This is a genomic window from Agromyces sp. Root81, assembly GCF_001429165.1.
Lineage (GTDB): Bacteria > Actinomycetota > Actinomycetes > Actinomycetales > Microbacteriaceae > Agromyces.
The window spans coordinates 887912-944349 of record NZ_LMIR01000002.1; the positions used below are offsets into that span (position 1 = coordinate 887912).

Consider the following 56438-nt stretch of genomic DNA (forward strand, 5'->3'; position numbering starts at 1 on the left):
CCGAGGTGGCGGATCTCGGCGGAGAGCAGCGCCGACGAGGAATCCGGGCCCGCCTCATCGACGAAGGCGCGGATCGCGGCGGGCGGCAGCTCGGCGAGGAGCATGCCGTCGCCGTACCCCGGGGTCGGCTGCGGTGGGTCCATGTGCAGCTGCAGCAGCTCGTCCGAGTTCTGCGGGTGCACGGTGTCGACCTCCGGCGCCAGGGCGCGGAGCGGCGCGAGCAGCTCGTCGACGCGGGCCGGGTCCTCCTGCATGGCGACCTCGACGACCACGAGCGAGCGCCCGGAGAGGAAGGGCGGCAGTTCGGGCATCGGCGGCAGGCGCAGTGCGCGAACGAGCGAAGTGACGGATGCGGGGAGATCCGCCGTCCATGCCGACCACGCCGCCATCACGTCGGCGGTGCGTTCGATCGACCAGAGCAGCATGCCGGCGCTCAGCGCGGGCACGTCGAAGAGGCGGAACTCGAGGGCCGTGACGACGCCGAAGTCGCCGCCGCCGCCGCGAAGCGCCCAGAACAGCTCGGCGTCGTGCTCGGCGTCGACCCGACGCGCCATGCCGTCGGCGGTGACGACGTCGATCGCGACGACATGGTTGGCGGCGACGCCGTGGGAGCGGGCGAGCCAGCTGATGCCGCCGCCGAGCGTGTACCCGACGACGCCGACGTCATGGGAGGAACCGGCGAGCGCGGTGAGTCCGAGCGGTGCGACGGCGGCGACGACGTCTCCCCACTGGGCGCCCGCCTCCACTCGTGCGATGCGCGACTCGGCGTCGACCTCGACGCCGCGGAGCTCGTGGGTGCGCAGCAGGATCGCGTCGGCGAGACCGTCGCGCGCGGCGAGCGGACCGGCGTTGTGGCCGGTGGCCTGCGGGGCGACGGCGAGGCCGAGCCCCTTCGCGGTGCGCACGGTGCGCGCGACGTCGGCGGCGTCCGCCGCGATGACGACCGCGGCGGGGCGCTGGTCGATGGCGAGGTTCCAGGCGGAGCGGGCCTCGTCCCAGCCCGGGTCGCCGGGGATCAGCACGCGACCGGCGATGCGGTCGTCGAGGAATGCGAGCGCCTCGCGCAGCGAGAGCGTGGTGGGGTCGGTCGCGGTGGCCGACGGCACGGGGGTGTTCACGGATGCTTCCTTTCGGGATCGTCGCGGGCCCATGCGCGCCCCTCGGGGCGGCGCTCCGACGGCCGCACTGGTCTCAGGCGGCGCTCGCAACGAGACCCCATCCAACGACGGGGCGGGCTCCGCCACGTCAGGGGCTCCCCTCCGATCGCCTCAGTGGCAGCCCCACCCCTCCATGGACCCGAGTCGCGTCCGCGGAACGGCTTGCCGACCGCGAGCCGGCAGGCCCGGATCGCACCGCCCGCGACCACGGAATACCCCGCGACGCGCGCCGGTTGCCGTGAGGGATGACTTCTTCACCCCGCCTCTCCGTGCTCGACCTCATCCCGGTGCGCACCGGCCAGACGAGCGCGGGTGCGCTCGCGGCATCCGTTCGCCTGGCCCGGCTCGCCGACCGGCTCGGATTCACCCGCTACTGGTTCGCCGAGCACCACAACATGCCGTCCGTCGCCTCGACGACGCCGCCGGTGCTGATCGCGGCGATCGCGGCGAAGACCGAGCGCATCAGGGTCGGCTCGGGCGGCGTCATGCTGCCGAACCACGCCCCGCTCGTCGTGGCCGAGCAGTTCGCGGCGCTCGAGGCGTTCGCGCCGGGCCGCATCGACCTCGGCATCGGGCGAGCACCTGGCAGCGATCCCGTCATCACCCAGTTGCTGCGCATCTCGGGGCCGACGGCCGACGTCGACCGGTTCCCCGATCACATCGCCGACATCCTGTCGCTCCTCTCCCCCGACGGCGCCTCGCTCCGCCTCACGAGCGGGCGCGAGTACGCGATCACGGCGACGCCGGCAGCGACGGATGTCCCGACGCTCTGGCTCCTCGGATCGAGCGACTACTCGGCCAAGCTCGCCGCATCGCTCGGCCTGCCGTACGTCTTCGCCAACCACTTCTCGGGCGAGGGCCTCGAGCGGGCGCTCGAGCTCTACCGCACCGAGTACCAGCCGAGCGAGGCGCACCCCGTGCCGGAGACCTTCCTCACCGTGAACGCCTCGGTCGCGCCCACGGCCGAGGAGGCGCGCGCCCGTGCGCTGCCGCAGATGCACTCGATGGCGCGCCTGCGCACCAACCGGCCCATGCGGCCGCTCGAGACGGTCGAGGAGGCCCTCGCCGCCCCCACCGACTCGGTCGGCGACGAGCTGATCGCCGCCATGGAGCAGCGCTGGGTCATCGCCGACCCCGCGACCGCCGCGGCCGAGCTGCGCACCCTCGCCGCCCGACACGGCATCGACGAGATCATGCTGGCGCCGATCGGCGGCTCCTACGAGTCCGAGGCGAACGACACGACGCCGGGTCGGGAGCAGACGCTCGAGCTGCTCGCGAACGAGCTGCTCGCCGCCGAGCTGCCCGCGGCCGGCTGACCCGCAGCGAGCGGCAGCGGCGCCTCGGCACCGCTGCCGTTCCCCGGTCGCCCGGTTCCCCTCAGGCGACCATCCCCTGATCTCCGCCGCGGCGCGCGGCCATGCCGCCGCCCCGCGTGATCAGGTAGACGATCGAGCCGACGAACGGCAGGGCGATGAGGAAGACGACCCAGAGCGCCTTCGCCCACCCGGTCAACGTGCCGTCGCGGAAGATGTCGAGGATCAGCACGAAGAAGATGAACAGGCACGTGATTCCGACGTACAACCAGAAGAACCACGTCATGTAGTCCCAGAAGGACATGGCCGCTCCCCTTCCCGAGATCGGCGGCGGAGGTCGCTCGAACGACTCCGTCGCGTCTGCCGTCAGCCTCAGGGTCGTCGAGCTGGGCGACGCTCGCATCACGCGATCTGGATGATTCGGCGCCGCACGGCCTTCGGTACGGTGACCCGGTCGTCACTCTCGCCCGCCCGCGGCCGCGATGTCGATGGAAGCCGTATCCGCACGACATGGGGGAAGTCATGAAGCCAGATCGCCACGCCCGCACGATGCTGCCGATCCCCGATCGGCCGGCGCCCGGGCTCACGACCTACGACGCGAAGGATCCGAACACCGCGTACCCGCCGATCGAACCGCTGATGCCGCCCGACGGCGCACCCAACGTGCTCGTCATCCTCCTCGACGATGTCGGCTTCGGGGCGTCGAGCGCCTTCGGCGGACCGTGCGCGACGCCGAACGCCGAGCGGCTCGCCGCGAGCGGACTGAAGTACAACCGCTTCCACACGACCGCCCTGTGCGCCCCCACCCGGCAGGCGATGCTCACCGGCCGCAACCACCACTCGGTCGGCATGGGCAGCATCACCGAGACCGCCACCTCGGCCCCGGGCAACAGCTCGCTGCGGCCGAACACGAAGGCGCCGCTCGCGATGACGCTGAAGCTCAACGGCTACTCCACCGCGCAGTTCGGCAAGTGCCACGAGGTGCCCGTCTGGCAGTCCTCGCCGATGGGCCCGTTCGACGCATGGCCCTCGGCGGGCGGCGGCTTCGAGACCTTCTACGGCTTCATCGGGGGCGAGAACAACCAGTGGGAGCCGGCGCTCTACGAGGGCACCACCCCGGTCGAGCCGCCGGCGACGGCTGAGGAGGGCTACCACCTCACCGAGGACCTCGCCGATCACGCGGTGAGCTGGATCCGCTCGCAGAAGTCGCTCATGCCCGACAAGCCGTTCTTCGTGTACTTCGCGCCGGGCGCCACGCACGCACCGCATCACGTGCCCAAGGAATGGGCCGACAAGTACGCGGGCCGGTTCGCCGAGGGGTGGGACGTGCAGCGCGAGAAGACGTTCGCGCGCCAGAAGGAGCTCGGTGTGATTCCCGCCGATGCCGAGCTGACGCCGCGGCACGCCGAAATCCCGGCGTGGGACGACATGCCTGAACAGCTGAAGCCCGTGCTCGAACGCGAGATGGAGGTCTACGCGGGGTTCCTCGAGCACACCGATCATCACGTCGGCCGGGTGATCGACGCGATCGACGACCTCGGCGTGCTCGAGAATACGCTGATCTACTACATCATCGGCGACAACGGGGCATCCGCTGAAGGCACCCTCAACGGCGCGTTCAACGAGATGGCGAACTTCAACGGCATGGCCGCCCTCGAGACGCCGGAGTTCATGCGCTCGAAGGTCGACGAGTTCGGCTCGCCGAGCTCGTACAACCACTACGCGGTCGGCTGGGCGTGGTCGATGAACGCCCCGTTCCAGTGGACCAAGCAGGTCGCCTCGCACTGGGGCGGCACCCGCAACGGCACGATCGTGCACTGGCCGAACGGCATCGACGAGCAGGGCGGCCTGCGCAGCCAGTTCACGCACTGCATCGACGTCGCGCCGACCGTGCTCGAGGCCGCCGGCCTGCCGGAGCCGACCATGGTCAACGGCGTGCAGCAGTCGCCGATGGAGGGCACGTCGATGCTCTACAGCTTCCGCGAGCCGGATGCCCCGGAGCGCCACGAGCTGCAGTACTTCGAGATGTTCGGCAACCGCGGCATCTACTTCAAGGGCTGGAGCGCCGTGACGAAGCACCGCACGCCGTGGGAGCTCGTCGGCGGCACCGTGCCGGCGTTCGACGACGACGTCTGGGAGCTCTACGACGGCTCGGTCGACTTCAGTCAGGCCCGCGACCTCTCGGCCGAGCAGCCCGACCGGCTGCACGAGCTGCAGCGCCTCTGGCTGATCGAGGCCGTGAAGTACAACGTGCTGCCGATCGACGACCGCACGGGCGACCGCCTCAACGCCGAGCTCGCGGGCCGGCCGACCCTCGTGCACGGCAACAGCCAGCTGCTCTATCCGGGCATGGGCCGGCTGTCGGAGAACAGCGTGATCAGCATCAAGAACAAGTCGTTCTCGGTGACGGCCGAGGTCGAGGTGCCCGACGGCGGGGCGAACGGCGTGATCATCGCGCAGGGCGGTCGCTTCGGAGGCTGGAGCCTCTACGCATCGGGCGGCGCGGCGAAGTTCGTCTACAACGTGCTCGGCATCCAGGAGTTCGCCACGACCGCCGAGCGGCCGATTCCGTCCGGGAAGCACCAGGTTCGCGTGGAGTTCGCCTACGACGGCGGCGGGCTCGCCAGGGGCGGCGACGTCACGCTCTACTACGACGGCGAGGCCGTGGGCTCGGGCCGGGTCGGTGCGACGCAGCCGATGATCTTCTCGGCCGACGAGACGACGGACGTCGGGTACGAATCGGGCACGGCCGTGAGCCCCGACTACACGCCGCAGTCGAGCCGGTTCACGGGCCGGATCGGCTGGGTGCAGATCGACGCCGGCGTCGACGACCACGACCACTTCATCGATCCCGAGGAGCGGCTGCGGGTCGCGATGGCGCGCCAGTAGGCATACGGACGCCCGGCCGGTGCTGCCGGCCGGGCGTTCGGGCTGCGGCGCTCAGGCCGCAGCGCTCGAACCGCGGCGCTCAGGCCGCAGCGCTCGAACCGCGGCGCTCAGGCCGCGAGGCCCAGCCGGCGCAGGTCGTCGCCCGAGGCGCGGTACTCGTCGCCGTCGGCGATCGTGAGTTCGCGCGGCACGCGAGCGCCGTTCTGCACCTTCGCGTCGCGACCGATGGTCGCGTAGGGGCCGATGACGGCGTTGCGTCCGACGACGGCACGGCGGCCGACGTGCGCGTTGACGCCGACGACGGCGCGCTCAGCGACGATCGCCTCGCCCTCGACCCAGCCGCCCGGGCCGATCTGGGCGCCGCGCTGCACTTCGGCACCCGAGTCGACGTAGGCCGTCGGGTCGACGAACGCGGTCGGGTCGACCTTGGCGGTCGTGGCCACGAGGCCCCGGCCGTTCACGTGCTTGCGGTAGCGACGCAGGATCCCGGCTTCGTCCTCGAACTCGACGTAACTGATGCCCACGTTCTCCTCCTTCCGGTGCGGTGACTTCCACACCCGAACACTGATACAACATCGGAGCTGACCGGGGAATTCCCGCCTGCACGGCATTGCTCCGCCGCGGCAGCGAACCAGGACCGAATGGGAACGTGCAGCATGCTTGGTTAGGCTGTCCTAAGCACTACGGATGCCGCGTCGCGGGCCGTCCGACCACGATCATCCCGGCCAGGCCCAGCCATGCCCTCAGCACCACTCCTCGATCTCGACCGCGTGAGCATCCGCCACGAGGGCGCCGAGCTCGCGACCCCCGTCGACGTGTCGTTCGAGGTCGCCCGCGGCGAGGTCGTGCTGATCCTCGGCCCGAGCGGGTGCGGCAAGTCGACGCTCACGCTCGCGCTCGACGGGCTCGTGCCGCACGCCGTGCCGGCGGCCCTCGAGGGCACGGTGCGCGTGGCCGGACTCGACACGAGCGAGCACCCCGTCGGCGTGCTGAGCGAGCACGTCGCGATGGTCTTCCAGGATCCCGATGCGCAGATCGTCACCGGCACGGTGCTCGACGAGGTGTGCTTCGCACCCGAGAACCAGCTCGTCGAGGCATCCGAGGTGCTCGAACGTGCCGAACGTGCGCTGAAGCTCGTCGGCCTCTGGGACCGCCGTGCGGAGAACCCCGACACGCTCTCGGGCGGGGGGCGCCAGCGCCTCGCCGTCGCGTGCGCGCTCGCGATGGCCGCCCCGGTGCTCGTGCTCGACGAGCCGACGGCGAACCTCGACCCCGCCGGAATCGACGAGGTCTACGCCGTGCTGCGCGAGCTCGCGAGTGAACGCGACCACGCGGTCGTGCTCGTCGAGCACAACCTCGACGCGGCCGTCGACCTCGTCGACCGGGTGATCGTGCTCGACGCCGGCGGGCGCCTCGTGATCGACGGCCCGGCGCGCGAGGTCCTGCGCGAGCGCGCCGACGAGCTCGTCGCCCTCGGGGTCTGGCTGCCCGTCTCGACGCTCGCGGCGATGCGACTGCGCGACGCCGGCGTCGTGCTCGACCCGCTCCCCCTCACCCCGTCGGAGCTCGCCGCGGCCCTCGACGCATTGCCGTCGCTCCCCGCCCCGCTCAGCGATTCGTCGCCCGTGCGCTCGACCGCCCTGTCTCCTCGGCCGACCCTCGCGACCGGCCTCGCGACCGGGGCGACCGGCGCGATCGCCGTCATCGGCGAGACCGCGATCGCGATCAGTCCCGCGACCGGCGCGATCGCCGTCATCGGCGAGACCGCGATCGCGATCAGTCCCGCGACCGGCGCGATCGCCGTCATCGGCGAGACCGCCATCCGGGCCCGCGACCTCTCCGTGCGCCGCGGCGGGCGGCGGGGGCCGATCGTCGTCGAGGGCGTCGACCTCGACGTCACGGCGGGCGACTTCCTCGCGATCGTCGGCACGAATGGCGCAGGCAAGACCTCACTGCTGCAGGCCCTCGCCGGCGTGATCCCCGCGCCCCGCGGCACGGTCGACGTGCTCGGGGTCGACCCGGCGCGCTGCCCCTCCCGCGAGCGCGCCCAGCGCATCGGCTTCGTCTTCCAGAACCCCGAGCACCAGTTCATCGCCCCGACGGTGGCGGAGGAGCTCGCCCAGGGCCTGCGACTGCAGGGCGTCTCGGAGGCCGATGCCGCGCCGCGGGTCGAGGCCATGCTGCACCGCTTCGGCCTCGAGGCGCTGCGCGACCAGCACCCGTTCCTGCTCTCGGGCGGGCAGAAGCGCCGCCTCTCCGTCGGCACCGCGCTCATCGCCGGTGCACCCGTGCTCGCCCTCGACGAGCCGACGTTCGGGCAGGACCGCGCCCGCGCCTCCGAGCTGCTCGACATGCTGCGCGGTCTCAACGACGACGGCACCACCGTGCTCGTCGTCACGCACGACCTGCAGCTCGTCGCCGACTACGCGAGCCACATCGCCGTCATGGACAGCGGGCGGCTCCTCGGCATCGGCCCGACCGCCGAGGTGCTCGCCGGCCCCCTCGTCGAGCAGGCCGGGCTGCGCCATCCGCCGCTCGCCCGCGCGACCCGCGGTCTCGAGCGGCACCCCGCCTGGCATTCGATCACGCGGATGTCGCAGCTGCCCGTCTCCTCGAAGGGCGCATCGTGATCGCGGCAGGCGAGAGCGGCGCGGTCACGCCCGAGCTGCCGGCGACGCCGACCGACGGGGGCGGGCCGCACGCGGCATCCGCCGCCCTCGATCCGTTCGCCGAGCACCGCGCCCGGCGGCCCTCGCGCTTCCTGTACGCGCTGAACCCGCTGGCCAAGCTCGCCGCGCCGCTGCCGGTCATGGTCATCGTCATGTTCAGCCGGGGCATCGCGCTGCCGCTCGCGTTCGTCGTCTTCGCGGCGGCCGTGCTGCTCATCGGCGCGCGGCTGTCGGGGCGCGCCGTCGCCGCACTGCTCATCGGCACGCCGGTCGCCGCGCTCGTGCTCGGCGTCACGTTCGGCGTGTGGATCGACCCGTCGAGCGTGGCCGGCCACCCTGCGGCATCCGTCACGCTCGTCTCGATCGGCGGCTGGGACTTCACGCTCGCCGCCTACCTCGTCGGATTCGCGACCGGCCTCCGCATCCTCGCGATCCTGCTGCTCTCGCTCATCGCGGGCGTCACCTCGACCGGCCCCGAGTTCGTGCGCTCGATGGTGCAGAACCTGCGCGTGCCGTACCGCCTCGGCTACACCGCGCTCGCGGCGCTGCGCTTCGTGCCCCGCTTCGGCCACGAGCTCGAGATCATCAGGGCCGCGCATCGGGTGCGCGGCACGGATATCGGGCGCGGGCCGGTCGCGGCCGTGCAACGTGCGCTCGGCTACATCGTGCCGCTGCTCGCCTCGGCGATCCGGCACGCCGAGCGCGTCGCCCTCGCGATGGACGCCCGCGCCTTCGGCGCGCACCGCACCCGTACCGAGCGGCACTTCTCGCCGTGGCGGCTGCGCGACACGGTGTTCGTGGCGTGCTTCCTCGCGGCGAGCATCGTCATCGCCTGGCTGACCTGGGGCCGCTGAACGACGAAGGGCCGGACGGTCTCCCGTCCGGCCCTTCGTGCTGCGAGGAGACTACTTCGCGGCCTCGGTGCCCTCGATCTCGACGAGGAAGACGAGCGTCTGCCCGCCGAGCTCGTGCGCCGCGGCATCCGTGCCGTAGGCGTACTGCGGCGGGATCGTCACGATGAGCTTGGTTCCGACCTTCTGGCCGACGAGCGCAGCGCCGAAGCCCTGGATGACGCCGTCGGTCGGGAACGTCGACGCGGAGCCGCGGGTGTAGCTCTGATCGAAGATCTCGCCGGTCGTCCAGCTGATGCCCTGGTACTGGACGCTGACGCTGTCACCGGCCTGCACCTCGGCGCCGTCGCCCTCTTCGAGGATCTTCATCTCGAGCTCGGTCGACGGCTCCGTGTCGGGCAGGGTGACCGTGGGCGGCTCGCCCTCGGCGCCGAACTTCACCTCGGGAACGTTCTCGGTCCACTTGGCGGGCTCCAGGGGCTCCTGCACCTCGACGACGTCGATGACGATGACGACCGTCTCGCCGGCGGCGACGCCGATCGTCTCGTTGCCGGTGTCGCCGTAGAGCGTCGACGCGGGGGCGACGGTCACGGTGCGGGAGCCGACGGGCACGCAGTCGATGCCGGCGAGGAACGATTCGAAGACCTGGTCGTCGCCGACCTTGATCGTGGTCGGCTGCGAGAAGAGCGTCTCGCCGCTCGTGCCCGAGAACGCGGTGACGACGACGTTCATCGGGTCGCCGGACTCGGTCTCGTCGCCGTCGCCCTCGATGGCGATGCTGCGCTCGAGTTCATCGGACGCGAGCGGGGTGGTGAACGTGGCGGTCGGCGTTCCTGCGAATTCGCCCTCGACCTTCACGCCGTCGCTGAGCTCGCCGGCCTCGACCTCCATGCATGCCGCGGCTTCGGGCGTCTTCGCCGCCTCGGGCTCTGGGCTGCCGGCGCAACCGGCGAGGAGCAGGGCTGTCGCGGAGGCGAGCGCGATCGGCGCGGCACGGCGCATGGCACGGTTCATGGGAGGACGACTCGATTCGATCGGGGGTGGAATTCATCCAGTCTGCACTGTTCGGCTTTCCATTTCCTGAGTCGTTGGTCACGGAATCCGCACGATCTGCGCGCGGATGCGCCGCGCCGACGCTGCGCCACACCCCGTCTCTCGCGGTACGAATCCGCCCGATTGCGGCGCGACGACGCTGCGCCACACCCCGTCTCTCGCGGTGCGAATCCGCCCGATCGTGGCGCGACGACACTGCGCCACACCCCGTCTCTCGCGGTGCGAATCCGCCCGATCGTGGCCGATCAGGGCCACAATGGGCGAATGGGGGACAAGTTGGGGGAACCTGATCTCGCTGGAGGATTCGCGGCTGCGGCCGCGGCGTCCATCGAGCTCGACGACGTGCTGTGGGATCCGATCTCGACCGCGGCGGTGGCCCGCGCGCACCCGCGGTTCGACGAGACGGTGCTCGACGCCTGCTGCGGCGACGGCGCCTCGGCGTTGCCGACGGCCGAGCTCGTCGGCCCGGGCGGGGTCGTCGACGCGGTCGACTTCGCCGAACCGCTCGTCGATGCGGCGCGCGAGCGAGCGGGCGAGCGGATGCCGCAGCTCCGGTTGCACGTCGCCGACGTCACGAGCTGGGAGCCCACGGACTACGACCTGGTGCAGTGCGTGCTCGGCGTCTTCCACTTCCCCGACGTCGATGCGGGCACGCGTCACCTGATCGAGCGCGCGCGACCCGGCGGCCGGGTCGCCATCACAGTATGGGCGCGGGGCGCGTTCGAGCCGCTGCCCGAGCTGCTCGCCGATGCGCTGCCCGACGGCGGCGCGTCACTCGATGCCGCCGTGCCCCGTGCAGCGGGACTCGAGTCGATCGACACCTCCGGAAGCCTCGCGCAATGGCTCACGGGACTCGGCCTCATCGGTGTGCGCGCGCACGCGGTTCAGCGACATCTCGAGCTGACGCCCGAGCTCTCGTGGGGTCTCGTGGAGGGCACCGCGCTGCGCTTCATGCTCGGCGGTCTCGGCGCGCCCGCGGTCGAGAAGGTGCGGCGGCGCTTCCTGGCGGCGATCGACTCCCGCGGGGTGCCGTCGATCGACGTGACGACGCTCATCGCGATCGGCCGGCGCCCGGAGTAGGACGTGTCGATGACGTGTGTTGACCTTGACCTTGGGTCATGGTGCACGCTGACGACATGAGCACAACGAACTCCATCATCTCGAACGCGAAATGGATCGGAATGGTGCCGGTCGAGGACACCGCGGGCATCCCTCGGATCGGGTCAAACCCTTCGATTCCGAAAAGCCCGTCCGCTCACCGTGATGGACGGGCTTCCCAGTAGTGCATGCCGTCGTCCCCCCACGTTGGCACCATTCGACGTGTTCGCGAGTTGCCCGCGCGCGGTCGAAGTTCAGGTTGCGTTGTAGGAGGCGAGGAGTGATGCCATGTCGATGGGCTCGGTCGATGGGTATTGCTCGATCGAGCTGATGAGCGGTGATGGGTGGCGATCGGTGGATGGTTGCGGCTCAGTCATTGTGCTCCCCCTGTGCTGGCTGTTGTGGCTCGCGACGCCGGTCTGGGTTCCCCGGGGCCTTGAGTGTTTTTAGATCGCGTCGACGCTTGCCAAGTGGTCGGCACGAGCCCGTCCGGGGTGGCTGGTGCCTCATCCATACGCCACACGGATTTGACGATGGCGATGGTGTCCTCGAGCGACACCCCGGCCGCGTCTGCAGCTTCGGCTAGTGAGCGCGCGCGCTCAACGACGAGTTGCGGCGCTCGTGATGCTCCCGGCGCCACTCGGGTTCCAGCCGCGGTCCGGGTCACGACGAGGCCTTCGTGCTCGATCGTTTTGTAGGCTTTCGCGGCTGTGGCCTGGGCCACATTGAAGTCGCGTGCCGTCTGGCGCACGGTAGGCAGCCGTTCTCCGTCGCCGAGCTGTCCGGTTTGGATCGCGCCGCGGAAAAGTTGGGCGATGTCCTCCGCGGTGCGAATCGAAGTATTGGTCAATGGCTCGCTCCCGCCAAGCTCTCGACCCCGTCCGTAGCTCCGCGGGACTGCTGTATGCGGAGCTCGGAGACTGACCGTGCCGTATCTGTGGCGATCCGGAGAAGCAGCGCAGCGCCGATGCCTTGAACTAGGCGCCCGCCGAAGTTCAAGGGAAACGCGATCATGTCGTAGCTGCCACCGAAAGCGACGAGGCGGTCCTTCGAGATGTAATTGTCGTCAATGGCGATCTGCATCTGTCCGATCGAGCCGGCGTGGGTCCAGACGGCACCCAAGGTGATGATCAGGCCGCCGAGTAGGAGCAAGGTGAACAGCCGTGCTGTGCGCTCGCGCTCTGTTCGGACTTGGGCTGTGAAGGGGTAGGTGGCAACGGGTCGATTCGCGTCGGCCCGGAGGGCGGTGACGAACACGGCGATGGCGGCGGCGAGAGCGATAAAGGTCGCGAGGTAGTTGGGCCAGCCGACACCAGCAATGTAGCCGTATCCGCCGTTGAAGATCATGTAGACCGGAAGCTCCGAGTACGCCGGGACGTTTCCCAAGAAACGTCCGTCCTTCGGCGCCGTCGTTGCGATCACCGTCTGCCACAGGGCTGTCAGTGCTAGCAGCGAGGCGATGATTCCGCTTACCCAGAGCAGCGGCTGAATGGTGAAGGTGTACCACGCTCGGCGCGGAGCGATAGCAGCGGAATCCGGTGCCGGCCGCGGCTCGCCGCGGAGAACGATCGCGGCGACGGCCACAACGAGCGTCGCCGCCAGAAGCGGGGCGGAGCGTCGCCACCCACCTTCGACACCGCTGGTGTCCGGTGGTGTGGTCGCGGCCGCAACGCAAGCGACAACGAAGATCAGGAGTGCACCCGCGATGGCGACCCACGCTAGCCGCGGCGCGCGCCAACTCGACCCGGGAAGGGAGACGATCCTACGCGGGTACACCCACGACAACGCGTAGAAGACCAACCCGAATATGACCGGAGCCGCGACCGGAGACAACAGCTGGTAGAAGATGCGGGGAATCAGCAAGAGTTTGGCCTTCCAGACGATGTCGGACACGCCCAACTCGTTGGAGCATGTGCTGCGACCATAGCACAAAGTTGTACTAGGTCGGCAGATCAAGATCTGACGATCCCAGCAGTTGGGAGCTCCGCGCCATCCGATGGTCGTTCATCCATGTCTCGAGGGCTCGTTCACGGATGCGGTTCGGTGCGTCGCCGGTCGGTCTACGCGGCGCAAGTTCCGCAAGCGGATCCGCTACTGGGTTGTTGCGGGCTCGACCAATCGCTCCTAGCCGGGGGACTTCTTCTCCTACTTTGGGAGGATGCCGGGCTAGCCAGTCATGCCGCGCCCGGTGTCTGACGTAGCTTTGCGGGATGCGAACAACGCGTTGGGTACGACCAGTCTTGGAGGCCGCAGCGGCAGGCGCCCTGGTAGCGGGGTGGCTTGCGGTGGAGTGGGATCGCGTCGATTCCGCGGTACCCATGCGCACGGAAACGTTCACTGGGTCGCCGTACACCATCCCCATCGCGTTGGGGTTCGGTCTCGTGGTTGCCACGGCTCGCCGGCGGCCCGAGATCGCGGCTGCATTGGCAGCTGCCAAGGATCAATCCCAACCCTCGGAGGGTTGGTGCCCCGATCTGGCGACCCGCCATTGAGCGCGTCGTCCAGCCAGGAACCTGCACAAGCCGCGTCAGAAACGCCGTCGCGGCCTTCTTCGGGTCGAGCCGGGGATCCCGACATCATGCGCGCCTGGATCGACGCCTCGGCCAAGTACGCGCTGATCAACACCCACGGCGAGGACCAGGCGCCGATCTCGACCCGGTTGACCGCCCTCACCGAGGCCAAGCTCCGTGCGGGGGGAATCCCCGTGCCTCACGCGTGACCCGAGAGCTGGAGCGGGAGCGTGGCCGGGCAGGTCAGCCGGCGTCGGGCCCGACCGCGACCGCGCGGGAGTCGTCGTTCGACCACTGGCTCCACGAACCGGGATAGAGCGCCGCATCGATGCCCGCGATCGCGAGGGCCGCGACCTCGTGCGCCGCCGTGACGCCGGATCCGCAGTACGCGGCGACGGGCGCTCCCCCGGTGACGCCGACGGCGGCGAAGTGCTCGCGCAGCGCTTCGGCCGACTTGAACCGGCCGCCGGCGTCGAGGTTCTCGCTGCTCGGCGCCGAACGTGCACCGGGGATGTGCCCTGCGCGCGGGTCGATGGGCTCGACCTCGCCGCGGTAGCGCGGCGCGCCGCGGGCGTCGAGCAGCACTCCGGCATCGGGGAACGCGGCGGCTTCGTCGATGTCGATCACGGGCATCGAGCCGAAGTGCGCGGCGGCGTCACCGGATTCCCGCACGACGTCGCCGGTCTCGAGCGGATGCCCCGCGCCCCGCCATGCCGTGAGCCCGCCGTCGAGCATCCGCGCGTCGGCGACCCCGGCATGCCGCAGCAGCCACCATGCCCGTGCGGAGGACTGGTTGCCGAGGTCGTCCATCACGACGACGGTGTCACCGTCGCAGACGCCCCACCGCTGCATCGCCCGGGTGAAGGCCGCCTCCGTCGGCAGCGGGTGCCGGCCCTGCCCGGCCACGTCGTGATCGGCGAGCTCGTGGTCGAGGTCGACGTAGACGGCGCCCGGAACGTGCCCGGCGCGATACGCCTCGGTTCCGTCGGGTTCGGCGAGCGACCAGCGCACGTCGAGCACGACGGTGCGCTCTCCCGAGGCGAGGCGTGCGGCGAGGTCGTCGGCGGTGATGAGGATCGGCATGACTCCATCCTGCCCCGCCCCCGAGGGCGAAACGCTCGCTGCGCGCACGGTCGAGGTGGTCGGAGCAGACAATCTGCACGCAACATCCGTGTCTCCGTTGCATCACGACCGCTTGCCAACGCCTCGTCGCGCACCGTATCTTCGAGGGAGTTGAAATAGTGACCGAATGTTCGGTCATGAATCCCCCTACTCAAAGACGAGAACCCGTGAGGGCTCAAAGGAGAGTTCACCCATGCACCGTGCGCAACGCCGTCTGCTCGTTCCCGCCGCGGTCGCGGCATCCATCGCCCTCGCCCTCACCGGGTGCGGCGCCTCGAACTTCGGTGGCGACTCCGGCGGTGACGCCGCCGCTGAAGACGGCCCCATCAAGATCGGCGCCGTGCTCGACATCACGGGTGTCGGCGCGAACCTCGGCGTTCCCGAGCAGAACACCCTCAACATGCTCGCCGAGCAGCTGAACGCCGACGGCGGCATCGACGGCCGCGAGGTCGAGCTGATCATCAAGGACAACCAGTCCACCGAAGACGGCGCGGCCAAGGCCACCACCCAGCTCATCGAGAACGACGACGTCGACCTCATCATCGGCTCCTCGCGCACCGGCCCCTCGCTCGCGATGCGCCCCCTCGTCGAGGCCGCGCAGGTGCCGACCATCTCGGTCGCCGCGAACGCCGCGATCGTCGACGGCTCCGAGTGGGTCTTCAAGACCGCGCAGAACGACCTCGTCGTGCTCGAGCGCATCCTCGACGACGCCGAGTCGAAGGGCTACACCAAGATCGCCCTCGTGCGCGACGCCACCGGCTTCGGCGAGGGCATCGCCGACATCATCACCGAGCTCGGTGAAGAGCGCGGCATCACCCTCACCGCGACCGAGTCGTTCGAGCCCAGCGCGACCGACTTCACCGCGCAGATGACGAACATCCGCGCCGCCGACGCCGACGCCGTCATCATCTGGGGCATCACCCCGTCGGCCGGCCTCGCGCAGGCCGCCTACGTGCAGCTCGGCGTGGACAAGCCGATCTACCAGTCGCACGGTGTCGCCAACGACGCGTTCTTCGAGGCCGCCGGCCCCGCAGCCGACGGCGTCATCGCCCCGATGGGCCGCTTGCTCGTCGCCGACGAACTCAGCGACGACGACCCCCAGAAGCCGGTCATCGACGAGTTCATCGCCGACTACACCGAGTCGTTCGGCACCTCCCCCTCGAGCTTCGCGGGGCACGCCTACGACGCGTGGCTCGTCGGCACGAAGGCGCTCGAGGCCGCCGGCACCGAGCCGGAGGCGCTCCGCGACGCGATCGAGTCGACGACCGACCTCGTCGGCATCTCGGGCATCTTCACGATGACCCCCGAGAACCACTCCGGCCTCACCGCGGACGCGCTCATCATGGCGCTCGCCGAGGGCGGCCGCTGGACCCTCTACGAAGAGTAAGCAGCATCCGTTGACCGACTTCCTCCAGCTGACGGTGGCAGGGCTCTCGCAGGGATCTGTGTACGCCCTGCTCGCCGTCGGCCTCATCGCCACCTACACGGTGCGGCACGTCGTGAACATCGCCCAGGGCGACTACGCGACGCTGGCCGGTCTTGGCAGCATCTCGCTCGTCACGGCCGGCCTGCCGCTGCCCGTCGCCATCCTCATCGCGCTCGTCACGGTGACGCTCGCCTCGGTGCTCATCGAGCGGCTCGTCATCTCGCGCGTGAAGAACCTCACGACGCTCGTCTCGATCATCCTGACCCTCGGCGTCTCGACGCTGCTGCAGGCGATCATGCTCCTCATCTGGGGCGCAGAGGCGAAGCGCCTGCCGGCCTTCCCCGGCAGCGACCTCACCCTCGGCGGGGTCAGCATCCGCTCGCAGGAGCTCTGGATGCTGGGCGCCCTCGTCGTCGTCGGCGGCGGCATCCTGCTCTTCTACGAGAAGACCCGCTGGGGCAAGGCGCTGCGGGCCAGCGCCGAGCAGCCGGTCGCCGCGCGCATCGTCGGCATCTCGCCGGCGATCGCCTCGATGCTCGCGTTCGCGATCGCCGGGTTCGCCGGCGCCGCGGCGGGCGTGGTCAGCTCGCCGATCTACCTCTCGATCTGGTCGGGCGGCCTGCTGCTCGGCCTCAAGGGGTTCGTCGCCGCGGTACTGGGCGGGCTCGTCTCGTTCCGTGCGGCGATCGTCGGCGCGCTGCTGCTCGGCATCATCGAGTCGTACGTCGCGGGCTACGTGGCATCGGGCTGGAAGGACGCGGTCGCGTTCTTCATCCTCATCATCGTGCTCATCATCCGCCCGGCTGGCCTCGTGCTGCGCCCGAACGCCGTGAGGGTCTGAGATGTCCTACCTGAACAAGGCCGCCATGCGGTCGAAGACCGGATTCTGGCCGAACAACCGCGGTACGATCCTCGGCATCGCGGCGTTCGCGGTGGTCATCGCGATCGTGCCGTTCACCGCGAGCTCGTCGATGATGAACATCGCCGTCTTCTCGATGATCTTCGCGCTGCCCGCGATCGGACTGTCGCTGCTCATGGGCCTCGCCGGCCAGGTGAGCCTCGGCCAGGCGGCGTTCTTCGCGATCGGCGCGTACACGCATGCGATCCTGCTGCAGAAGTTCGAGATGCCCGGCCCGGTGGCCGCCGTCGGCGGTGTCGTGGCGGCAATGCTCGCCGCGCTCCTCGTGGGTCTGCCGATGCTGCGCCTGCGCGGTCACTACCTCGCACTCGCGACGCTCGGCCTCGGCTTCATCGTCATGATCGCCGTGCGCGAGTGGGAGTTCACGGGCCGCACGACGGGCATCTACGGCTACGGCCGGCCCGAGGTCTTCGGCATCCCGATCGACAACAACGGACTGTTCTTCTGGTTCGTCGCGCCGTTCGTGCTCATCGGCCTCGTGCTCGCGCTGAACCTCACCCGCTCGCGGGCGGGCCGGGCGCTCTCGGCGGTCAACGACTCCGAGCTCGCGGCCGAGTCGCTCGGCGTGAACACCTACGCCCTGCGCGTGAAGGTCTTCACACTCTCGGCGGGCTTCGCGGGCCTCGGCGGCGTCTTCTACGCCTACCAGGTGCAGATCGTCTCGCCGCAGGTCGCCGAGTTCCACGTCTCGGTCGAACTGCTGCTGATGGTCGTCATCGGCGGACTCGGCTCGGTCTGGGGTGCGGTCGCCGGCGCGTTCATCGTCGAGCTCCTCTCCGAGGGGCTGCGCGACCTGATCCCCGCGATCATCCCGGGCGCCACGGGCGAGGTGCAGCTCATCGGCTACGGCCTCGTGCTGATCCTCGTGATCATCCTGCTGCCGGGCGGTCTCTACCAGGTCGTGAAGACGGCGTGGGCGGCGATCACGAGGCGGCGAGCGGATGCCGCGGCCAAGCCCTCCCCCGCCGAAACCGCCGACGGCGGCTCGGGCGACGTGCCCACGCGGGCGTTCGGCGGCCTGCCCGGCGAGCCTCCGGCCGGCGCGAGCCTCGACGAGGCGACGGATGCCGCGGCATCCGCACCTCGCATCCCGACCGTCTCGACGCCGGTCGCGGCCGGCGAACCGATCCTCGTGGTCTCGGGTCTCACGAAGCGCTACGGCGGCGTGGTCGCCGTCGACGGCGTGAACCTCACCGTGCCCGCCGGACAGATCATGGGCCTCATCGGCCCGAACGGCGCGGGCAAGACGACGTGCTTCAACATGATCACGGGCGCGATCGCCCCGACGTCGGGCACGGTGCGATTCCTCGGCGAGGAGATCCAGGGGAGGAAGCCGCACGTCGGCGCGGAGGCCGGGCTCACCCGCACCTTCCAGAACCTGCAGGTGTTCTCGTCGACCGACGTCGTCGGCAACGTCTACATGGGTCGCTACCGCAAGGGCCGGGCCGGCATCCTCCGCGGCATGTTCGGGCTGCAGGGCCGCGAGCAGTACGCCCACGAGGAGATCGCCCGCGACATCCTCGACTCGATGCGCCTCGGCGACGTCGCGGGCCTCGCAGCCGGCGACCTGCCGTTCGGCCGTCAGCGCATGATGGAGGTGTGCCGTGCGCTCGCCGCCGAGCCCGCCCTGCTGCTGCTCGACGAGCCGATGGCGGGCCTCTCGGGCAGCGAGCGGGAGCTGCTCGCCCAGCTGCTGCGGGCGCTGCGCGACGCTGGGCTCACGATCGTGCTCGTCGAGCACGACGTCGCCCAGGTGATGGCGCTCGCCGACTCGGTCGCGGTGCTCGACGACGGTGTGCTCATCGCGCACGGCGATCCCGAGTCGGTGCGCAACGACCCGGCGGTCATCGTCGCCTACCTCGGCACCGATGCCGAAGAGGCCGAGGCCGAGCTGAAGGAACTGGAGGAACACGCATGACCCTCGCAGTCGCAGGCCTCGACGCGGGCTACGGCAAGCTCGCGATCCTGCACGAGGTGAGCCTCTCGGTCGCCCCGGGCGAGATCGTGACCGTCGTCGGCTCGAACGGCGCCGGCAAGACGACCCTGCTGCGGGCCCTCAACGGACTGATCCGTCCGACCGCCGGAACCGTCACGATCGACGGCGTCGACATCACCGGCAAGCCGACGGAGAAGATGGCGGCGCTCGGGCTCACCCACGTGCCCGAGAACCGGCTGTGCTTCCCGACGCTGTCGGTGCGCGACAACCTGACGCTCGGCGCGTGGAGCCGCGGCGGCAAGGGCGATCTGGCCGCCGTGCTCGAGCTCTTCCCGCGGCTGCAGCCGCGACTCGGGCAGGCCGCGGGCACGCTCTCGGGCGGCGAGCAGCAGATGGTCGCGATCGGCCGGGGTCTCATGGCCTCGCCGAAGGCGATCATGCTCGACGAGCCGTCGATCGGGCTCGCGCCGAAGGTCGTCGCCGAGATCATGAAGGTGCTCACCGAGCTGCGCGGGCGCGGCATGGCGGTGCTGCTCGTCGAGCAGAACGTGCGCGCCTCGTTCGGCATCGCCGATCGCGCCGTCGTCATGCAGCGCGGCCGGGTCGTGCTCGAGGGCACGCCGGCCGAGCTCGTCGAACTGCCAGAGGTGCGGGGCGCCTACCTCGGCGGTGCGGCGGCCTAGCGGCTCGCCGAACCGACGCCTCGAAGAACGGCGGATACCTCGCGCGCGCGGGGCATCCGCCGTTCTGCATGTTCAGCCGAGGTGGGTGCATCGCCTGCACCGTGGCAGATCCGCCCTGTTGGTCGTGGCGCATCGGTAGCGACGAACTCGCGGGTCAACTGGACCGTGTACTGCGGCTACGCCGTCGGACTTCCCCGATGCTCCCGATGCGGAGGGGCAGCGCTTCCTGGAAAGGCTCGTGTACCGGCCGTAGGAGAGACTCACCTCGTACCGCTCTGCGTGCCCAGAGGACTCGTTGCTCGATCGATTGGCAGGCGTTCTGGGGCTGATTCAAATGTAACGCTGAGGCGCCGATGAGCGAATACCTCATGTGAGCAACGAACCGAGGTGCGATAGCGAAGTCCAGGTCCCGCCCGACATGGATGTTCGAATGATCGGGCGTGATCGAGCAGTCTTGGAGTGGTTCTACCGTGCTCATCTCGACGCAGTCGAGAATTTCGTGGCACGGCGAGTGCGCGACCCGCACACGGCGGCGGATGTCACCGCCGACGTGTTCCTTGCCGCGATGACCACCGCCTCGCGGTACGACCCAGATCGGGGAAGCGCCAGAGCCTGGCTGTTCGGCATCGCCTACCGGGTCATCGCCGACACCCAGCGTCGGGCCGCCCGCCGCTGGCGAGCCGCCGAACGCGAGACCAATCGACGCACACTGCATGACGACGCGATCACACGCCTGGAAGAGCAGCTCGACGCGGCCTCAGCAGCACGCGAGCTCCGTGATTCGCTGGGTCAGCTCTCACGAACCGATCGTGCGTTGATCGAGCTCACTGCACTCGACGGGCTCAGCATCACCGACGCGGCCTCGGCACTCAACCTCAGCGCCGGAGCGGCCCGCGTGCGCTTGCACCGGGCCAAGCGAAAGCTCCGGCAGACCGTCGAATGCGCGCGCAACACGGTGCCCGCGACGTCTCGCGGAATCTAACGACCCCGAAAGGAACCATGAAATGTCGAAACAACTCGATTCATTCCAGAACGAACTACTCGAAGAGCTGAAGCAGAATGTCGGCCGAGACGCGCAACCACAGACGCGCACTCGCGCGCTGATGGTCGGTGCGGGCGCGTTCGCGGCACTCATCATCGCAGGCGGGGTCATCGCGGCCAACGTGTTCGATCCCGCCCCTGCCTACGCCGTGACACAGGAAGGAAATGGTGACGTGCACATCGTTCTCAACGCGCTCTCCGACTCGGAGGGCCTGAAAGCCGAACTAGCCAAACACGGCATCAGTGCCACCGTGACGTACGACGGCACAGGGGACCCGGCGGCGGTTCCCTCCGAAGGTTTGCTCACTCCGGGCTCAGCGCCGACGTCCGGTGATGCGTCAAGTTCCACTCTGACTGGAAGCGCTGCGATCGGAGGCGAATCAACCGAGGGCTGCAGTGCAGACGCTCTCGAACACCCGCAGGTCACATTCGACAACGGCAGAGTCCTGATCGACATCCCAGCCGCATCGATCCCCGCCGGAGAACAGCTGTCGATCACCACCGCGGGTGGAAGCACCGCCTTCTCGAGCATCACTGCGACCTGGGGCACCGGCCTGTGCGGATTCGGTGCGGCACAGGCCACCACCGTCCCAGCGGGATAGCCAGCATCTCGCGGAGCGACGTGCACCCGATGACGGCCCACCGCCATGGCTGTCATCGGGTCTCGCGCGGCTTGCGCTTCTGCACCTCGGGCACGGTCAGCTCGGGCACCGCCCGCAGCATGAACCGGTCGAAGTCGGGCACGGTGAAGGCGGCGTAGCCGTGCTCGGGCGTGTAGAGCAGGCCCATGTCGATGAGCTCCGCGCGGGTCGGGCCGACCTGGGTCGACTCGCGCCCCATGACCCGCGCGACGTCCGAGGCCTTCTGCGGCGCTGCACCGAGCTCGGCCATCGCGCGCAGATAGGCAGTCTGGAGCGGAGCGGTGCGATCGAGCCGCACCCTGAAGAACGAGCCGTCGAGCTTCGCCTCGTAGGCTTCTCTCGCGATCTCGACGTCGTCGCGGTGCACCCGATCGTCGGACGCGACACCCCACACCTGGTAGCCGAGCTCCTGGATGAAGTAGGGGTAGCCCTGGGTGATCTCGACAGCGAGATCGACGGCGTCCTCGTCGAAGACGACTCCCTCGACGAGCGCGGGCTCGATGAGCGCCTTGCGGGCGTCGTCGCCCGAGAGCGACCCGATTCGCGGAAACTTGAACAGGCGCTCGGCGTACGACTTCGCGTCGCCCGCGAGCTCGGCGATCTGCGGCAGGCCCGCGCCGACGAAGGTGATCGGGAGCTTGCGCTGCACCGTCTTGTGCACGGCCTGGATCAGCGCTTCGAGTTGCGAGCGCCCGAGGAACTGCACCTCGTCGATGAGCAGCGCGACGCCGCGCCCCTGTTCGGCGGCCGCTTCACCGAGTGCGACGAAGACATCGGTCAGGTCCATCGACAGGTCGCCGTGATCACCCAGCCCCTCAGCAGGCGGAACGTCCCAGGACACGCTGAACGTGCCCTGCTGATCGACGGACACCGCGAACGCGCTCAGCACCTCAGCGGCACGCCTGCTCCGCTCGGTCCACCGGGCGCGGGGAGAGAGCCGGAGGAGGGCGGCCTTCAGTTGCGAGAACATCGACTGCCGGAACCGTGCGTCGTCGTGCTTCGCCGCCTCGATCTCGACGACCTCCCACTTCGCCGCGCTCGCGATGTCCATGAACTGGCCGAGCAGCACCGTCTTGCCGACGCCCCGGAGCCCGGTGATGATCATGGACTGTTCGGTTCGCCCACGTTCGAGCCGCCGCAGCAACATCCGGAAGGAATCGAGCTGATCGTCCCTGCCGACGACGATCTCAGGGGCAGCACCGGCATTCGGCGTGTACGGGTTGCTGATGCTGTCCATGCACGAGATCTTATGGCCTTTACCAAGCTTTATCGAGGTTCGATAAAATCAACTAAAGACACTTGACGTACAGATAGACTGGCGGAACGGTGCGAGCGCAAGGAGGGTGAATGATCTTCAGCCTCGCCCTGTTCGGTGCGCTCGCCCTCGTCACGCCGCTCCTCACGAAGTGGCTCGGGCGCCGCGTGTTCGCCGTCATCGCGTTGCTGCCGGCCGCCGTCTTCGTGCTGCTGCTCACCTGGCTCCCGGGTGTGCTCGCCGGCACCCCCGTCGTCGAGATCGTGCCGTGGATCCCGACCCTCGACATCGCGCTGAGCTTCCGGCTCGACGCCCTCGCACTCCTCCTCGCCCTCATCGTCACGGGCGTCGGCGCCCTCGTGCTGCTCTATTGCGTGCACTACTTCGCCGACGACGAGCCCGCGCTCGGCCGGTTCGCCGCACTCCTCCTCGCCTTCGCGGGCGTCATGTTCGGCCTCGTCACGGCCGACGACGTGTTCATCCTGTTCACGTTCTGGGAAGCCACGAGCGTGCTCTCCTACCTCCTGATCGGCCACTACACGGGCCGGAAAGAGAGCCGTGGCGCCGCGCTGCAGGCCCTGACCGTCACGACGTTCGGCGGGCTCGCGATGCTCGTCGGCCTCGTGATCCTCGCGGTCAACGGCGGCACGACCTCGCTCTCCGAGCTCATCGCGAACCCCGTCACCGGTGCGGCGGGCGAGTGGGCGATCGCGCTCGTGCTGCTCGGCGCGATCTCGAAGAGCGCGCTCGTGCCGTTCCACTTCTGGCTTCCGGCCGCGATGGCCGCGCCGACCCCCGTCAGCGCCTACCTGCACGCCGCCGCCATGGTGAAGGCGGGCGTCTACCTGGTCGCCCGCTTGGCCCCCGGCTACGCGGATCTCGAGGTGTGGCATCCGATCGTCATCGGCCTCGGTGCGCTCACGATGCTCGTCGGCGGCTGGCGTGCGCTCCGCCAGTACGACCTCAAGCTACTGCTCGCCTACGGCACCGTGAGCCAACTCGGCTTCCTCGTCATGGTCACGGGCTTCGGCACCCGCGACGCCGCACTCGCGGGCGTCGCACTGCTGCTCGCGCACGCCCTCTTCAAGGCGGCGCTCTTCCTCGTCGTCGGCATCGTCGACCATGCGGCGGGCACCCGCGACTGGCGCAAGCTCTCGGGCGTCGGCCGGCGCATGCCCGTGATCGCGACGATCGGCATCGTCGCGGCCGCTTCGATGGCCGGCGTGCCGCCGCTGCTCGGCTTCGTCGCGAAGGAGGCCGTGTTCACGGCGTTCCTCGACGCGGTCGCCGCAGGCGACGCCTGGGCGTGGGTCGCCCTCACCGCCGCGTTCGCCGGCTCGGTGCTGACGGTCGCCTACTCGGTGCGCTTCGTCTGGGGCGCCTTCTTCTCCAAGCAGGATGTCGCGGACTGCCCGCTGCACGCCCAGAGCCCCGCGATCGCGGTGGCGCCCGGCCTGCTCGCCGCCGGCAGCATCGTCGCGGCGTTCACGATCGCGTTCATCGAGCCGCTGCTCGCGGCGTACGCCGACGAGCTGCCCGGCAGCCAGGCCTACCACCTGGCCCTCTGGCACGGCCTCGTGCCGGCCCTCGCCATCTCGGCGGTCGTGTTCGCCCTCGGTGCGCTGCTCGTCTGGGGCCGCCAGCGGGTCGCCCGACTGCAGGCCGCCGTGGCGCCGGTGCTCGACTCGGCCCGCGGCTACCTCGGCATCGTCTCGGTCGTCGACCGGCTCGCGGCGACGGTCACCACGACGATCCAGTCGCGCGGCCTGCCCGGCTACCTCGCGATCATCGTCGCGGTCTTCATCGGCGGCCTCGGCACGGTGTCGGTCCTGAACACCTCGTGGCCGAGCGACATCCGGCTCTGGGACTATCCTGCCCAGCCGTTCCTCGCGTTCGTCATGGCGGTCGCGGCGATCGCCGCAGCCACGGTGCGCCAGCGCATGACGGCGGTGCTGCTCGTGAGCGTCACCGGCTACGGGCTCGTGCTGCTCTTCGGCATGTCGGGCGCCCCCGACCTCGCCCTCACGCAGGCGCTCGTCGAGACCATCGTGCTCGTCGTCTTCGTGCTCGTGCTGCGTCGCCTGCCGAAGCAGATCGCCCAGCGCAACCCGCCGGTGCACAAGGTCGCGCGTGGCATCATCGGCGCCCTCGCCGGCATCGTCATGGGCGTGCTCGGCCTCGTCGCCCTCGGCGCCCGCATCGAGCCGACCATCGCAGGGGGCCTGCCCGCCTTCGCCATCGAGGCCCACGGCAAGAACATCGTGAACGTCATGCTCGTCGACATCCGCGCGTGGGACACGCTCGGCGAGATATCGGTGCTCGTCGCGGTCGCGACGGGCGTCGCAAGCCTCATCTTCGTCTCGGGCCGCACGGGCGGCGCCCCGCGCCTCGACCACGTCGAAGGGCTCGTGAACCGTCGCGACCGGCTGCGGCCGGTGCCCGAGCCCGCGTGGTCGATCCGCGCGCCCCGCACGAGCCTCGCCGACACCGCCGGCGAGACGGATGCCGCGGGCGAGGCCGCCGAGACCAGGCAGACGTGGCTCCTGGCCGGCCGCACGATCTCGCCGCGCAACCGCTCGATCCTCATCGAGGTGCTCGTGCGGCTGCTGTTTCACCCCGCGATCATCGTGTCGGTGTTCCTCCTCTTCGTCGGGCACAACGCCCCGGGCGGCGGCTTCGCCGGCGGGCTCCTCGCAGGCCTCGCCCTCGTCGCCCGCTACCTCGCCGGCGGCCGGTACGAGCTCGGCGAGGCGGCGCCGGTCGACGCCGGGCGCCTCCTCGGCACGGGCCTGCTGCTCGCCGCCGGCACCGCCGCGGGCTCGCTGCTCTTCGGCGGCCCGGTCTTCGAATCCGCGTGGTTCGAGACCGAGGTTCCGCTGCTCGGCACGATCTCGATCGGCACCTCGACGCTCTTCGACATCGGCGTGTACCTCGTGGTCGTCGGCCTCGTGCTCGACATCCTGCGCTCCCTCGGCGGCGAGGTCGACCGTCAGGAGGAGCGCCAGACGGCCGACGACGGCGACGGCGAATTCACGACCGGTGACGGCGAGGGCTTCGCCGAGCACGACGAGGGCGTCGAGTACGCCGACGGCGCCGAGTACAGCGACGGCGCCCGTCTGCCCAACCCCGAGGAGGCCCGCCGATGACCGCCTCACTGACCCTCGTCGTGCTCATGGCCGTGCTCTTCGGCGCGGGCGTCTCGATCATGCTCGAGCGCAGCCTCACCCGCGTGCTCATCGGCTTCCTACTCGTCGGCAACGCCGTGAACATCCTCATCTACCTCATGAGCGGAGCACCGGGTCTCGCGCCGATCCTCGGCGAGGGCGTCGACCCAGAGGCCATCTCCGACCCGCTCCCCCAGGCCTTCGTGCTCACCGCCATCGTCATCAACCTCGGCATCACGGCGTTCATGCTCGCCCTGATCTACCGGTCCTGGTGGCTCGCGCAGCTCGGTGCGAAGGGCGACCTCGTCGACGACGAGGCGGAGATCGCCGAAGACGCCGAGGAGGCGGCCGACCTCATCCGCAGTTCGGCGGCCGACGACCAGGCCATTCAAGACCTCATCGATGCGAGCGATGAGGAGCCCGACGAAGACCTCGAGCTCGAGGCATCCGCTCGCGACGATCTCGAGACGCGTCCTCCTGCGTCGGGCGCTCCTCGACCAACGGACCCGGGGGCGACGCCGTGACCGCCGTGCTCGTGCCCCTCGTGGTGCTGCTGCCCCTGCTCGGGGCGGCCACCGCGCTGATCCTCGGCCGCCACCGCCGCGCCCAGATGGCGGTGAGCCTCGGCGTGCTCTCCGCGGTGACCGTGATCGCCGCGGTGCTGCTCGTCTCGGTCGATTCGAGCGGCCCGGCCGTCGTCTACATCGGCGGGTGGGATGCCCCGTGGGGCATCACCCTCGTCGTCGACCGGCTGTCGGCGATCATGCTCGTCATCTCGGCGATCATGCTGCTCGTCGTGCTCGTCTACTCCGTCGGGCAGGGTATCGCCGACCAGCATCGCGAGACGCCGGTGTCGATCTTCCACCCGAGCTACCTGATCCTGTCGGCGGGCGTCTTCAACGCGTTCATCGCAGGCGACCTGTTCAACCTCTACGTCGGCTTCGAGATCCTGCTGTCGGCGAGCTTCGTGCTGCTCACCCTCGGCGGCACGGGCGAGCGCATCCGGGCGGGCGTCACGTACATCATCGTGAGCCTCGTCTCCTCGCTGTTCTTCCTGAGCGCGATCGCGCTCATCTACGGGGCGACCGGCACGGTGAACATCGCGCAGCTCTCGGTGCGCCTCGCCGAGCTGCCCGGTGACGTGCAGCTCATGCTGCACCTGCTGCTGCTCATCGCCTTCGGTATCAAGGCGGCCGTCTTCCCGCTCTCGTTCTGGCTGCCCGACTCCTATCCGACGGCGCCCGCGCCGGTCACCGCGGTGTTCGCGGGCTTGCTCACGAAGGTCGGCGTCTACGCGATCATCCGCACCGAGACGGTGATCTTCACCGAGAGTGACGTGACGGTGCTGCTCATGGTGATCGGCGGGCTCACGATGCTCATCGGCATCCTCGGCGCGCTCACCCAGGCCGACATCAAGCGATTGCTCTCGTTCACGCTCGTGAGCCACATCGGCTACATGATCTTCGGCATCGCGCTCAGCTCGCAGCTCGGCTATACGGCGACCATCTACTACGTCGTGCACCACATCACGGTGCAGACGACCCTGTTCCTCACCACCGGTCTCATCGAGCGGTTCGGCGGCGCGACCTCCATCAACCGGCTCGCGGGCCTGCTGAAGGCCTCGCCGCTGCTCGGCGTGCTGTTCTTCATCCCCGCGCTGAACCTCGGCGGCATCCCGCCGTTCTCCGGCTTCCTCGGCAAGACGGGGCTCTTCCTCGCCGGCGGCGAGCAAGCGGCGGCCGACCCGGCCACGGCGTGGCTGACTTGGATCGTGATCGCCGCCGGCGCCATCACCTCGCTCATCACCCTCTACGCGCTCACCCGGTTCTGGAACATGGCGTTCTGGCGCGGCCGACGCGAGCTCGAGGGCTACGAGTCGGTGCTGCTCGGCTCGGTGCTCGAGGCGCCCGAGGGCGCCACGGTCACCGCGACCCGCACCACGCCGGTGCTCATGGTCGTCGCGACGAGTGCACTCGTCATGGTCACGATCTGCCTCACCGTGTTCGCCGGCCCGCTCTTCGAGCTGACCGGGCGGGCCGCCGCCGATCTGCTCGACGCCGGCAACTACGTGTCCGTCGTCTTCCCGGGAGGCATCCGATGACGCATGCTGCAACGGATGTCTCGCGCTGGCGCTCGGTCTGGCGGCAGCTGCCGCTCCTCGTGGCCCTCGTCTTCCTGTGGGTGTTCCTCTGGGATCAGGTCACCGTGCTCACGGTGGTGACCGGCATCCTGCTGGCGATCGGCGTGACCCGGGTGCTCTACCTGCCGCCCGTGCTGCTCAGCGGCCGCTTCAACCCGTGGCGGGGCCTGCTGCTCGGCCTGCGCATGATGTTCGACGTCACCGTCGCCTCGCTGCAGGTCGCGGTGCTCGCGATCGACCCGCGGTGGAAGCCGATGAACTCGATCATCGCCGTGCAGCTGCTCACCCGCTCCGACCTCGTCACGACGCTGACCGCCGAGGCGATCTCGGTCGTGCCCGGCACCGTCGTCGTCGACATCGACCGCGAACGGGGCCTGCTCTACCTGCACGCGCTCGGCACCCGCACCCGAGCCGACATCGATCGGGTGCGTCGCGACGTGCTCGGCACCGAGGAGCGCATCGTGCTCGCCATCGGCACCCACGCGCAGGCCGTCTCGGTGCGCGAGGCCCGGCGTGAGCGCCGAGCGCTCCGCTCGCAGACGAAGGGAGCCGGCTCATGACCTTCATCCAGATCGTCAGCCTGCTGGCAGGCATCATGTTCGGCATCGGGGCGCTCGCCGCCGTCTACCGCATCATCCGCGGCCCGTCGATCCTCGACCGGGCCCTCGCGACCGACGTGCTGCTGGCCATCGCGATCTGCGCGCTCGGCGCCGAGATGGCGATCAACAAGCACACCGACACCCTCGTGGTCATGCTCGTGCTCGCGATGTTCGCGGTCGTCGGCTCGATCTCGATCGCGCGGTTCATGGCGAAGCAGGATGCCTCGTGAGCGCCGCCGAGATTCGCTCCGTGTCTCCGACTGCTCCCGTCGGGAGTTCGCGATGAGCGCCGCCGAGATTCGCTCCGTGTCTCCGACTGCTCCCGTCGGGAGTTCGCGATGAGCGCCGCCGAGATCGCCGTCGGACTGCTCATCCTGGTGAGCGCGTTCCTGTCGATGGCCGCGGGCATCGGCATCGTGCGGTTCCCCGACGTGCTGACCCGGCTGCACGCCGCGACGAAGCCCCAGGTGCTGGGCCTTGCGACCGTGCTCGTCGCGATCGTCGTGCAGGTGCCGACGTGGGGCGTGCTCACGACCGTCGTGCTCGTGATGACGTTCCAGCTGCTCACCCAGCCGATGACCGCGCACATGCTCGGCCGCTCCGCCTACCGCAGCGACCACGTGCGCCGCGACCTGCTGATCGAGGACGACCTCGATCGCGACATCACCGAGCACGACCAGACCGGGCGCTGAGCTCCGAAGCTTCCGGCGCTACCCGACCCCGGCGGATGCCAGGCCCTGGCCGATGAGCACCCAGAGCACGATGCCGCCCATGGCGAGCAATGGAATGCCGAACGCGAGCCGCCGTTCACGCAGACGCTTGATCGCGTAGACGAAGCCGAGAACACCGATGGCGATGGCGCCGGCCGTCGAGAGCAGCGCGCCGGCCGCGACCAACCCGGGCGTGCAGGACGAAGCGCATGAACCGGCCATCAGCATGATCGCTCCGAACAGCATGCCCACCAGCGTGGCGAGTCCCAAGGGGATCAGCAGCACGATCGTGGCGATGAGGTCGCCGACGTTCAGGCGCACTCCGACTGGAAGGGTGCGTCGGGTGGTGATCACGACAGAGTAGCGGCCACCCTCGATCGGCTCGCGGGGCGGCGAATCGGCCGTACGCATCTCCGAAGCCTCACTCTGCGACTGGGATGACTCGTCGTCTCGATGACTGTTCGATTGTTCTCCGCTCATTCGATGCCCTCTGGCGCTTGGCTGCAGCGCGCAAACACCATGATCTCGACGTACGGGACGTCGTCCACATCCTCATCGAATGAGACCCCGACGAGCGGGGCCTCTTCGTCGCCACCTCGTCGAGATCCGAATCGGTCATCGCGATTGTCGAGGAGTTCGTCTTCAACGAACCCCGCAGCTGCGGCATCCCGACGCAGGCCTTCGACGGCGGCCTCCGCATCCCCCGGTTCCTTGAGGTAGACCAACCAGCGACCCGTGTACTTCGTGCCACCAGCGCATGAGACGAACCCCGCCGGAATCGGGTCCTCGATGTGATCGACGGCGTCTTCGGGCAAGAGGTCGACGATTTCCTGCATCTCGCCGCGCGCTTCATCCCGTGCGGTATCGAACGGAGGCAGCTGCGCGCATCCAGCGAACACAAGGAGCACGGGCACAACAATGGCGGCCACGGCTGCACGATGACGTCGCATCATTCGACGCCGTTGAGTAGATCGGCCACGCCGTAGAGCACTGGGTCGTTGCCAGTCGACGAGATGATCTGGTTGTGATGCGCGACCGAATCGCTCACCGTCCAAATGGCGCCCACGAGCCCGCCAGTCAGAGTCTTCCAGACTTGGTTCTCGGCGTCGATCCCGCTCTCGCGTACCTCGAGTGCCCCACCGGAACTCGGCGCGGCGCCGTAGCCGAGCCCATCGAGCACCGGAACGGGGATATGGATGTCATAGAAGAGCTTGTTGATGTCGTCCTCGGCCGCGTACACGTAGTACTCCGTTCCGTCGATCGCCTTCCACCCTTCCTTCATCCCGATGGGGGCCAAGAGCACCCGAGTCTCGAACTCGACCTTCCCCTCCGTCTCCGCCTCGCCTGCGGCAGAAGAACCGAAACTGTGCTCGACACTGACGACGGGGAGCGCACCGATGCCCGTCGCATCGAGCCCATGATGGAACGCGGCGTAGTTCGCTCCGATTCGATCGGCAGCGGCGTTGAGCTGGGGGCCGTTCCACGCCAATTCGTCGAGTTGCGGGAACGTGCCGTCTTTGAAGACGAAAGCGAGCACATCGCCGCCGCCGTTCGCCGCCTGCCATGCCGCGAATTCCTGCTGCGAGCCTCTGCGGTACGGATCATTCGGATTCAGCACCCCGTCGTACATCATCTCGAGGCTCGCGTTCGTGCCCGGCATGAACGACATCACGTTCTTCGCCTTCGTCGGGTCGCCGATCATCTCGATGATGCGGTCGTTCTCAGGCTGGTACAGGTAGAGCTGGATGTCGCCGTCAACGACCTGCTCGAGGTACTCGATCTGCTTCTCGAGAAGCGTCCGCTCCTCGCTCCGCCCACCCTCGGGCACTCGTCCTCGCAGCTCCCGACGTTCCTCGATCGCGCCGAGACGGTCCTTCGCCTCGGCGAGGATCACCTCGGCGTTGCGCCGGTTCGCCGCGACCCGAACCAGGATCGGCAGGCCGTTCAACGCGCCGAGCAACGCTGGCGCACCCGCGAAGAGCGCCGTGCGCTGTCCGTCGTCGAGTGAGCCCCACCATTCGGCGACACCCTCGGGGTCGCCGGATTCGGCCAACGTGAGCAAATCGGGATGCGCGTCGAACAGGATCTCGAGCTCGGTCGCCGACAGCGTCGAGAGCCGTTCGAGCAGGCGATCGGCCGAGACGACGTCGCCCGAACCGCGGCCGAACTCCGAGAGCCCGCCGAGCACCTCGGCCGACTGGAGGCCCGCGACCGCACGTGCATCGATGTCTTCGCGGTCTGCCACGAGCCGACTCCAGCTCGCCTCGAGCTCAGTGCGCCGGGACTCGACCTTGTCGATGCGCCCCTCCACGTCGTCACGGTTGCGCTCCCAGCGGGCGTGGAGCTCGGGATCCTTCATCACCAGGGATTCGTTGGCCGACGCCTGCTCGAGGTCGACCATCAGACCTTCGAGGTCTTCCTGCGCGCCTGCAAGGTCGCTCTCAAGCGCCGCCTGTCGGGTGCGCAGCGCTTCGAGATCGTCGGCGTACTGGTCGAGCACGTCCGACTGCTCACGCAGACCCACGGCGAGCAACGTCAACTCTGGGACGATGAGCGCAGCCCGAGCCTGGAACGCCGTCTTCGCGGCGCCGGTCCAGTCATCGTCGGCGACGTCATCGGCCGATCTGACGCTCCTCCGCGATTCGCGCACGTCGGCCGCGGCGTCGGAACGCACACCGGCATCCTCGCGGATGCGTTCCAGCGATCCCGCTCCGGGATCGTCCCACGACCATGCCATCAGACGCCCGCCGCGATCGCCGCGTCGAGATCGCTGAAGTCGTCGAGCGCGGCGGTCGGATGCTTCGCCAGAGCGTCGACCTCACGCTCCACGATCGCCCGCCGCGCCTCGAGCAGGGCGACGGTCTCGACGAGCGCCGCCTCCACGAGGGGCGACCCTAATGCGGTGCCGTCACACTGTGCGACCTCGCGACGGGATTCGAGCAGCCGCGCTGCACTGCGCAGATCAGAGGCAAGCGCCGACAGTGCGGAACGCTCGATGACCAGATCCACGGCAACTCCCCTCAGCGCTGTACAGGTGATCGACAGCATAACCCGCCGCACGAGCCCCGAGATTCGCCCTGTGGACTACCCGACGCCGACGGACGTCAGCCCGTACCCGATGAGCCAGAGGCTCGACAACGCAACCGGCACGGGTCGCCATCCGATGAGTTGCGCATCCTCTTCAGCGCAGTTCGCGTAGGGTATCGTCCATGTGCCGCGCAGCCGTGTTCAACGGAGCCTCGACTCCGGGCAGCTGACGCGCGGGCGCCTGAGAACGAATGGAACGATCACAATGAATTCCGTTTCTCGTGTGTTGGCGGCCACCCTCGTCGCGTCGCTGGCGTTGGTCGCGTCCGGCTGCGCTGCCATCTCTCCCCCGCCGACGATGGCTGACACCCGCACTCGAGCACATGAACTCGTAGACGGGCTCATCGCGCAGATCCCCGAGGATCAGATCCTCAGCGTCACCGTCACCGCCGACCGGCCGTTCCACATGATCGACGGCTTCAACCCTGATGCGACGCCGGAACGAGCTCGTTGGATGTACTACGTCGATGTGGCGCTGCGACAGGACGGCCAGTACGACGACGAACTCACGTTCCGAGAGACGGCGTTCAAGCCGTATGTCGAGGGGCTCATCGGGGCCGGCCAAGGCTGGAAGGCCGAACCCGACAGCGAGTACGTTGCCTCCTACCTTCTGCCCCGGTACGGTCCGGATTGGGTGTTCTCGTCCAGCGGTCTGAGCAGTGGAGAGTATCCGATCGACGGAGAGACCTTCGTGTCCATCCAGGTGTTCGCAGAACCTGCAGTCTGGGACCAGTCGCTGTGGGACGATTCGATCAAGATCTCGCAGACATGGCCCAGCAACGGCATGCCCGAAGGCGCAACTCAGATCGAGAACCCTCACAGCACACCCCAACCGGAGCCCCAGGGCTGAGACGCCGACCGATCCGCCCGCTCAGACCTCAGCCGCGACCGGTGAACTCGGGCTTCCGCTTCTCCTGGAACGCGGCGAAGCCCTCGCGGTAGTCGGCGGTGTCGCAGAGCGCGGCCTGCGCGCGGTTCTCCTCGGCCATGGACGCCCAGAGCCCGAGACGGTCGTCGCGGAGTGCGGCGACGAGGCGCTTCGAGGCGACGAACGCCTGGGTGGCGCCGGATGCCGCGGCGCGGGCCGCAGCGCGGGTGGCATCCGTCACCTCGTCGGCCGAGAAGACCTGCGAGAACAGGCCGGCCGCGACCGCCTCGGCGCCCGACATGAGCCGGCCGGTGACGATGAGGTCCATGGTGCGGTGCGCGCCGAGGCGCTCGACGAAGAGGGCGTGGCCACCCGAGTCGAGTGTCGCCCCGAGGTTCGCGAAGGGCGAGCCGATCTTCGCGGTGTCGGCGACGTAGACGATGTCGGAGGCGATGAGCAGGCCGAGGCCGACGCCGAGGCACGCGCCGTGCGCGACCGCGAACGTCGGCACGGCGATGCCGGCCATGCGCTGCAGCAACGGCTCGACGAGTCCGCCGAGGTAGCCGAGCACGTCGTCCTCGCGCGGGTCGACACCCGAGATGTCGCGCCCCGCGCAGAAGGCGCGGCCCTCGCCGCGCAGCACGAGCGCACGGATGTCGCCGGTCTGCGCCATCCGCTCGGCCTCGATGTAAGCGGCGGCCAGCTCGCCGATCGCCGGTTCGTCGAGGGCGTTGAGCTTCTCGGGTGCGTTCAGCACGACCTCGGCGACGCCGTCGGCCACGTTCAGTTCGATCATGATGATGCTCCGTTCCGCAGGTCGTCGTCGACCCGTTCGCAGGGTATCGGCGTCAGACGTCGTAGTCGACGACGACGCGGTCGGACTTGGGGTGCGACTGGCACGTGAGCACGTAGCCGCGTTCGAGCTCATCGGGTTCGAGGGCGTAGTTCTCGGTCATGGCGACGCTGCCCTCGATGATGCGTGCACGGCAGGTGCCGCACACTCCCCCGGCGCAGGCGAACGGCACGTCGGCCCGCACGCGCAGCGCCGCATTCAGGATCGACTCGTTCGCGCTCACCGGGCTGTCGACGGTCGACGACAGGCCGTCGAGCGTGAACTCGATCGCGACGGTCGGTTCGCCGCGCTCGACCACCACCGGGCGGCCGTGGCGCGGCTCGACCCGGTCGGCATCGGTCGTGAAGAGCTCGTAGCGCACGTGCTTGGTCGGGACGCCGCGCGTCTCGAGGGTGTCGCGAGCGAGCTGCACGAGTTCGAACGGCCCGCAGAGGAACCACTCGTCGACCGTCTCGGGGCGGATCAGCACGTCGAGCATGCGGTCGAGCTTCTCGCCGTCGATACGTCCAGACAGGAGCGGCGCGGTGCGCTGCTCGCGCGAGAGCACGTGGTGCAGGGCGAGGCGCGACGGATAGCGGTCCTTCAGCTCGGCGAGCTCCTCGAGGAACATCACGTCGAGCGTCGAACGGTTCGTGTAGACGAGCTCGAACTCGGATGTCGCGGAGCGAGCCAGCACCGTGTGGGCGAGCGCCATGAGCGGGGTGATGCCCGACCCGGCGGCGATGCCGACGATGTGCTTGCCGTCGAGCTCGTCGAGGCTCGAGGTGAAGGTGCCCTGCGGGCTCATCACGTCGAGGGTGTCGCCCGCGACGAGTTCGGTGTTCGCCCACGTCGAGAAGAGGCCGCCGAGGTCGCGCTTGATGGCGACCGAGACGCTGCCCCGCACGGGCGGCCGGCAGATCGAGTAGCTGCGGCGCAGCTGGTGGCCGTCGAAGTCCTTGCGGAGCGCGACGTACTGGCCGGGCAGGTACGTGTAGTCGTCGGCGAGTGCGTCGGGCACGGCGAAGGTGACCTCGACGGCGTCGGCGGTGAGCGGACGCACCTCGGCGACCTCGAGCGAGTGGAAGCGCGCGCGGTGGCGCTTCGCGACGTGCTCGCCTCCCACGGTGCTCTGCAGGAATGCCGAGGCGACCGCGGCATCGGGCGTCGGGGTCGCCGTCGACCCCAGGTTGCGGGCAGCCATCAGAGCACCTTGAAGTAGTCGAAGGGCTCGAGGCAGTCGCGGCACTCGTAGAGGGCCTTGCACGACGTCGAGCCGAAGCGGGCGAGTTCGCGGGTGTTGAGCGAGTCGCAGCGCGGGCACTTCACGGCGAGCTGCACGCGCACGGGGCCCGAACCCCGGGCTGCGGCGTTGCCGGTCGGCGCCTGGATGCCGTAGGTGCGGAGCTTCTGCTTGCCTGCGTCGCTCATCCAGTCGGTGGTCCACGCGGGGGCGAGCACGAGGTCGACGCGCACCTCGTCGTAGCCGGCGTGCGTGAGCGCGAGCAGCACGTCGTCGCGCATGGCCTCGAGCGCGGGGCATCCGCTGTACGTGGGCGTCAGCTGCACGCGCACGGCGCCGTCGTCGCCGATCTCGACCGAGCGGAGCACGCCGAGGTCCTCGATCGTGAGCACCGGGATCTCGGGGTCGGTCACGGTCGCCGCCACCGCCCAGGCACGCGCGGCCGCGGGGTCGCTCGGCACCGGTCGGGCGACCGATGCCTCGGGTGCCCCGGCGCGCTGCGCCACCGCCGCGGTCACCATGATGCTCCGGGGTGCGCGCGGGCGAGCACCTGCATCTCGGCGAGGAGCGGCCCGAGGTGCTCGGTGTGACGGCCCTCGCGGCCGCCGCCCGAGGCGATGAACGCGGTGCGGCCGGCCGGCCGCTCGAGCACGGCCTCCGCGAACACCTCGTCGATGACGGCGTCGAACGCCGGTCGCAGGCTCGACGGCAGCACCGCGACCCCCGTCGCGGCGAGCCGCTCGACGAGCGCGTCGTCGACGAACAGCTCGTCGACGTAGGGCCAGGTGTCGGCGATCGCGAGGAGCATGCGACGGCGCGACTCCTCGGTGCCGCCCGCGAGCCGCAGCACCCACTGGGTCGCGTGATCGCGGTGGTAGTCGACCTCCTTCACCGACTTCGCGGCGATCGCCGCGAGTGTCGGATCGCTCGAGTCGACGAGCCGCGAGTACAGCTCGAACAGGTACGCGGATGCCGCGAGCTGACGCGCGATCGTGTGGGCGAAGTCGCCGTTCGGCTGCTCGAAGAGCCAGGCGTTGCGGAACTCGGGTTCGCCCCGCCAGTAGGCGAGGTCGTCTTCGCTGCGGCCGCTCGCGGTGCCGGCGTAGTGCAGCAGCGAGCGGGCGTGCCCGATGAGGTCGAGGGCGATGTTGCCGAGCGCCACGTCTTCTTCCAGCTCGGGCGCGCGGGCGATCCACATGCCGAGCTGCTGGGCGAGCACGAGGGCGTCGTCGCCGAGGCGCAGCGCGTAGTCCGCGGCATCCGGTGAGGCGACCGCCGTGGTGCCGTCGGCCGCGGTGCCCGCGAGCTCTTCGGTGAGCGCGAGCCGGTCGACGGAGACGTCGCCGTGGAGGTCGCCGTGCGGGTCGAGGTCGGCGCCGCTCACAGGTGCTTCACCCCTTCGCTCTTGGTGTAGTAGACCGCGTGGCGGTAGTTCTTGCCTGCGGGGCTCTCGAAGAAGGCGCCCTTCGCGTCGGGGTCGCTCGTCGTAACCGCGTCGGCGGGCACGACCCAGATCGAGACGCCCTCGTTGCGACGGGTGTAGAGGTCGCGCGCGTTGCGCACGGCCATGTCGGCGTCGGGCGCGTGCAGCGATCCGACGTGCACGTGCGAGAGGCCGCGGTTGGCGCGCACGAAGACCTCCCAGAGGGGCCAGGCCTCTGTTCCGATCTCACCGGGTGTCGACATCACGCCACCGCCCCTGCTGCGGCGAGCGCGCGCTCTGACTGTTTGCGGGCGTACTCGTGCGCCGCCTCGCGCACCCAGGCGCCGTCTTCGTGGGCCTCGCGGCGACGCCGCAGGCGCTCGGCGTTGGCCGGACCGCGGCCGGCGAGCACCTCGTGGAACTCGGTCCAGTCGATCTCGCTCATGTCGTACTCGCCGGTCTCCTCGTTGAAGCGCAGGTTCGGATCGGGCAGCGTCACGCCCATGACCTCGGCCTGCGGCACGAGCATGCCGACGAAGCGCTGGCGCAGTTCGTCGTTCGAGAATCGCTTGATGTTCCACGCCATCGACTGCGCCGAGTTCGGCGACTCGTCGTCGGGCGGGCCGAACATCATGAGCGAGGGCCAGTACCAGCGGTTCACCGCGTCCTGCGCCATCTCGCGCTGCGCCTCGGTTCCCTGCATGAGTTCGAGCAGGATCTCGAAGCCCTGCCGCTGGTGGAACGACTCCTCCTTGCAGATGCGCACCATCGCCCGGCCGTACGGCCCGTAGGAGGCGCGGCAGAGCGGCACCTGGTTGCAGATCGCCGCGCCGTCGACGAGCCATCCGATCGCGCCCATGTCGGCCCACGTCGGCGTCGTGTAGTTGAAGATCGAGGAGTAGCGGGCCTTGCCGGCGATGAGCTGGTCGGTCATCTCCTCGCGCGTGATGCCGAGGGTCTGCGCGGCGGAGTAGAGGTAGAGCCCGTGACCGGCCTCGTCCTGCACCTTGGCCATGAGGATCGCCTTGCGCTTCAGGCTCGGCGCACGCGTGATCCAGTTCGACTCCGGCTGCATGCCGATGATCTCGGAGTTGGCGTGCTGCGAGATCTGCCGGATGAGCGTCTTGCGGTACGCGTCGGGCATCCAGTCGCGCGGCTCGATGCGGGAGTCGGCGGCGATGAGGTCGTTGAACCTGGCCTCCTCCACGGAGAGCTCCGGATCGACCACGCTGAGGTCTGCTGGAGAGGTCATCGTCGACTCCTGTGTCTCTGGATTCGGCATTACTAACCGATCGTTCAGTTAGTATATGCTCATCCCGAGCGCTGCGGCAACGCTGCGCGAACGGATGAACTCGATGAGGAGCTTCACATGACGGATGCCTCGACCACTTCCACCCGCGCCATGATGCAGCGCGACCAGGCCTCCGCGGCGCTCGGCATGGTCGTCGAACTCGACGAGCCCGGCCACGCCGTCGTCTCGATGCAGGTTCGCGACGACATGACCAACGGCTTCCACATCACGCACGGCGGGTTCGTCTTCACGCTCGCCGACACCGCATTCGCGATCGCCTGCAACGAAGACCACACGATCACCGTCGCCGCAGGAGCCGACATCACCTTCCTGAAGTCCACGGTCGTCGGGCAGACGCTCACCGCCACCGCCCTCCGCCGTGCACGCAGCGGCCGCACCGGCCTCTACGACGTCACGGTCGTCGACGAGCAGGGCGACGCGGTCGCCGAGTTCCGCGGCCGCTCCATCTCCACCAACCGCACCATCTGACCCAGCCTCCAGGAGCCCCAGTGTCGACGACGACCAACTCCCCCTCCATCTCCGGCCTCACCCCGGCGGCACTCGAAGACCTCGACCCCGAAGAGCGGATGACCCGCGCCGAGGTCGAGGTGCTCCAACTCGAGCGCCTCCAGCAGACCGTCCAGCACGCCTACGACAACGTGCCCCTCTATACGAAGAAGTTCGACGAGGCGGGCGTGCACCCCCGCGACATCCGCTCGCTCGCCGACGTCGTGAAGCTCCCCTTCACGACCAAGGAGGACCTGCGCCAGACCTACCCGTTCGGCATGTTCGCTGTGCCCATGGAGCAGGTCGCGCGCATCCACGCCTCGAGCGGCACCACGGGCCGGCCGACCGTCGTGGGCTACACGAAGGGCGACCTCGACAACTGGGCGACGCTCATCGCCCGCTCGCTGCGGGCCAGCGGCATCCGCCCTGGCATGAAGGTGCACAACGCCTACGGCTACGGACTCTTCACCGGCGGCCTCGGCGCGCACGGCGGCATCGAGAAGCTCGGTGCCACCGTCATCCCGATGTCGGGCGGGCAGACCGCGCGGCAGGTGCAGCTCATCATCGACTTCGAGCCCGACGCGATCCTCTGCACGCCGAGCTACCTGCTGACGATCGCCGACTGCATGGTCGAGCAGGGCATCGACCCCCGTTCGACCTCGCTGAAGGTCGCCGTGCTCGGCGCAGAGCCGTGGACGAACGAGATGCGGCACGAGCTCGAGCAGCGCCTCGGCATCGACGCGCTCGACATCTACGGCCTCAGCGAGGTGATGGGCCCGGGCGTCGGCAACGAGTGCCTCGAGACGAAGGACGGGCCGCACATCTGGGAGGACCACTTCCTGCCCGAGATCATCGACGGCGACACGGGCGCGCAGCTCGCCGACGGCGAGATGGGCGAGCTCGTCTTCACCTCGCTGACCAAAGAGGCGTTCCCGGTCATCCGCTACCGCACGCGCGACCTGACGCGACTGCTGCCCGGCACCGCCCGGCCCGGCATGCGCCGCATCGAGAAGATCACCGGCCGCAACGACGACATGATCATCCTGCGCGGCGTGAACCTCTTCCCGACGCAGATCGAGGAGATCGTGCTCGGCATCGAGCAGCTCACCCCGCACTTCATCCTCGAGCTGCGCCGCACGGGCACCATGGACGACATGACCGTGCGCATCGAGCGGCACCCCGACCTCTCGGTCGAGGTCTGCCAGGCCGCCACCGTCGTGCTCGCCAAGCGCATCAAGGAGGGCATCGGATCGACCGTCGCCGTGCAGCTCGAAGAGCCCGGCACGCTCCCCCGCAGCGAGGGCAAGTACAAGCGGGTCTACGACCTCCGCGGCGCGTGAGCGGATGTCGCGTGGCTCCTGCAGCCCGCAGTGAGCACCGGGTGCGATGATGATGGCGATGTCTGAGAACGGTTCACTTCGACGCGGGCGCCCCGGGTACGACCAGCAGGGGATCCTCGAGGTCGCCATCGCCGCGTTCAACCAGTACGGCTACGACGCGACCTCGATGGGCGTGCTCGCCGACCGGCTCGGCCTGTCGAAGTCGGCGATCTACCACCACTTCGCCTCGAAGGACGAGATCCTCGAGCGCGCACTCGACGACGCCCTCAGCGCCCTCGAAGGGGTGCTCGGGGAATCGGGCGCCACGCAGGGCCGCGCCGCCGACCGTCTCGAGGCGGTGCTCGCCGGCGCCGTGCATGTGCTCGTCGAGAAGCTGCCGTCGGTCACGCTCCTGCTCCGCGTTCGGGGCAACACCGAGGTCGAGCGGCGCGCCCTCGCCCGACGCCGCGCGTTCGACCGGGCGGTCACCTCGCTCGTCGAGGAGGCGCAGGCCGAGGGCAGCCTCCGGTCCGACATCGACCCGAGCGTCGTCGCACGCCTCGCCTTCGGCATGATCAACTCGATCGTCGAGTGGTACCGCCCCGGCGGCAAGGAGGACGCGGACCGGCTCGCCGGCGACGTGATCGCCATCGCCCTCGACGGCCTGCGCATGCCCACGTCGAACCGCGTGGACGAACTGCTCGGCTGACGCGGGTCAGTGCACCACTGACTCAGTCGACGACGACTCAGCAGACGCTGATTCAGTCGACGCTGCGCATGCGGTCGCTGCGGGCGAGGAACGTCGCGGCGACGATCGTCACGATGCACAGCACCGCCGGGACGATGGTCTTGCCCACGTCGCCCTGCAGCGCGCCGATGAACGAGTCGACGCCCTGCACGATGGTCATCGCCACCGCGATGATGAGCAGGCCCGCATCGGACCGGAACATCGGCGAGACGAGCGCCATCACGACGAGTGCGACGCTGCGCGAGGTCGCGTACAGCGCGTCGCTCTCGAGTCCGCCGTCGATCACGGCGAGCACCGAGTAGGTGGCGCTCACCCCCGCGCTGATGACCGTGACCGCGTAGCAGATCCAGAAGGCCGCACCACGGGCGGCGGTGCGCGTCGTTTCGCTCATGGGTTCAGGGTGGTGGGCGCGGGAGGCCGCCGTCAAGCGATCAGGCCGCGGGGCGCGGCATCCGGTGCGTCTGGTGGCGGCGGGATGCCGCGTGGCGCGGCGCTCGACCGGCCGTCGCGGCGGGGACAACTGCGGGGGCCGCGCCGAGCGCGGCGGCTTCGGTCGCCGCCGATTCGGCCCGGCGTTCGAGCGCCACCCTGCGGCGCTCGAGCTCGAGGGCGACGCGCTCGTCGTTCGCGGCGACGAGGTGTGGGAAGGCGATTTCCGAGATCAACATGTCTGCTCCTGTGGTGTCTGGTTCGAGACTCCTCGCTAAGGAGGGCCCGAGACATCCGGAGATCGCCCTATTCGTCGGATCAGTCGCCTTATTCCTCGGATGGGTCGCCGTACGCGACCGCGCAGTCGGTTCGCGGCCGCTCGGCCGACGACGCTCAGCGATCGAGCTGCAGGCGCGACCATGCCAGCGCGGTGAACGCCCCGAAGACGGCCGGCACGGTCGGCACGACGGCGAGGCTCCCGATCGGCACGGTTGCGGGATCGATCGCCCAGAGCGCCGGCGCCACGATCGGCACCCAGGCGCCGATGCCGAAGACCGCCATGACCTGGGCCAGCACCAGCAGCACCACGGTGGCCGCGATGCCCGGCAGCAACCCGCGTCCGAGGGTGGCGGCCCAGGCTGCCGGCACGGCGATGAGCGCGGTCAGGATCGCGAGCACGGGAACACGCAGGAGTTCGACGGCGCCGGATGCGTCCGTCGCGCCGTAGCCGAAGGCCAGCCCGAGGATCGCGACGGCTGCGGCGAGCAGCACCGCTGCTCCGATGGCCCACACGAGGTAGACCGCGAGCTTGGCGAGCGCGATGGTCGAGCGGCGCACGGGCAGCGCGAACAGCCCGCCGACCGTGCCGTCGGAGAACTCACGACCGTAGAGCCAACTGAGCGCCACCCCGAACGCGAGCAGGCCGCCTGCCGAGGTGATCTGCGACACGATGCCGACGAGCCCGGCCCAGCCGTCGAGCCGCGCGAGCGGTCCGAGCTTGGCCAGGAGCAGTTCGTCGCTCGAGCCCGCCGCTATCAGCATGCCGAGCGCGAGCACGGCGACGCCGATCACGAGGAGCACCGTGATCGAGGCCATCACGCGCGACGCCGCGGCCTTTCGGGCCTCGACCGCCACGGCCGTGCGGAAACCGGAGTTCATGCGATCTCCTCGCGTTCACTGTCGTCGGCATGCAGCATCGCGAAGAAGGCCCGCTCGAGATCGACGCCCGCGGGGTCGAGCGAGCCGATCGTGCGACCCGCGTTGACGACGGTGATACGGTCGGCGATTCGCGCGACTTCGTCGAGGTGGTGACTCGAGACGAGGATGCCGGCCCCCGCGCCGGCGCGGCGGAGGAGCGCTTCGCGAAGCAGGATCACCCCGGCCGGATCGAGCGCGTTCGTCGGCTCGTCGAGCACGATGAGCGCCGGATCGTGCTGCAGCGCCGCGGCGAGACCGAGCCGCTGGCGATTGCCGAGCGAGAGGCGGCTCGCCCGAACCGTCGAGTAGCGGGCGAGATCGAACTCGGCGATCGCCCGGTCGACGAGTGCGCCGGCGGTGCGGCGTTCGATGCCGTGCAGACGGGCGGCGACGATGAGGTTCGACCTCCCGTCGAGCTCGGAGTAGGCGAGCGGATGCTCCACCAGCTGACCCACTCCCGCCCAGATGGACGACGGACCTTCCCCGATCTCGATGCCGTCGATCCGCGCAGTGCCCGCCTGCGGGCGGAGCATGCCGAGCAGCAGGCGCATCAGGGTCGTCTTGCCCGCGCCGTTGAGCCCGACGATGGCGTGGATCTCGCCGGGCCGGACCAGGAGGTCGATGCCGTGCACGCCGGCACCGCCCGGGAACCGGCGCACGAGACCGAGCGCCTCGAGCCGCGGCAGCTCCGCCTCAGTCATGGCGCACGTCGATCACGTCGAGCGCGTCGTCGATCGCATCGGTCAGCGTGCCGGTGTCACGTTCGGCCCACGAGTACAGTCCGGCCACGAGTGCCGCGAGCACGGATGCCGCGGCGACACGAGCCGCCTCGGGCGCGGCGCCGTCGGCCACCAGCTGCTCGACGATCGACCGCTCGGTCTCGCCGGTCGATCGCCACATCTCACCGCGGAGCGATGGAGTGCGGGCGACGATCCGCACCCGGCGGCGGATGGCCGGCTCCTCGGGTTCGGGCAGCGCCCGCCACGCGGCGCGCACGCCGTTCACGGCACGCAGGAACGGCCGTTCGGCGCGTGGCCGCGCCGCAACGGCGGCGATGAGCACCGGGTCGTACGGATCATCGAGCAGCAGATGAGCCTTCGTCGGGAAATGACGGAAGAAGGTCATCTCGGTGACCCCTGCCGTACGGGCGATCTGGGCGGCAGTGGTCGCTTCGTAGCCCTGCCGTTCGAACAGGTCGAGCCCGGCACCGATGAGCGCCGCGAGCGTGCGCTCCCGTTTCGAACGGGGACGGAAGCTGCCATCGGGCGATGTCGTCATGGCTTCATGTTAGTCACTAACATTTCTGAATGGAAGGCTCGCTTCGGATCACGCCGCCGCGGCCCCTCAGCACCTTGTCGGTCGCGTGCGCCAGAGTGGGGGGATGACCCTCGCAGCGCCGCCCTCCGACACCAGATCCGCTGCGCTCGCCGCCTTGCGAGAGCTCGTCGGGCGCGACGACGCCGAGTTCCACGACGGGCAGTTCGATGCGATCGAGGCACTGGTCGAGGGGCGCCGGCGCGCGCTCGTCGTGCAGCGCACCGGCTGGGGCAAGTCGGCGGTGTACTTCGTCGCGACCCTGCTGCTGCGCCGACAGGGCGCGGGGCCGACGGTGCTCGTCTCGCCGCTCCTCGCCCTCATGCGCGACCAGATCGCGGCCGCCGAGCGTGCCGGCGTGCGCGCCGTCGCCATCAACTCGACGAACGCGCACGAGTGGGGGGACGTGCTCGCACAACTCGACCGCGACGAGGTCGACGTGCTGCTCGTCTCCCCCGAGCGGCTCAACAACCCGGCGTTCCGCGAAGAGCAGCTGCCCGCGCTCGTGCGCCGCATCGGCATGCTCGTCGTCGACGAGGCGCACTGCATCAGCGACTGGGGCCACGACTTCCGGCCCGACTACCGGCGGCTCCGCGACCTCATCTCGCAGATGCCCGCCGAAGTGCCGGTGCTCGCGACGACGGCGACCGCGAACAGCCGGGTGGTGGCGGATGTCGCGGAGCAGCTCAGCACGGGCGCGGCCGACGGCGCGGCCGACGGCGCAGCCGGACCCGAGGTGCTCACGATCCGCGGGCCGCTCGCCAGGGCGTCGCTCCGTCTCGGCGTGCTGCGGCTGCCCGATTCGCCGAGCCGACTGGCCTGGCTGCTCAGCCACCTCGACGACCTGCCGGGCTCGGGCATCATCTATACGCTGACCGTCGCGGCCGCCAACGACACCGCCCGGCTGCTGCGCGAGCGCGGCCACGAGGTGCGCGCCTACACGGGCCAGACCGACACCGACGAGCGCACCGAGTCCGAGGGCATGCTGAAGCGCAATGAGGTGAAGGCGCTCGTCGCCACGAGCGCCCTCGGCATGGGCTTTGACAAGCCCGACCTCGGATTCGTGCTGCACCTCGGCGCCCCGTCGTCGCCCGTGGCCTACTACCAGCAGGTCGGCCGTGCCGGCCGTGCCAGCGAGAGCGCCGACGTGCTCCTGCTCCCCGGCACGGAGGACGCCGCCATCTGGCACTACTTCGCGACCGCGTCGATGCCCGACCAGGAGCGGGCCGAGCGCGTCATCGGCGCGCTCGGCGACGTGCCGGTCTCCACACCCGCCCTCGAGGCGATGGTCGACATCCGCCGCACCCCGCTCGAGCTGCTGCTGAAGGTGCTCGACGTCGACGGAGCGGTGCGCCGGGTGCAGGGCGGCTGGGTCGCGACCGGCACGCCGTGGGTCTACGACGCCGAGCGCTACGAGCGCATCGCCGCCGAGCGTCTCGCAGAGCAGCAGCACATGATCGACTACGAGCAGACCGACGGATGCCGCATGGAGTTCCTCCAGCGATCGCTCGACGACGACACGGCCGCGCCCTGCGGGCGGTGCGACAACTGCGCGGGCGTCTGGTATCCGCGTGAGATCGCGGCATCCGCCACGGCCACCGCCGCCGAATCGCTCGACCGCGTCGGCGTGCCGATCGAACCGCGCCGCGCGTGGCCGACTGGAGCCGATCGTCTCGGCGTGCCCGTCAAGGGTCGCATCGCGCCCGCCGAGCAGGCGAGCGAGGGCCGGGCGCTCGCGCGACTGACCGATCTCGGGTGGGGCGGCACGCTGCGCGAGCTGTTCGCGCCCGGCACCGCCGACGGGCCCGTCTCGCCGCAGGTGCTCGCCGCCTGCGTACGCGTGCTGTCCGATTGGGGCTGGGCCGAGCGCCCGGTCGCGGTCGTGGCGATGCCGTCGCGCTCGCGCCCGCTGCTCGTCGACTCGCTCGCCCGCGGCCTCGCCGAGGTCGGGCGGCTCCCGTACCTCGGCGCGCTCGAAGCCCGGAACGGCGGGCCGACCGGTCAGCCCGGCGGCAACAGCGCGTTCCGGCTCGCCGGGCTGTGGGACCGATTCGCGGCCGACGGGCTCGACGTGCCCGCCGGCGGGGTGCTGCTCGTCGACGACCAGGCCGACAGCCGGTGGACCCTCACGATCGCCGCGAAAGAGCTCCGCCAGGCGGGCGCGACCGAGGTGCTGCCCTTCGTGCTCGCACTGCGGGGCTGAGCGCGCCTGATCGGAGCTGAAGCGCCCGGAGGCCGGGCCGCGTTGCCCACGCGACCCGGCCTCCGGGACGGCGCGGCGCCCGTCGACGCCGCGCCGGTACTCGCTACGCCCGGCGGCGGGCCGCTGCCACGACGAGCACGAGCGCACCGAGGACGAGCGCGAGGCCGCCGACCGCCACGGCCGCCGCGAGGCCTGAGACACCCGTCGACGCCAGTCCGGCGTCCGGTCGCTCGAGCGTGTTCGTGAGCACGACGTCGGTGACCGTGCCGTCGCCGATCTCGATCACGTCGACGCTGAATACGGGCGCCTTCCAGTCGGCGCCCGCGACGGCCTCGGGAGCGACCTCGGTGAGGGTCACGACCGCGCCGTACGGGATCGCGCCGCTCGTCGCGGTACCGTCCGCGGCGACACTGAGCATGCCCGAGCCCGCCTCGAAGCCGACCCCGGCCGGGTAGGCGTACCGCACCGTGAACGTCGCGCCCTTCGGCAGCAGCGACGCCCCCGATCCGGCGAGCTCCTTGCGCACCGAGAAGTACCCGGAGTTCAGCTCGAGCGTGTTGACCGCGAGCACCTCGACCCGCTGGTCGGCGCCGACGACGAAGGTGTTCGACTCTGTGTACCGCGGCGCCGCCCATGTGCCGCCGACGACGGGATCAGGGCGGAGCTCCGTGATCGTCACGACCGCGCCCGCGGGCACATCGTCGATCGTGACGGCACTGCCGTCACCGGGCACCGACATCTCGGTCGGCTCGAGCTTCTCGAAGGCCGCGCCCGCCGGGTACTCATAGGTGAACGTGTACTCGCGGTCGGGCGACACGAGGTGCGCCCCGGTACCCTCGACCCGCTTCTGCAGGCTGAACGAGCCGAGATCGCGCGTGATCGAGTTCGTCAGCGTGACCTCGACCGTCGTGCCGTCGCCGATCTTCACGGTCGACGGCGAGAAGGTGTGCTTCTCGTCCCACGTCGCGCCGATCACGGGCGGGGGCGTCAGCTCGGCGAGTTCGAGCACCGCACCGTACGGAAGCGGCGCACTCGTCGCCGTCGAGCCGTCGGCCCGCACCACGAGCTCGCCCTCGCCGGCCTCGAAGCCGATGCCGGCGCCGTAGCGGTAGTGGATCGTGAACGAGTCGGTGGCGGGCACGAGCGCTGCGCCGGTGCCGTCGATGACCTTGACCGCCGAGAAGTACCCGGCGTCGAGCGCGAGCTCGTTGTCGAGGTCGATCGCGATGCGGTTGTCCTTCACGACCGTGAACGTCTTCGCGCTGAACACCGGCTCCTGCCAGGTGCCGCCCTCGACCTCGTCGAGCACCTCCTCCAGCGTCACCGTCGCCCCGGCCGGCAGCTGCTCGACCACGGCGGCCTCGCCACCGGCCGTGACCTGGACCTCGCCGGCTCCGGCTGTGTACACGCCTCGCTCCGGGTCAGCCGGGTACGACCACTTCACGAGGAAGGTGGGGTCGTCGACGAGCCCGGCGGCGTTGCCGTCGAGCCGCTTGAGGATCTCGAACGATCCGAGGTCGCGCGTCAGGGTGTTCGTGACCGCCACCTCGACGCCGGCGCTGTCGGCGCCCACGGTGACGCGACTCGGCTCGATCACCGGCGCCTGCCACGTCGCGCCGGGCACGGCTGCAGGGGCGCTCTCGGAGAAGTCCACGACGGCACCGACCGGGAGGTCGGCGACCTCGACCCGACTGCCGTCGAGCGGCAGGGCGACGGAGCCTCCACCCTGTTGGATGCCCTTGGCGGGGTCGGCTGCCCAGCGGTAGTCGAGGGTGAAGCTCGTGTCAGCGGGGATGCGCATCCCGTCGTCGTTCACGACGGTCTTGGCCGCACCGAGCGAGGCCCGCTCGAGCGTCGCCCGGTTCTTCAGGCGGATCTCGGTGAGCCTGCCGAGGTTGCGATCCGCCGACGAGAACGTCAGCTCGAGGCGCTCGCTCTCGGTGCCGTCGGGCAGCACGAACACAGGGTCGGCCCACGTCACGTTCGACGGTTCCGTCGGCACGATCTCGTCGAGCGTGATCGTGGTGCCCTTGATCAGCTCGTTGCTGAGGAACGGCACACCGGCGCGGATCGAGATGGTGCGCTGGTCGGTGACCACGCCGTCGAGGGTCGCCGTGTAGTTCACGGCGAACTCGGGTGTCAGCGAAGTGTCGCCCGCGAGCTCCTTCATGAGCTGGAACTTGCCGAAGTTGCGGCCGACGACGGTGCCCGAGCCCGAGGTCCGCGTCGCGGTGCCGGTCGCAGCGCCCGAGCCGGCGCCCTCGATCGCCCAGCGCGCCGTGTTCTCGTAGTCCTTCGCCGCGCCCCCGTCGAGCACCTTCACGGTCCAGACGACCTCGTAGATCGAACCGCCGATGCCCTGCTGCCCTGCGGGAGCCGCACGGCCGAGGCCGGCGACCGAGGTGAGCTCGACGCGGGTGCCGCCGTGCGACACCGTGTACTCCGAAGCGGGCTTCCACGCGAAGTGCGGATTCTGGTTTCCGCGCGAGTCGTACGAGAGCGAGCGCGCCTCGAGCACGCGGGGTTCACCGACGAGCTCGTACCGCTCGGTGTCGAGCTGGTCCTCGACCGCGATCCGGGTCCTGGCCGGGATGCCATCCGCTCCGGCCGGCACGGCGACCCGCCAGACGATCGTGTCGTCGACGTTCTGGTAGGAGCCGCTCTTCCGGGCCTCCGCGCCATCGAACGCGCAGTCCTGCGTGCACCCGCTGGGGCGCGGGGTCACCGTCACCGGCACCTGGACGCTGCCGAAGTCGAAGACGTGCTTCTCCGTCGTCGTGTTGCCGAGCGAGACCTCCACTCCGAAGGTGAACGATCCGCTCATCTCGAGCTCGTGGCCCTCGACGTAGGCCGGATCGACGGTGCACGTGATGCTCGAAGCACCGACGATGCACTGCCCAGCAGGCTTCCCGTCCGGGTCGAGCATCGGGAACTTGTCGTTGTACCCGGTGAGTCCGGCGGGGAGATTCATCGTCACCGCCACCGGGTTCACGGCGTCGCCGGGCACGCTCCAGTCGACAGTGAGGTCCTGCCGGCTGCCATCCGGGATCTCGCTGGTGGCGAACTTCACGCCGTCGATGGAGATCTGCGTGCCGGTGGCCGCGTTCGCGGCGGTTCCGGTCGCGAGCACGCTCGCGGCGACCCCGAGCACGAGGCAGATGAGGAATGCGATCACCGCCCGCACACCTCGGAGACGGCCGGGGGCTGGCCCGCTGGAAACACTGCTCGACATCACTTCATCCCTTCATTCACGGACGTCCGGAAACGGGATGCAGCGAAACGATGGGTGCTCCCCATGCCCGGGAAGACGAAGTGGGAAACGCGGTGCGACCGCGCGCAGCAGCTGGCCGCGAAGAACGCGGCCAGAAGAGCGCACAGCCGCTGAGGTGCGGTGTGCCGGCGCATCGGCCGGCGTTCGGGTGCCGGCTGACGCACGTCCTCTCGGGTCAGGACGGGCGGCTGACGCTGCCGCCATAGAAGGGACGCGCGAACCCGGGAATCATGACGCAGGTTGGGGGCGGATCATGAATCCCGGGCGTGTCGATGCGGCATCGCGCCGACCGAGATCGCCGGCGCGATGCCGCTCGTCGCGGCGCAGCTCAGACGGTGGTGAGCTCCTTCGCCACGAGCGTGAGCACGTCGTACGACGCCACGAGCTCGTCGTTCTGGTTGCGCAGCACCGCGTCCCAGCGCACCTCGCCGTACTCATCGGTCTCGCGCGGCGTGATCTGCTTCGCCGTGAGCTCGACGCGGATCGAGTCGCCCGGCGACACGGGCGTCACGAACCGCAGGTTCTCGAGACCGGAGTTCGCGAGCACCGGCCCGGGCGCCGCATCGACGAAGAGACCGGCGGCCCACGACACGAGCAGGTAGCCGTGCGCGACCCGCCCGGGGAAGAACGGGTTGGCGGATGCCGCGGCCTCGTCCATGTGCGCGTAGAACGTGTCGCCGGTGAAATGCGCGAACGTCTCGATATCCTCCAAGGTCACCGTGCGCGACGCGCTCACGACCTGGTCGCCGATCTTCAGCTCGGCGAGCGACTTGCGGAACGGGTGCACGCCGCCCGGCTGCGACGAGGCGCCCGCGTGCCAGACGCCGGTGAGGGCGGTGAGCATCTCGGGCGAGCCCTGCACGGCGGTGCGCTGCATGTGGTGCAGCACCGCGCGGATGCCGCCGAGCTCCTCGCCGCCGCCGGCGCGGCCGGGCCCGCCGTGCACGAGGTTCGGCAACGGCGAGCCGTGGCCGGTCGACGAGCGGGCGTCGTCGCGGTCGAGGAAGAGCACGCGGCCGTTGTACGCCGCGATGCCCGTCGCGAGCGCCACGGCGACCTCGGGGTCGTGGGTCGCGACGCTCGTCACGAGCGATCCGCCGCCACGGGCCACGAGGGCGGCCGCCTCGGCGACGGTGTCGTAGCCGACGATCGACGAGACCGGGCCGAACGCCTCCACCTCGTGGAGCGCGGGGCTCGCGGCATCCGCGAACCGGAGCAGCATGGGTGCCACGAAGGCCCCGTCGGATGCCTCGCCGGTGGCGCCGTCGGCGAGCGTGACCGCCGGGGCATCCGTCGAACCGATGACGAGCTCGCCGCCCGCGGCCTCGAGGCGCCCGACCTGGCGGAGCACCTCGTCGCGCTGCGCGATCGAGGCGAGCGGCCCCATCGTGACGCCCTCGGCACGCGGGTCGCCGAGCACGACGCGCTCGGCGATGCGAGCGCGCACGGCGTCGATCACGGCGTCGACGGATGCCGCGGGCACGATCGCCCGGCGGATCGCCGTGCACTTCTGGCCCGCCTTCGTCGTCATCTCGGCGACGAGCTGCTTGACGTAGGCGTCGAACTCGGGGGTGCCCGAGACCGCATCGGTGCCGAGCACGCTCGCGTTGATCGAGTCGGTCTCGCTCGTGAACCGCACGCCGCCGGTCTGCACCGCATCGTTGGCGCGCAGCTTCTCGGCCGTCGACGCCGATCCGGTGAAGGCGACGAGGTCGCCGAGGCGCAGGTGGTCGAAGAGCGTCGGTACGCCGCCCGAGACGAGCTGCAGCGACCCCTCGGGCAGCAGCCCCGACTCGACGAGGATGCGCACGAACGCCTCGGCGAGGTAGCCCGTGGGCGTCGCGGGCTTCACGAGCGTCGGCACGCCGGCGAGGAAGGCCGGAGCGAACTTCTCGAGCGAGCCCCACACCGGGAAGTTGAAGGCGTTGATCTGCACGGCCACGCCGGGCAGGCGCGTGTAGATGTGGCGGCCGAGGAAGGAGCCGTCCTTCGAGAGCTGCTCCACCGCGCCGTCGACGTAGACCTTCGAGTTCGGCATCTCGCGACGCCCCTTCGAGGAGTACGTGAAGAGCACGCCGATGCCGCCGTCGATGTCGACCCACGAGTCCTGCTTGGTCGCGCCGGTGCGCGCCGAGAGCTCGTAGAGCTCGGCCTTGCGTTCGGTCAGCGCGAGCGCCATCTGTTTGAGGAGCACCGCGCGCTGGTGGAAGGTGAGCTCGCCGAGCGAGGCCTGCCCCGCGGTGCGGGCGTACTCGAGCGCGGCGCCGAGGTCGAGCCCCTCGGTCGAGACGCGGGTGACGACCTCGCCGGTCGAGGCGTCGCGGACCTCGGCGGCTGACGCGGCGGCCGCGGCGTTCGAAACCGGCGTCGTCGGGGTCCACCACTGGCCGTTCACGTAGCTCGGCAGGATCGTGTTCATCGGGGGTTCTCCTTGTTCGAGGCCGCTGGTTGAGGAGCGAGCGCATCCGTGGGTTGAGGAGGCGCGCCAGCGCCGTCTCGAAACCTCGTGTTTCGAGTGGCGGTTTCGAGACGGTCGCTTCGCTCGCTCCTCACCCCACGGGAGGGGCCGCTCACGGGGCGTCCCAGAGGTAGAAGCCCTCGCCGGTCTTGCGGCCGAGCTTGCCCTCGGCGACCATGCGGCGCAGCAGCGCGGGCGGGGCGAAGCGCTCGCCGAGCGTCGAGGAGAGGTACTCGGCGATGCCGAGTCGCACGTCGAGGCCGACGATGTCGGTCAGGCGCAGCGGGCCGATCGGATGCTTGTAGCCGAGCGTCATCGCCGCGTCGATGTCTTCAGCGGAGGCGACGCCGTCTTCGAGCATGCGGATCGCCTCGAGCCCGAGCATGACGCCGAGCCGCGAGGAGGCGAATCCCGGGGCATCCGCGACGACGATCGGGGTCTTGCCGATCGCGCGCACCCAGGCGCGGGCCTGCTCGACGAGCGGCCCCTCGGTCGCGTCGCCGCGAACGATCTCGACGAGCGTCGACGCGGGCACGGGGTTGAAGAAATGCGTGCCGAGGAACCGCGACGGGCGCTCGAGCAGCGCGGCGAGCTGGTCGATCGAGATCGACGAGGTGTTCGACGCGAGCGCGGCGCCCGGCGCGATCACGGCTTCGACGCGGGTGAGGGCGTCGATCTTCAACTCGAGGTCTTCGGGCACGGCCTCGACGACGAGGTCGCAGCGGGCGAAGTCGGCGATGTCGGTCGAGGCGGCGAAGCGGGCGGCGATCGCCGCCTCATCGTCGTCGGCGGTGCCGCGTGCGACGGATGCCGCGACGGAGTCGAGCACGCGTTTCGAGGCGGCCGCTGCGGCCTCGGCGTCGCGTTCGACGACGGTGACCCGCGATCCCGCGAGCAGGAAGGCGTGCGCGATGCCGGCGCCCATGCGCCCGCCGCCGAGCACGCCGACGTCGGCCGGAGCCCCGGTGTCGGTCTCGTTCACTTCTGCTTCCTCTCGAGGAACTCGGTCATGCGGCGGAACTTCTCAGGGCTCTCGAAGAGCACGGCCTGCTCCTCGAGGTCGACGGCCGGGTGCGCATCGCGCGGCGCGCGGAACACGCGCTTCGTCGCGATCGTCGCCGCGCGGTCGTTGCGTGCGATGCGATCGGCGATCACGTGCGCGGCGGGGAGCAGCTCGTCGGCGGGGTGGAGCTCGCTGACGAGCCCGATCTCGAGCGCCTCGGCCGCGGTGACCGTTCGCCCCGTCAGCAGCAGCTCGATCGCCCGGGCGTCTCCGACGATCTCCTTCAGCCGCCAGCTCGCACCGGCTGCCGCGATGATGCCGAGGCCCGTCTCGGGGTTGCCGATCTTCAGCGCGGGCGTCGCGATGCGGATGTCGGCCGCGTACGCGAGCTCGGCGCCGCCGCCGAGCGCGTACCCGTCGAGCGCTGCGATGACGGGCATCGGCAGCAGTGCGAGGCGCACGAAGGCGTTCGCGTTGATGCCGGCGCGCGCGTCATCCGCTCGCCGCTCGCGGAGCTGTGCGATGTCGGCGCCCGAGGCGAAGACGCCGCCGGCACCGGTGAGGATGAGGGTGCGCGGCACCGCCTCGAGCTCGGCGCACAGCAGGTGCAGGGCGTCGATCGTGGCCTGGTCGATCGCGTTGCGCTTCTCTGGCCGGTTGAGCGTGGCGATCACCCGATCGTCACGGCGCTCGACGAGGAGCGGCCCGCCGCCGTCGGTCGAGGAGGAGCGGAGCGACGTCTCGAGACCCCCGGGCATCAGACCCGCTCCACGATGAGGGCGCTGCCCTGGCCGACGCCGACGCACATCGTGGCGAGTCCGTAGCGCGAGTCCTCGCGCTCCATGCGGCCGAGCAGGGTCACCACGAGGCGCGACCCCGACGAGCCGAGCGGATGCCCCAGGGCGATCGCTCCCCCGTCGGTGTTCACGCGCTCGGGGTCGAGGCCGAGACGGCGCATCGACGCGATCGACTGGGTGGCGAAGGCCTCGTTGAGCTCCACCGAGCCGATGTCGTCGAGGTCGATGCCCGAGCGTTCGAGGGCCTTCTCGGTCGCGGGCACCGGACCGAGGCCCATGATCTCGGGCGGCAGGCCGGCCGACGAACCCACGACGACGCGGGCCCGCGGGATGAGTCCGTAGCGCTCGACGGCGGCGGCGCTCGCGACGAGGATCGCCGAGGCGCCGTCGTTCAGTGCGCTCGAGTTGCCGGCCGTCACGACCGAGCCGCCGTGCACGACCGGGCGCAGCCCGGCGAGCGCCTCGAGCGTCGTCTCGGGCCGGGGTCCCTCGTCGACGAGCACCTCGCCGCGATGGGTCTGCACCCCCACGATCTCGGCCTCGAAACGGCCAGCGGCGATCGCCGCCGCGGCGCGCTGCTGCGAGCGGAGCGCGAAGGCGTCGGCCTCGTCGCGCGTGATGCCGTCGACGCGAGCGACCTCTTCGGCCGTCTCGGGCATCGAGAAGGTCGCCTTGTCGCGGGCGACGAGCTTCGGGTTCGGGAAGCGCCAGCCGATCGAGGTGTCGTAGGCCGCGCCGGGCTTGGCCCACGCGCGATCGGGCTTGGCCTGCACCCAGGGGGCGCGGGTCATCGACTCCACACCGCCGGCGATGATGAGGTCGGAATCGCCCGCCCTGATCGCCTGCGCGGCCATCGTGATCGCCGACATGCCCGAGGCGCAGAGCCGGTTCACGGTGATGCCGGGCACCTCGTCGGGAAGGCCCGCGAGCAGCACCGACATGCGCGCGACGTTGCGGTTGTCTTCGCCGGCCTGATTGGCGCCGCCGAGGATGACCTCGTCGATCGCGCCGAGCTCGCCGGCCTGGTCGAGTCGGGTGCGCCGCACGAGCTCGCCGACGACGAGCGCGGCGAGATCATCTGGCCGCACTCCGGCGAGCGCTCCGCCGTAGCGTCCGACCGGCGTGCGCACGCCGCCGACGAGGTAGGCCTCAGCCATGGTCCACTCCTGACTGCACTGTCATCACCGGCCGCATTTCCCGACCGAACGTTCAGGAAGTAAGTATGGCAAACGGATGACCCGCCCGCCACCCACTCGCCCAGCCGACGATGCGTCAGCGGATCTGCGCGAGCACCGCCTCGGCGACCGCCGTCGCTCCGTCCTTGCTGAAGATCATGTACACGGAGTCGCCGACCCGCATCAGCACGGGCGCGGCCGGGCCATCGGTCACCTGTGCGCGGAGGGCGACATCGCCGTCGGCGTACCCTGCCGCAGTCGACAGGTCGAGCGGTGCGAACGCCGTCGAGACGTCGGCCTGTCCGAGCAGGTCGAAGAAGGATCCTGCCCCGTACACGACCGAGATGTGCGGCCCGCGCAGGCTGTCGCTGAGATAGTCGCACGAGTAGGACCGCGCAGCAGCCGCGACGGCCTCCCCGAACGACCGCGGAGCGCTCGTCGTCGGGTCGTAGACCTCGGTCTCGGTGAAGGTCGTGTCGAGCGCCATGCCGATGCCCTGCGGGTCGAGGCCGCCGTTGCAGACCGCATCGCCCTGTCGTTGCGACGTCGCCGCCGGCCAGGCGAGCTGCTCGGGTGTCGCGCCCTGCACGGCCTCGAACGTCGCCTCGGCGACGTCGCCGAGACGGGACAGCATCTCGTCGGGTGCGATGCCGTCGTAGCGGCTGCCCGTCGTACCGAGCCCGGACGCGGTCAGGCGCATGGCGATCCAGGCATCGCCGACCGGTGCGGTGAGCTGCCAGCCGGATTCGCCCACGGCGGTCGACGCCTCGATGGCACCGACGGCGAGCGTGTCCTCGGAGGGCGCGTCACCCGCCCACGCCGGCTGCCACTGCGCTGCTGCCCCCGGCAGCACCTCGATGGAGAGGTACGCGAGGTCGTCGCCCTCGGCGTAGGTCGTCGTCGGCGCCACTCCGACGCGCCATGAGCACCCGAGGCCGCCCGCTGCGGCGAGTTCCACCGCATCGAATGCGTCGTTCGGCCGGATCGCCCGCACCGGGTCGGGCACGACGCCGTCGCTGCCGGTCATCACGGCGGCGAGGTTCACGTCCGCGACCAGATCACCGCACAATAGCGGCCCCGCCGGCGCGGATTCCTCCGGCGTCGGCTCGGCGACGGGCGTCGCGACCGGAGCAGGTGCAGTGCAACCACTGAGCAGCAGGACGAGGGCGGCGGCGATCCCGCCGGTCATGAGGCGCATGGCGCGAGCCTAGCGGGCGCGCGGCCGCCCGGAATTCAGGGCTGCCCCGGACGACGAAGGCCCGCGTCCACCGGACGCGGGCCTTCGATCGTTCAGGTCTCGAGCACTCAGCCGGCGAGTTCCTCATCGGCTGCGGCCGATTCGATCTCGACGATCTCGATGGTCTCCTCGACCTCGATGATCTCGACGACCTCGACGGTCTCTTCGACCGCGTCGAGCGTGTCGACCGCCGCATCGGCCTCGACCGCGGCTGCGCCGCGCTCGAGCTCGCCGGCGAAGTCGTCGCCGAGGCGCATGTCGACGAAGTCGACGTCGATCTCGGCCCGGTCGAGCAGTTCGACCATGCGACGCTGGCGGTTGCGCGGGATGAGCGTGACGACCTGACCAGTCTTGCCCGCGCGGCCGGTGCGGCCCGAGCGGTGCAGGTAGGTCTTGTACTCGTCGGGCGCGTCGGCCTGGATGACGAGGTCGATGTCGTCGACGTGGATGCCGCGTGCCGCGACATCCGTCGCAACGAGCACGTTGACCCGGCCGCTCGTGAGCTGCTGGAGGTTGCGCGTACGACGCGACTGGTTCAGGTCGCCGTGCAGGGCGACGGCACGGATGCCGTAGTCCTCGAGGTGCTCGGTGAGGTCTTCGGCGAACGCACGGGTGCGCGAGAAGACGAGCGTCTTGCCCGGGCGGTTCGCGAGCTCGGCGACGATGTCGCGCTTCTCGTGGTTGCCGATGACGAACACGCGGTGCTCGATCGTCGAGGAGGCCTGGTCCTCACCGGCGACCTCGTGCACGGCGGGGTCGACGAGGAACTCGTCGACGAGCGCCGCGACGCCCTTGTCGAGGGTGGCCGAGAAGAGGAGCTTCTGGCCGCCGTTCGCGGTGTGACGGATGATGCGCTGCAC

Annotated in this window: 53 protein-coding genes (2 of these 53 running past the window's edge); 23 read left to right on the forward strand and 30 right to left on the reverse strand. The window is 70.1% G+C overall.

The features are described from left to right. On the reverse strand, positions 1-1118 hold the 5' portion of the coding sequence (locus tag ASE14_RS09205) for an FAD-binding oxidoreductase (protein WP_235511156.1). 325 nt of this gene lie to the left of the window's left edge; 1118 of the gene's 1443 nt are visible here — the first part of the coding sequence; it begins with the start codon at positions 1116-1118; its stop codon lies beyond the left edge, outside the window. 284 nt (positions 1119-1402) lie between these two features. On the opposite strand from ASE14_RS09205, the gene ASE14_RS09210 reads away from it, so the two are divergent. Then, the gene (locus ASE14_RS09210) at positions 1403-2473 is read left to right on the forward strand and encodes an LLM class flavin-dependent oxidoreductase (RefSeq protein ID WP_056653830.1); all 1071 of its coding nucleotides are present in this window, start codon (positions 1403-1405) and stop codon (positions 2471-2473) included. A gap of 61 nt (positions 2474-2534) precedes the next feature. On the opposite strand, the gene ASE14_RS09215 is transcribed toward ASE14_RS09210, so the two are convergent. Then, positions 2535-2774 carry a PLDc N-terminal domain-containing protein gene (locus tag ASE14_RS09215; protein WP_056653831.1) on the reverse strand — a complete coding sequence of 80 codons (240 nt, stop codon included), beginning with the start codon at positions 2772-2774 and terminating at the stop codon, positions 2535-2537. Positions 2775-2992: 218 nt separating this feature from the next. Between ASE14_RS09215 and ASE14_RS09220 the strand changes: the two genes are divergently transcribed. Beyond that, positions 2993-5359, forward strand: coding sequence for an arylsulfatase (locus tag ASE14_RS09220; protein WP_056653835.1), 2367 nt, complete (start codon positions 2993-2995; stop codon positions 5357-5359). 107 nt (positions 5360-5466) lie between these two features. Here the strand turns inward: ASE14_RS09220 and ASE14_RS09225 are convergent, their stop codons facing one another. Beyond that, a complete protein-coding gene (locus tag ASE14_RS09225; RefSeq protein WP_162257719.1) occupies positions 5467-5883 on the reverse strand; it encodes a transferase in 417 nt (138 codons plus the stop codon). Between the two features lie 213 nt (positions 5884-6096). Here ASE14_RS09225 and ASE14_RS09230 point away from each other — a divergent pair, with 213 nt between their 5' ends. Both ASE14_RS09230 and ASE14_RS09235 read left to right on the forward strand, forming a co-directional pair. Then, entirely contained in the window at positions 6097-7989 is a 1893-nt protein-coding gene (locus tag ASE14_RS09230) for an ABC transporter ATP-binding protein (protein WP_056653841.1), read from the forward strand. Then, positions 7986-8882: an energy-coupling factor transporter transmembrane component T gene (locus ASE14_RS09235; protein ID WP_369816473.1), complete on the forward strand. Its 897-nt coding sequence runs from the start codon at positions 7986-7988 to the stop codon at positions 8880-8882. Before ASE14_RS09230 ends, ASE14_RS09235 begins: the two co-directional genes overlap by 4 nt. Positions 8883-8933: 51 nt before the next feature. Here ASE14_RS09235 and ASE14_RS09240 read toward each other — a convergent pair whose 3' ends face one another. Further along, entirely contained in the window at positions 8934-9893 is a 960-nt protein-coding gene (locus ASE14_RS09240; RefSeq protein WP_056653844.1) for an FKBP-type peptidyl-prolyl cis-trans isomerase, read from the reverse strand. Between the two features lie 303 nt (positions 9894-10196). Between ASE14_RS09240 and ASE14_RS09245 the strand changes: the two genes are divergently transcribed. Further along, positions 10197-11012: a class I SAM-dependent methyltransferase gene (locus tag ASE14_RS09245; protein WP_056653848.1), complete on the forward strand. Its 816-nt coding sequence runs from the start codon at positions 10197-10199 to the stop codon at positions 11010-11012. 391 nt (positions 11013-11403) lie between these two features. Here ASE14_RS09245 and ASE14_RS20045 read toward each other — a convergent pair whose 3' ends face one another. Together ASE14_RS20045 and ASE14_RS09250 are read right to left on the reverse strand one after the other, a co-directional pair. Continuing rightward, positions 11404-11880 carry a GntR family transcriptional regulator gene (locus tag ASE14_RS20045; protein WP_082600401.1) on the reverse strand — a complete coding sequence of 159 codons (477 nt, stop codon included), beginning with the start codon at positions 11878-11880 and terminating at the stop codon, positions 11404-11406. Continuing rightward, positions 11877-12923, reverse strand: coding sequence for a hypothetical protein (locus ASE14_RS09250; RefSeq protein WP_056653853.1), 1047 nt, complete (start codon positions 12921-12923; stop codon positions 11877-11879). Before ASE14_RS09250 ends, ASE14_RS20045 begins: the two co-directional genes overlap by 4 nt. A gap of 685 nt (positions 12924-13608) precedes the next feature. Here ASE14_RS09250 and ASE14_RS20490 point away from each other — a divergent pair. Further along, on the forward strand, positions 13609-13749 hold the full coding sequence (locus ASE14_RS20490; protein WP_200953300.1) for a hypothetical protein: 141 nt from the start codon (positions 13609-13611) through the stop codon (positions 13747-13749). 34 nt (positions 13750-13783) lie between these two features. Here the strand turns inward: ASE14_RS20490 and ASE14_RS09255 are convergent, their stop codons facing one another. Next, a complete protein-coding gene (locus ASE14_RS09255) occupies positions 13784-14623 on the reverse strand; it encodes a sulfurtransferase (protein ID WP_056653856.1) in 840 nt (279 codons plus the stop codon). 232 nt (positions 14624-14855) lie between these two features. On the opposite strand from ASE14_RS09255, the gene ASE14_RS09260 reads away from it, so the two are divergent. From ASE14_RS09260 to ASE14_RS09285, 6 genes are all read left to right on the forward strand, one after another. Then, complete coding sequence (locus ASE14_RS09260; protein WP_056653858.1) at positions 14856-16049, forward strand: ABC transporter substrate-binding protein; 1194 nt, start codon at positions 14856-14858, stop codon at positions 16047-16049. A gap of 10 nt (positions 16050-16059) precedes the next feature. Continuing rightward, on the forward strand, positions 16060-16929 hold the full coding sequence (locus ASE14_RS09265) for a branched-chain amino acid ABC transporter permease (protein WP_056653861.1): 870 nt from the start codon (positions 16060-16062) through the stop codon (positions 16927-16929). A 1-nt stretch (position 16930) separates the two neighbouring features. After that, the gene (locus tag ASE14_RS09270) at positions 16931-18925 is read left to right on the forward strand and encodes an ATP-binding cassette domain-containing protein (protein WP_056653864.1); all 1995 of its coding nucleotides are present in this window, start codon (positions 16931-16933) and stop codon (positions 18923-18925) included. Continuing rightward, positions 18922-19626, forward strand: coding sequence for an ABC transporter ATP-binding protein (locus ASE14_RS09275; RefSeq protein ID WP_056653867.1), 705 nt, complete (start codon positions 18922-18924; stop codon positions 19624-19626). The genes ASE14_RS09270 and ASE14_RS09275 overlap by 4 nt, the downstream gene beginning before the upstream one ends. Before the next feature lie 430 nt (positions 19627-20056). Further along, positions 20057-20608 carry an RNA polymerase sigma factor gene (locus ASE14_RS09280; RefSeq protein WP_200953301.1) on the forward strand — a complete coding sequence of 184 codons (552 nt, stop codon included), beginning with the start codon at positions 20057-20059 and terminating at the stop codon, positions 20606-20608. A gap of 22 nt (positions 20609-20630) precedes the next feature. Continuing rightward, complete coding sequence (locus ASE14_RS09285; protein WP_056653872.1) at positions 20631-21269, forward strand: hypothetical protein; 639 nt, start codon at positions 20631-20633, stop codon at positions 21267-21269. Positions 21270-21321: 52 nt separating this feature from the next. On the opposite strand, the gene ASE14_RS09290 is transcribed toward ASE14_RS09285, so the two are convergent. Then, the gene (locus tag ASE14_RS09290) at positions 21322-22545 is read right to left on the reverse strand and encodes an ATP-binding protein (protein WP_056653874.1); all 1224 of its coding nucleotides are present in this window, start codon (positions 22543-22545) and stop codon (positions 21322-21324) included. 110 nt (positions 22546-22655) lie between these two features. Between ASE14_RS09290 and ASE14_RS09295 the strand changes: the two genes are divergently transcribed. The 6 genes from ASE14_RS09295 (at position 22656) to mnhG (ending at position 29158) form a co-directional block, all read left to right on the forward strand. Then, positions 22656-25709 carry a Na+/H+ antiporter subunit A gene (locus ASE14_RS09295; protein ID WP_082600403.1) on the forward strand — a complete coding sequence of 1018 codons (3054 nt, stop codon included), beginning with the start codon at positions 22656-22658 and terminating at the stop codon, positions 25707-25709. Then, positions 25706-26251 (forward strand): NADH-quinone oxidoreductase subunit K, encoded by a 546-nt coding sequence (locus tag ASE14_RS09300; protein ID WP_056653877.1) that lies wholly within the window; start codon positions 25706-25708, stop codon positions 26249-26251. The genes ASE14_RS09295 and ASE14_RS09300 overlap by 4 nt, the downstream gene beginning before the upstream one ends. Then, positions 26248-27828, forward strand: coding sequence for a Na+/H+ antiporter subunit D (locus ASE14_RS09305; RefSeq protein ID WP_056653880.1), 1581 nt, complete (start codon positions 26248-26250; stop codon positions 27826-27828). The genes ASE14_RS09300 and ASE14_RS09305 overlap by 4 nt, the downstream gene beginning before the upstream one ends. Next, a complete protein-coding gene (locus ASE14_RS21190) occupies positions 27825-28427 on the forward strand; it encodes a Na+/H+ antiporter subunit E (RefSeq protein ID WP_074259784.1) in 603 nt (200 codons plus the stop codon). The genes ASE14_RS09305 and ASE14_RS21190 overlap by 4 nt, the downstream gene beginning before the upstream one ends. After that, positions 28424-28696: a monovalent cation/H+ antiporter complex subunit F gene (locus tag ASE14_RS21195; protein ID WP_056653883.1), complete on the forward strand. Its 273-nt coding sequence runs from the start codon at positions 28424-28426 to the stop codon at positions 28694-28696. Before ASE14_RS21190 ends, ASE14_RS21195 begins: the two co-directional genes overlap by 4 nt. Before the next feature lie 108 nt (positions 28697-28804). Further along, a complete protein-coding gene (gene mnhG, locus ASE14_RS09320) occupies positions 28805-29158 on the forward strand; it encodes a monovalent cation/H(+) antiporter subunit G (RefSeq protein WP_056653886.1) in 354 nt (117 codons plus the stop codon). 18 nt (positions 29159-29176) lie between these two features. Here the strand turns inward: mnhG and ASE14_RS09325 are convergent, their stop codons facing one another. The 4 genes from ASE14_RS09325 to ASE14_RS20495 all read right to left on the reverse strand — a co-directional run bounded on the left by ASE14_RS09325 (position 29177) and on the right by ASE14_RS20495 (position 32224). Next, the gene (locus ASE14_RS09325) at positions 29177-29587 is read right to left on the reverse strand and encodes a hypothetical protein (RefSeq protein WP_056653889.1); all 411 of its coding nucleotides are present in this window, start codon (positions 29585-29587) and stop codon (positions 29177-29179) included. 65 nt (positions 29588-29652) lie between these two features. Continuing rightward, the gene (locus ASE14_RS09330) at positions 29653-30105 is read right to left on the reverse strand and encodes a hypothetical protein (protein WP_157372905.1); all 453 of its coding nucleotides are present in this window, start codon (positions 30103-30105) and stop codon (positions 29653-29655) included. A 20-nt stretch (positions 30106-30125) separates the two neighbouring features. Continuing rightward, complete coding sequence (locus ASE14_RS09335; RefSeq protein WP_157372906.1) at positions 30126-31850, reverse strand: WXG100 family type VII secretion target; 1725 nt, start codon at positions 31848-31850, stop codon at positions 30126-30128. Between the two features lie 62 nt (positions 31851-31912). After that, positions 31913-32224 carry a hypothetical protein gene (locus ASE14_RS20495; RefSeq protein WP_157372907.1) on the reverse strand — a complete coding sequence of 104 codons (312 nt, stop codon included), beginning with the start codon at positions 32222-32224 and terminating at the stop codon, positions 31913-31915. Positions 32225-32468: 244 nt separating this feature from the next. On the opposite strand from ASE14_RS20495, the gene ASE14_RS09340 reads away from it, so the two are divergent. After that, the gene (locus ASE14_RS09340; RefSeq protein ID WP_157372908.1) at positions 32469-33113 is read left to right on the forward strand and encodes a hypothetical protein; all 645 of its coding nucleotides are present in this window, start codon (positions 32469-32471) and stop codon (positions 33111-33113) included. A 28-nt stretch (positions 33114-33141) separates the two neighbouring features. On the opposite strand, the gene ASE14_RS09345 is transcribed toward ASE14_RS09340, so the two are convergent. Genes ASE14_RS09345 through paaA form a run of 6 tightly spaced genes read right to left on the reverse strand, consistent with a single transcriptional unit; the run spans position 33142 to position 37881 of the window. Next, on the reverse strand, positions 33142-33927 hold the full coding sequence (locus ASE14_RS09345; RefSeq protein WP_056653900.1) for an enoyl-CoA hydratase/isomerase family protein: 786 nt from the start codon (positions 33925-33927) through the stop codon (positions 33142-33144). 52 nt (positions 33928-33979) lie between these two features. Beyond that, the gene (gene paaE, locus ASE14_RS09350) at positions 33980-35167 is read right to left on the reverse strand and encodes a 1,2-phenylacetyl-CoA epoxidase subunit PaaE (protein WP_082600405.1); all 1188 of its coding nucleotides are present in this window, start codon (positions 35165-35167) and stop codon (positions 33980-33982) included. Continuing rightward, a complete protein-coding gene (gene paaD, locus ASE14_RS09355; RefSeq protein WP_082600407.1) occupies positions 35167-35727 on the reverse strand; it encodes a 1,2-phenylacetyl-CoA epoxidase subunit PaaD in 561 nt (186 codons plus the stop codon). Before paaD ends, paaE begins: the two co-directional genes overlap by 1 nt. Beyond that, entirely contained in the window at positions 35721-36590 is an 870-nt protein-coding gene (paaC, locus tag ASE14_RS09360; RefSeq protein ID WP_056653902.1) for a 1,2-phenylacetyl-CoA epoxidase subunit PaaC, read from the reverse strand. The genes paaD and paaC overlap by 7 nt, the downstream gene beginning before the upstream one ends. After that, positions 36587-36892 (reverse strand): 1,2-phenylacetyl-CoA epoxidase subunit PaaB, encoded by a 306-nt coding sequence (gene paaB / locus ASE14_RS09365; RefSeq protein WP_056653907.1) that lies wholly within the window; start codon positions 36890-36892, stop codon positions 36587-36589. The genes paaC and paaB overlap by 4 nt, the downstream gene beginning before the upstream one ends. Further along, complete coding sequence (gene paaA / locus ASE14_RS09370) at positions 36892-37881, reverse strand: 1,2-phenylacetyl-CoA epoxidase subunit PaaA (RefSeq protein WP_056653909.1); 990 nt, start codon at positions 37879-37881, stop codon at positions 36892-36894. Before paaA ends, paaB begins: the two co-directional genes overlap by 1 nt. Positions 37882-37998: 117 nt before the next feature. Between paaA and paaI the strand changes: the two genes are divergently transcribed. The 3 genes from paaI (at position 37999) to ASE14_RS09385 (ending at position 40455) form a co-directional block, all read left to right on the forward strand. Then, positions 37999-38409, forward strand: coding sequence for a hydroxyphenylacetyl-CoA thioesterase PaaI (gene paaI / locus ASE14_RS09375; protein ID WP_056653912.1), 411 nt, complete (start codon positions 37999-38001; stop codon positions 38407-38409). Between the two features lie 98 nt (positions 38410-38507). Then, positions 38508-39767 (forward strand): phenylacetate--CoA ligase PaaK, encoded by a 1260-nt coding sequence (paaK, locus tag ASE14_RS09380; RefSeq protein ID WP_082600805.1) that lies wholly within the window; start codon positions 38508-38510, stop codon positions 39765-39767. A 58-nt stretch (positions 39768-39825) separates the two neighbouring features. After that, the gene (locus ASE14_RS09385) at positions 39826-40455 is read left to right on the forward strand and encodes a TetR/AcrR family transcriptional regulator (RefSeq protein ID WP_157372909.1); all 630 of its coding nucleotides are present in this window, start codon (positions 39826-39828) and stop codon (positions 40453-40455) included. Positions 40456-40507: 52 nt separating this feature from the next. Here ASE14_RS09385 and ASE14_RS09390 read toward each other — a convergent pair whose 3' ends face one another. The 5 genes from ASE14_RS09390 to ASE14_RS09410 form a co-directional block, all read right to left on the reverse strand. Beyond that, positions 40508-40885, reverse strand: a complete 378-nt coding sequence (locus ASE14_RS09390; RefSeq protein WP_056653918.1) for a hypothetical protein — start codon at positions 40883-40885, stop codon at positions 40508-40510. A 40-nt stretch (positions 40886-40925) separates the two neighbouring features. Then, on the reverse strand, positions 40926-41162 hold the full coding sequence (locus ASE14_RS09395; RefSeq protein ID WP_056653921.1) for a hypothetical protein: 237 nt from the start codon (positions 41160-41162) through the stop codon (positions 40926-40928). 154 nt (positions 41163-41316) lie between these two features. Next, on the reverse strand, positions 41317-42081 hold the full coding sequence (locus ASE14_RS09400) for an ABC transporter permease (protein ID WP_056653923.1): 765 nt from the start codon (positions 42079-42081) through the stop codon (positions 41317-41319). Further along, a complete protein-coding gene (locus ASE14_RS09405) occupies positions 42078-42821 on the reverse strand; it encodes an ABC transporter ATP-binding protein (RefSeq protein ID WP_056653925.1) in 744 nt (247 codons plus the stop codon). The genes ASE14_RS09400 and ASE14_RS09405 overlap by 4 nt, the downstream gene beginning before the upstream one ends. Further along, positions 42814-43398, reverse strand: a complete 585-nt coding sequence (locus ASE14_RS09410; RefSeq protein WP_056653928.1) for a TetR/AcrR family transcriptional regulator — start codon at positions 43396-43398, stop codon at positions 42814-42816. Before ASE14_RS09410 ends, ASE14_RS09405 begins: the two co-directional genes overlap by 8 nt. A gap of 103 nt (positions 43399-43501) precedes the next feature. Here ASE14_RS09410 and ASE14_RS09415 point away from each other — a divergent pair, with 103 nt between their 5' ends. After that, the gene (locus tag ASE14_RS09415; protein ID WP_056653930.1) at positions 43502-45637 is read left to right on the forward strand and encodes a RecQ family ATP-dependent DNA helicase; all 2136 of its coding nucleotides are present in this window, start codon (positions 43502-43504) and stop codon (positions 45635-45637) included. Positions 45638-45740: 103 nt separating this feature from the next. Here the strand turns inward: ASE14_RS09415 and ASE14_RS09420 are convergent, their stop codons facing one another. From ASE14_RS09420 to ASE14_RS09450, 7 genes are all read right to left on the reverse strand, one after another. Beyond that, positions 45741-48812 carry a DUF5979 domain-containing protein gene (locus tag ASE14_RS09420; RefSeq protein ID WP_157372910.1) on the reverse strand — a complete coding sequence of 1024 codons (3072 nt, stop codon included), beginning with the start codon at positions 48810-48812 and terminating at the stop codon, positions 45741-45743. 424 nt (positions 48813-49236) lie between these two features. Next, positions 49237-51327: a phenylacetic acid degradation bifunctional protein PaaZ gene (paaZ, locus tag ASE14_RS09425; protein ID WP_056653936.1), complete on the reverse strand. Its 2091-nt coding sequence runs from the start codon at positions 51325-51327 to the stop codon at positions 49237-49239. Positions 51328-51478: 151 nt separating this feature from the next. After that, on the reverse strand, positions 51479-52348 hold the full coding sequence (locus tag ASE14_RS09430; protein ID WP_082600408.1) for a 3-hydroxyacyl-CoA dehydrogenase family protein: 870 nt from the start codon (positions 52346-52348) through the stop codon (positions 51479-51481). Beyond that, positions 52345-53127 (reverse strand): enoyl-CoA hydratase/isomerase family protein, encoded by a 783-nt coding sequence (locus tag ASE14_RS09435; RefSeq protein WP_056653939.1) that lies wholly within the window; start codon positions 53125-53127, stop codon positions 52345-52347. Before ASE14_RS09435 ends, ASE14_RS09430 begins: the two co-directional genes overlap by 4 nt. Beyond that, the gene (locus tag ASE14_RS09440) at positions 53127-54323 is read right to left on the reverse strand and encodes an acetyl-CoA C-acyltransferase (protein ID WP_056653942.1); all 1197 of its coding nucleotides are present in this window, start codon (positions 54321-54323) and stop codon (positions 53127-53129) included. Before ASE14_RS09440 ends, ASE14_RS09435 begins: the two co-directional genes overlap by 1 nt. A gap of 115 nt (positions 54324-54438) precedes the next feature. After that, complete coding sequence (locus ASE14_RS09445) at positions 54439-55539, reverse strand: hypothetical protein (RefSeq protein WP_056653945.1); 1101 nt, start codon at positions 55537-55539, stop codon at positions 54439-54441. A 107-nt stretch (positions 55540-55646) separates the two neighbouring features. Next, positions 55647-56438 carry the final stretch of a DEAD/DEAH box helicase gene (locus ASE14_RS09450; RefSeq protein WP_082600411.1) on the reverse strand. The gene runs 1650 nt beyond the window's last position, so the window shows 792 of its 2442 coding nt (coding positions 1651-2442); the start codon falls outside the window, past its right edge; the stop codon is at positions 55647-55649.

Coding starts and splice junctions, on each gene's coding strand:
- paaD (WP_082600407.1), bottom strand. CDS start 35,727: ATGGTGACCGCGGCGGTGGCGCAGCGCGCCGGGGCACCCGAGGCATCG.
- ASE14_RS21190 (WP_074259784.1), top strand. CDS start 27,825: ATGACGCATGCTGCAACGGATGTCTCGCGCTGGCGCTCGGTCTGGCGG.
- paaB (WP_056653907.1), bottom strand. CDS start 36,892: ATGTCGACACCCGGTGAGATCGGAACAGAGGCCTGGCCCCTCTGGGAG.
- ASE14_RS09445 (WP_056653945.1), bottom strand. CDS start 55,539: ATGCGCCTCATGACCGGCGGGATCGCCGCCGCCCTCGTCCTGCTGCTC.
- ASE14_RS09245 (WP_056653848.1), top strand. CDS start 10,197: ATGGGGGACAAGTTGGGGGAACCTGATCTCGCTGGAGGATTCGCGGCT.
- ASE14_RS09440 (WP_056653942.1), bottom strand. CDS start 54,323: ATGGCTGAGGCCTACCTCGTCGGCGGCGTGCGCACGCCGGTCGGACGC.
- ASE14_RS09435 (WP_056653939.1), bottom strand. CDS start 53,127: ATGCCCGGGGGTCTCGAGACGTCGCTCCGCTCCTCCTCGACCGACGGC.
- ASE14_RS09395 (WP_056653921.1), bottom strand. CDS start 41,162: ATGTTGATCTCGGAAATCGCCTTCCCACACCTCGTCGCCGCGAACGAC.
- ASE14_RS09410 (WP_056653928.1), bottom strand. CDS start 43,398: ATGACGACATCGCCCGATGGCAGCTTCCGTCCCCGTTCGAAACGGGAG.
- ASE14_RS20490 (WP_200953300.1), top strand. CDS start 13,609: ATGCGCGCCTGGATCGACGCCTCGGCCAAGTACGCGCTGATCAACACC.
- ASE14_RS09210 (WP_056653830.1), top strand. CDS start 1,403: ATGACTTCTTCACCCCGCCTCTCCGTGCTCGACCTCATCCCGGTGCGC.
- ASE14_RS09300 (WP_056653877.1), top strand. CDS start 25,706: ATGACCGCCTCACTGACCCTCGTCGTGCTCATGGCCGTGCTCTTCGGC.
- mnhG (WP_056653886.1), top strand. CDS start 28,805: ATGAGCGCCGCCGAGATCGCCGTCGGACTGCTCATCCTGGTGAGCGCG.
- ASE14_RS20495 (WP_157372907.1), bottom strand. CDS start 32,224: ATGCTGTCGATCACCTGTACAGCGCTGAGGGGAGTTGCCGTGGATCTG.
- ASE14_RS09385 (WP_157372909.1), top strand. CDS start 39,826: ATGTCTGAGAACGGTTCACTTCGACGCGGGCGCCCCGGGTACGACCAG.
- ASE14_RS09230 (WP_056653841.1), top strand. CDS start 6,097: ATGCCCTCAGCACCACTCCTCGATCTCGACCGCGTGAGCATCCGCCAC.
- ASE14_RS09215 (WP_056653831.1), bottom strand. CDS start 2,774: ATGTCCTTCTGGGACTACATGACGTGGTTCTTCTGGTTGTACGTCGGA.
- ASE14_RS09270 (WP_056653864.1), top strand. CDS start 16,931: ATGTCCTACCTGAACAAGGCCGCCATGCGGTCGAAGACCGGATTCTGG.
- paaI (WP_056653912.1), top strand. CDS start 37,999: ATGACGGATGCCTCGACCACTTCCACCCGCGCCATGATGCAGCGCGAC.
- ASE14_RS09220 (WP_056653835.1), top strand. CDS start 2,993: ATGAAGCCAGATCGCCACGCCCGCACGATGCTGCCGATCCCCGATCGG.
- paaK (WP_082600805.1), top strand. CDS start 38,508: ATGACCCGCGCCGAGGTCGAGGTGCTCCAACTCGAGCGCCTCCAGCAG.
- ASE14_RS09285 (WP_056653872.1), top strand. CDS start 20,631: ATGTCGAAACAACTCGATTCATTCCAGAACGAACTACTCGAAGAGCTG.
- ASE14_RS09415 (WP_056653930.1), top strand. CDS start 43,502: ATGACCCTCGCAGCGCCGCCCTCCGACACCAGATCCGCTGCGCTCGCC.
- ASE14_RS21195 (WP_056653883.1), top strand. CDS start 28,424: ATGACCTTCATCCAGATCGTCAGCCTGCTGGCAGGCATCATGTTCGGC.
- ASE14_RS09400 (WP_056653923.1), bottom strand. CDS start 42,081: ATGAACTCCGGTTTCCGCACGGCCGTGGCGGTCGAGGCCCGAAAGGCC.
- ASE14_RS09260 (WP_056653858.1), top strand. CDS start 14,856: ATGCACCGTGCGCAACGCCGTCTGCTCGTTCCCGCCGCGGTCGCGGCA.
- ASE14_RS09280 (WP_200953301.1), top strand. CDS start 20,057: ATGATCGGGCGTGATCGAGCAGTCTTGGAGTGGTTCTACCGTGCTCAT.
- paaE (WP_082600405.1), bottom strand. CDS start 35,167: ATGGCTGCCCGCAACCTGGGGTCGACGGCGACCCCGACGCCCGATGCC.
- ASE14_RS09290 (WP_056653874.1), bottom strand. CDS start 22,545: ATGGACAGCATCAGCAACCCGTACACGCCGAATGCCGGTGCTGCCCCT.
- paaZ (WP_056653936.1), bottom strand. CDS start 51,327: ATGAACACGATCCTGCCGAGCTACGTGAACGGCCAGTGGTGGACCCCG.
- ASE14_RS09390 (WP_056653918.1), bottom strand. CDS start 40,885: ATGAGCGAAACGACGCGCACCGCCGCCCGTGGTGCGGCCTTCTGGATC.
- ASE14_RS09275 (WP_056653867.1), top strand. CDS start 18,922: ATGACCCTCGCAGTCGCAGGCCTCGACGCGGGCTACGGCAAGCTCGCG.
- ASE14_RS09405 (WP_056653925.1), bottom strand. CDS start 42,821: ATGACTGAGGCGGAGCTGCCGCGGCTCGAGGCGCTCGGTCTCGTGCGC.
- ASE14_RS09240 (WP_056653844.1), bottom strand. CDS start 9,893: ATGAACCGTGCCATGCGCCGTGCCGCGCCGATCGCGCTCGCCTCCGCG.
- ASE14_RS09295 (WP_082600403.1), top strand. CDS start 22,656: ATGATCTTCAGCCTCGCCCTGTTCGGTGCGCTCGCCCTCGTCACGCCG.
- ASE14_RS09325 (WP_056653889.1), bottom strand. CDS start 29,587: ATGCGTACGGCCGATTCGCCGCCCCGCGAGCCGATCGAGGGTGGCCGC.
- ASE14_RS09255 (WP_056653856.1), bottom strand. CDS start 14,623: ATGCCGATCCTCATCACCGCCGACGACCTCGCCGCACGCCTCGCCTCG.
- ASE14_RS09345 (WP_056653900.1), bottom strand. CDS start 33,927: ATGATCGAACTGAACGTGGCCGACGGCGTCGCCGAGGTCGTGCTGAAC.
- paaA (WP_056653909.1), bottom strand. CDS start 37,881: ATGACCTCTCCAGCAGACCTCAGCGTGGTCGATCCGGAGCTCTCCGTG.
- ASE14_RS09340 (WP_157372908.1), top strand. CDS start 32,469: ATGAATTCCGTTTCTCGTGTGTTGGCGGCCACCCTCGTCGCGTCGCTG.